Origin of the sequence: Roseibium sp., from assembly GCF_051016195.1 — a bacterium.
In the GTDB taxonomy this organism is placed as follows: domain Bacteria; phylum Pseudomonadota; class Alphaproteobacteria; order Rhizobiales; family Stappiaceae; genus Roseibium.
This window is the reverse complement of sequence record NZ_CP134616.1, coordinates 4,164,363-4,218,732: the sequence shown is the minus strand read 5'-3', so window position 1 is coordinate 4,218,732 and position 54,370 is coordinate 4,164,363. Positions and strand designations below refer to the sequence as shown.

Below are 54,370 nucleotides of genomic sequence, written 5' to 3'. Positions count from 1 at the left end.
GGTAGCCGGCAACTGAAAACTGAACAACACGGCGAGAGCAAGAACGAGGCCCCTGATCCGCAAACAGGAAGATTGACGCATGACTTTTCCCTGGTTTTGAGGAGAAAAATACCGCGTCCGCCGCCTTGAAAGAAGCTGGGAGCCTCTACTTTCTTAACTGAAGGTTAATTCCGGATCTGCGTATCACGGCGTGCTCAAACCTGCGGCATCGGCGAAACCGAGCCGGATGCACGACGTAGAATGTGGGCGTTCGATGCGTTGGGTGTGACAGCCGTCACTATGAAGAACCGCCCGGAAACGGCATTTGGAACGAACAGAGGCAGTGAAAGGCCGCATTCGGGGCCGCCTTGTCTCAAGTCGCAAAACCAGACGAGATCCGAAATTCAAGGAAGGAACAGTCCAATGCACCCCATTCGTTTCCGGCGTGACCACATCGCCAACAGTCTACGCGCCCTGAAATCGATATTTGTGTCTTTCGCCCTGTTGGCCGGTCTGTCGCTGCCGGCAACCGCCGGCTCCATTTCCGGCACCTACACACTGTCACCTGCAAACATCGACACCGGTTTTTCCGTTCGGGTTCTGGGTGGCCGCCCGGTGCAGGGCGAATTCAGCAAGGTGTCCGGCAAGATGGTTCTGGATCAGAACCGCCCGGAAAAGAGCAAGGTCAACGTCACGATCGACCTTTCCAGCGTGAAAACCAACAACGACAAGGTAACGGGTTTCCTGAAAAGCTCCGCCATGTTCGACGTCGCCAAGTACCCGGTCGCCAAATTCCAGAGCACACGCATCCGGATCACGGGCCAATACACTGCGGAAGTCGAAGGCGTTCTGTCCCTGCGTGGCAAGACCAAGCGCACCAAGCTCGACGTCCAGATCACGGGCAACAAGGGCAATGGACGCGTCGCCTTTACGGTCTCGGGTGGTTTTTTCCGCAGCTTCTATGGCATGGAAGCCGGCCTGCCGATCTATGCCGACAAGGTCAACATCAAGATCAGCGGAACCGGTCGCCGGACCTGATCTCCCTGGAATGAACCGAAAGGGGACGCAAATCCGGCCGGATTGCGTCCCCTTCGCTCATGATCGCCGGACCTCCCGGGCCGGCCTTACCGCAATTTCGGAGCGCCCTCGCGCCATTCGTAAATAACGTAGCCCGGCCGGTTGCTATCCCCCTTCTCATCGAATTCGACAGGTCCGAGCACTGTCTCGAAGGTCTGGGTCGAGAGCGCGTCGGACACCGCCTGAAGGTCGGTGTCACCTGCCGAGTTCGCAGCCTGTGCCCAGGCCTGGATCGCAGCATAGGTTGCCAGGGAGTAGCGGTCTGCTGATTTCCCCGCTTCCTCCAGTACGCTCACCACCCCGGCGCTTTGCTCCATGTCACGCGGGTCGATCGGGTAGGTCAGCAGCGTGCCGTTGCCTGCCTCACCTGCCACGGCCAGGAACTCTTCTGTCATTAGCGCATCGCCCGACACCAGCACGGCATCAAGTCCCTGCCGGTTCATCTCGAGCTTGATCAGGCCCGCCTCGGGATGATAACCGCCCAGGAATACCACGCCGACATTCTCAAGGCCGAGTTGCGAAACGAGGTAACGGTAGTCATCCTCGCCTGCATCGAACCCGAGAGAAAGGTCCTCGGACTTGCCCAGGTCGTTCATCACCGCCTTGACGCCGTCGAGCAGACCCTTGCCGTAAGCGGTCTTGTCGTGAAGCAGAGCGATGCGTTCATCGGAGAATGTATCTGCCAGAAAACGACCGGCGACTTCGGCCTGCTGATCATCCCTTGGAGCCAGTCGAAACACGCCCTCGCCGGGTCGTTCGTCGGTGAATTTCGGCAATGTCGTTCCTGGCGAAATCTGAACGATTCCGGCACCGGCATAAACTTCGCTTGCCGGCATCGAGGCGTTGAAGCAGAAGTGCCCGGCAACGAAGACAACGTCTTTTCCGATAAGCTGGTTTGCCACCGCCACGGCCTTGTCTGCATCGCAGCCGTCATCTGCAACCTCAAGCACAAGGTTCTCACCGTTGACGCCGCCCGCCGCGTTGATGTCGGACACCGCCTGCTCCGCGCCCGCCCGCATTTGCGCACCAAGATCGCGGAACTGCCCGTCCATGGGTCCTGCCACTGCAATTCGTATATCGGCGCTGGCCTGACCGGTGATCAGCCCGGCAGCGAGACTAGCCGCTATGAATATCAATCTCCGCTGTGTCATCCGGTTCTCCATCACCTACTGTTCATCCCTATCGCCGCAGGCGAAAAATCTCAATCCGGATAAAGAGATCCAATTTCAGGCCTTGTCTTTGCGGGTTTGTGTTTCGCCCTATTTTGCCTAGGCATGCCAGAGCCATATGGCTAAACTTGGCCTCGACACTGCGACCATAACCGATTCCGCCCAGGCCGGCCCAGGAGCCGAAAACATGACTATTCCCGCATCAGAGCAAGGCCGGCTGCCGCTCGACACGCAAAGTTTCCGCGAGGCCATGAGCCGGATCGCGGCGGCGGTTCATGTGGTCACCACTGACGGTCCCGGGGGGCAGCAGGGGGCAACGGTTTCAGCCGCCTGCTCGGTCAGCGACGATCCTCCCAGTATTCTGATCTGCCTGAACCGGCAGACCCGCGTGCACAGTGCGGTACTTCAAAACAGGTGTTTTTGCCTGAACACGTTAGGCGATGACCATGAGGGCATTTCCGACAGCTTTGCCGGCCGCGACAACCTCGAAATGCCGGAACGCTTCGCAAAGGCCGATTGGACCCGCTTGGCGACCGGCTGCCCGGCGCTCGACAGTGCCCGCCTGAGCGTCGATTGCGAGATCTACTCGGTATCGGAAATGGGCACGCACTCGATCATCGTCGGCACAGTTGTTGACCTGCGCATGACCGACCCGGGCAAATCGCTGATTTATGTCCGCCGAGGCTACAAAAGCCTCGACACCTGAACGCCGCCAGACCAAACTGCGGTTCAGTCTCTGGTTTGGAATTTCCCCGCATGCCCGGCCCCCGCAATCTCATTACCGACGTTCCCGGCCTCAAGATCGGCAACGCGACCGACATGGATCTGAAGTCGGGAGCAACGGTGCTGCTTCCCGATGAGCCGGCGGTTGCCTCCGTCGCAATTCACGGCGGTGCACCAGGAACACGGGAAATCGCGCTGCTCGAACCCGAGCAAACAGTTGAAAAGATCGACGCCATCGTGCTGGCCGGCGGATCCGCGTTCGGCCTCGATGCAGGTGCGGGCGTTCAGGGACGGCTTGCGGAACTGGGATACGGCTTCGAAGTCGGCCCCGTCAGGGTTCCGATTGTTCCGACGGCCATCCTGTTTGACCTTTTGAACGGCGGCGACAAGAGCTGGGGGCAAGCGGCACCCTACCGCGATCTCGGGCGTTCCGCGCTTGATGCGGTTGCCCTTGATTTTGCGCTTGGCTCAGTTGGAGCCGGAACCGGCGCGACCACCGCAAATCTCAAGGGCGGGCTGGGCTCCGCCTCCCAGGTGCTCGACAATGGCGTGACAGTAGGTGCGATTGTCGCTGTAAACGCGCTCGGACGCGCAACGATTGGCGAAGGTCCTCACTTCTGGGCCTCCCCTTTCGAGGTCGACGGCGAATTCGGTGGACGCGGGATCGCGGCCCCCTTTCCCCTCGATGCCGTTGAGGTGCGGACCAAGCTTGATGCGCTCAAGGCCGGTGCCAACACCACCATCGCCGCCGTTGCGACGGATGCAGTGCTGACAAAGGGAGAAGCCAAGCGGCTGGCGGTCATGGCGCATGACGGTCTTGCCCGGGCGCTTTGGCCTGCCCACACACCTCTGGACGGGGATCTTGTGTTCGCGCTCTCGACCGGTGAGCGCAAATTGGAGAGCGGCCTGGAGGACATGGTGAGGCTCGGGGCCGCCGCGGCGTCCTGCCTCGCGCGCGCCATTGCCAGGGGGATCTACAACGCCTCTGCGGCCCCCGGAGATCCTGTTCCGACCTGGCAGGACAAATTTGGTGCCTAGACAAATCTGAAGCAGGACCTCGACCGTAATCTGGGCATATCAAGAGTCCAAAGGTCATGCCCACATGTTCAGGTTCCGCCCTCACCTGCTGATTGCCTTTTTCGCCCTTGCTGTTGCGGCGATCCCGGCCGCCGCCAAGCCGCTTGTGCTCGAGGAATTCTTTCGGGGCAAGACCATCGGAAAGGGCGTCTTTGAGAGCAAGATCGCTGGCGTCTACCGCCCCTTCACGGTCTATCTCACGGGCACCTGGAACCCGCGCACGTTCACGCTGCGGCTCCGGGAGGACTTTGTTTACGAGGATGGCGAAAAGGACACCAAGACCTGGTTCTTCCAGAAGGTCGCCGAGGGCCGCTACATCGGTCAGCGCGCTGACGTTATCGCGCCGACCAACGTGACGACCGATGCCGACGGCGCGATCCGTTTCGCCTATATTGCCGAACTTGAGACCGAAAACGGCCCGCTTCTTCTTTCCTTCGACGACACGCTGACCCAGGTGGACCGCCGCACCGTGCGCAATACGGCCAAGGTGAAGAAAGCCGGCTTCACGATTGGAACCGTGGATCTCACATTCACGAAGTAGCACCGGGTCATCTGAAACATGCCGGAGCGCTTGATCGCCAACGAATGATTGGCTTAACTCCCCCAAGGCTATTTGGATGACGTTGGGGGGGATATTTCAGTGGCCATTGCAACACGCTGTTTTCAGTCTTTGATTTTCTCGTTTTCAACATTCCTTGCCGTTGTCGCGTTTTCCAGCCCGCCCTCGATGGCGAGCGAAAGAAATCTTGCAGAAACACTCGAGGAGACGCTCAGCGAACCCTTTGACGGCGACTTCGACACCATTCTCAAGCGCGGCTACATGCGTGTCCTCATTCCGTTTTCAAAAACCGGTTTTTTCATCGACAAGGGCGTCCAACGTGGTGTCTCCGTCGACCTGATGACAGAGTTCGAAAAATATCTGGACAAGGCCTATGGAAAGAAGGTCCAGGACTTCGAAATCGTGCTCATGCCGACACCACGCGAACGCCTCTTCTCGGACCTTGCCGACAACCGTGGCGACATTGCCATCGGAAACCTGACGATCACCGAAGACCGCCAGAAGCTGGCAGATTTCTCCGATCCGCTTCTGAACGACGTGCATGAGGTCCCCGTTACGCTGGATACCGTGAACGATCTGACGTCCACGGCGGAGCTTGCCGGTCAAACCATCTATGTCAGGAACTCGGCCTCCTACTATCAAAGCCTTGAGGATCTGAACCGGAAGTTCGCCCGCGACGGCACGAAGACGATCCGCATCGAGCGCGCCGATGAACGTCTTGAAGATGAAGACATTCTCGAGATGGTCGCTGCCGGGACAATTCCGATGACCATCGTCGATCAGCACAAGGCGGAACTCTGGCTGGAAGTTCTGAACGGTCTCAAGATCCACCCGGACGCGGCGGTGCGCACCGACGGCGAGATCGCCATCGCGGTCCGCAAGAATGCGCCCAAACTGCTTGAGGAAATCAATGGATTTGCCGCTACGGTGAAAAAGGGATCGCTGCTCGGAAACATCATTTTCAAGAAATATCTGCAGGAAGCCGATTACCTGCGGGACATGCGGGACGAGAGCTATCAGGCGAACCTGGAAAAGTTCACCGGTCTTTTCGAGAAATACGGCAAGGAGTACGACTTCGACTGGCTGCTGATCGCGGCGCAGAGCTTCCAGGAATCGAAGTTCGACCCAAAGGCGCACAGCAGCGCAGGCGCGGTCGGCCTCATGCAGATCAAGCCGTCTACGGCTGAAGGCACACCCATCAGCATCACGGGGATTGCAGCGGACACGGACAAGAATGTTCATGCGGGCGTCAAATACCTGCGCTACATCGCTGACCAGTATTTCGCCGACCTCAAGGACGAGCAGGCCAACCAGACCTTTTTCGCGCTCGCCGCCTACAATGCCGGCCCGAGCCGGTTCGAAAAACTGCGCGAAAAGGCGAAACAGCAGGGATACGACCCGGACAAATGGTTCGGAAATGTCGAGTGGATCGTCGCCGCGCAGATTGGCCGTCAGCCCATCGAATATGTCGGCAACATCTATCAGTATTACGTGGTCTTTCACAACGCGCGGAAGCACGAGGAGACCGGCACCGCCGCCGACTAGGGCTTTCAAATCGATCAGAGAGAAGCCGAGAGCAGCGGTAGCAGAAGCGCTGGTCGGTCAGGCCGCCTTTTTCCCGAGCCCGGCCGCCCGGGACAGCATCTTGTTACGGTCCGCTTCCTTCGATCCGTGAAGCGGCGAAAAAACATGGTAACCCCTCGGTTTGAAACCGCAGAAGGCGAGGATCTGCTTTTCCGTTTGCTTTCGGACCCCGGCACCGTAGATCCAGTTGAATATCCAGCCTGGCGTGTCGGCGGTCACCAGAACCTTAGCCGTCCGGCCGGTGAGCAGCTTTTCCGGCAGCGCCTTTCCTTCCACGTATTTGAAGGCCTTTCCCGAAAGAAGCACTCGGTCGAACAGGCCCTTCAGCTTCGCCGGATGACCACCCCACCAGAGCGGATGCACGATCACGATGTGTTCGCACCAGGTGACATCGTCCCAGAAATCGAGGAGGTCAGGCTCCAGTTTCGGCCCCTTGGTAAAGTCAGACGTGCCGTAGTCCGGGTTGAATTCCATCTCGCTCAGATGACGCGTTCGCACATCATGCCCCTTCCCCGCGGCTTCACGGGCATATTCGTCCGCCAGAGCGCCGCAGAACGAGCCTTTTGCCGGGTTGCCGTCGAGTATCAGTATTCTCGTCATGTTTTCACTCGCCTGTTCAGAAACAGTCAAAATTGACCACGGTCATCTTTTGACATCACTATGCTCGGGAATCAAGAATAATTTGACCGCGGTCAATTTAACGGGGACGCATGACACGCAAGCCGCAACAGCGCAGCATTGCCACCAGGGCCAGGGTGCTTCGGGCAGCCAGAGAGCTGAGCCGAAAATACGGACTGGAGGGCCTGACCGCGGAAGCAGTTGCAAGTGAGGCCGGGGTGGCCAAGGGAACCGTCTTTTCCCACTTCGGCGACATGGACGGGCTCTTGTCGCATGTCCTGCTGGAGCGCCTTGACGCCCTGCGATCAGGCGCGGCGGAGAATGCACCGCAGGATCCGCTGCTGCAAAGCCCGGTCGATGCTCTTATGGAACGCATGATGGCTCTGATTGCCGTCATTACTGACAGTCCCACGATCCTGAGACTGTTCCTGGACAATATCGGCGTCACCAAACCGAATTGCGCCACTGAGTTTGTGGAAACACTTGACGCGCTGGATGCAGAACTCGCCGCCTTTCTCGAACTCTGGCAGGCATCGGAGGATCTTCAGCCTCCCTTGCGCAAAGACAGGCTCCCGTCAGAAATGGTGGACGGACTGATTGCCTTCATGATTCACGGCGCGATCCTGTTCAAAAGCCACCAGATCACCGACAGTGCGGTTCTCGAGACACGGCTCCGCCGTCATGTCGAAGCGTATCTGCTCCAAGCCTGACGGTGCTTTTCAGTCCTCTTCCGGATGTTCTCCGGGCCAGCTGACGACGTGGTTTTCGTACTGTTCCAGTTCCATGCCGTCTTCGGGGACGGTCCGTCCCCGCACCGAGATGCCTGCCTGGTGCACAGTCTCCCGATCTCCGGAAACCAGCGGGTGCCACCAGTAAAGGTCCTCTCCTTCGGCGACGAGCCGATAGGCGCAGGTTGGCGGCAACCAGGTCAGGGTCCTTACCTCTTGCGGTGTCAGCTGGATGCAGTCGGGTACTGTTGCGGCCCTGTTGTCATAGTCCTTGCAGTGGCAGCTCTCACCATCGAGCAACGTGCAGGCGACGTTGGTCCAGACGATCTCGCCGCTGTCCCAGTCCTCCAGCTTGTTGAGACAACAGCGGGCGCAACCGTCGCACAGCGCTTCCCACTCCCGGGACGACATGTCCTCAAGCGGTTTTGCCTTCCAGAAAGCGGTTTTGTTCAGGGTCTGGTCCGATGTGGAACCCATGCTCTCACCTACCTCTCGCGCCGATGACTTGAGCGGGTATCACGCAATTCGCACGGCTGCAACGCCTGCTCGGAACGGCACCAGGGCAGCAGGTGTTTCACGTTGGGGGATCAATAAGCCGGGAGCAATCCACTTGAGCGAAGGCAGCATGTTTCCAGTTTCGTAAAAAAGAGATAGTTTGATGCTGCGCATATAATCAGGAGAATCTGAACGCGTGACGGAAAAGCCCGAACCGAACGCCCATGCCGTCGACAATGCACCAGGCAAGAAACACCGTATCAGACGGTTTTTCCTGTGGCTTGACGCATTCGTCGACACTGCCCTTTGGAAAAGCGGATCCGCCATCCGGCGGTTTTTCGAGGGTTATGATGCGTTTTTGCGCCGCTTCCGGGCAAAAGGCATCTGGCGTGGTCTTTCCGAGTTGTCCTCCGACGGCCTGACCTTTGGCCTGATCGGGTTCTTCGTTGTGCTCGCTTTCGCCCAGCCCGCCTTCGAGGCCACGCGCTATGCCGACTGGAAAACAACGGACGAATTCGCGGTCACCTTTCAGGACAGGTTCGGCAAGGAAATTGGTAGGAGGGGTATTGTTCTGAACGACAGTGTGCCTCTTGAAGAGATCCCCGATTCCCTCATCAAGGCGACCCTGGCCACCGAGGATCGCCGTTTCTTCTTCCATTTTGGCATCGATGCCGTCGGTACGTTCAGGGCCATGGTCGAAAATGCACGCGCGGGCGGCGTGGTTCAGGGCGGCTCGTCCCTGACGCAGCAGTTGGCGAAGAACCTGTTCCTGACCAATGAACGCAGCCTCAGCCGCAAGATCAAGGAAGCCTATCTTGCCCTCTGGCTGGAAGCCAATCTCAGCAAGCAGGAGATTTTGAAACTCTATCTCGACCGCGCGTATATGGGCGGTGGTGTATTCGGCGTGACAGCAGCGGCCGAATTCTACTTCAACAAGAACGTACGCGAATTGACACTTGCAGAAAGCGCAATGCTTGCAGGGCTTTACAAGGCCCCGACAAAATTTGCCCCGCACATCAATCTTCCGGCTGCCCGCGCCCGGGCCAACGAGGTCCTGACCAACATGGTACAGGCGGAACTCCTGACGGAAGGCCAGGTTATCGGTGCTCGCCGCAACCCTGCCATCGCGGTCGACCGGTCGCAGGACCAGTTGCCGGAATACTTTCTCGACTGGGCTCTCGAGGAGGTCAAGAAACTGGCGCGCCGCAACCCGGCGCTCGCCCGCGACCGGATCGTAACCGTGCGCACGACGCTGGATCCTGCGCTTCAGAGGCAGGCCGATCTTGCTGTTGAAACGGTCCTGCGCGAAAACGGCAAACTGCGCGATGCAAACGAAGCGGCACTGGTTTCGATGATCCCGGACGGCGCTGTCGTGGCCATGGTCGGCGGTCGGTCCTACGGCGAAAGCCAGTTCAATCGTGCCGTCAATGCGTTGCGGCAACCCGGGTCCTCGTTCAAGCCGTTTGTCTACATGACGGCCTTCATGAACGGGTACACCTCCAAAAGCATCGTTCCCGATCGCCCGGTTTCGATCGGGAACTGGTCACCCAAGAATTACACCCGCAGCTACCGTGGCCCGGTCACGCTCAAGACAGCCCTGACCAAGTCGATCAACACCATACCGGTGCGTCTCTCGCTTGACTTCGGACGCGATAAAATCATAGAGACCGCCTATGCAATGGGACTGACCCACGAGCTTGAAAACTCGATCTCGCTTCCGATCGGCTCGTCGGAAGTCACCGCGATCGACATGGCGTCTTCCTATGCAACCTTCGCCAATGGCGGATACGCGGCACCTGCCTATGCAATCCTGGAAGTCAGGAACAGCGACGGAGACCTTCTCTACCGACGGGAACGGGATGAGGCCACGGCGGAGCCCAGGAGAGTTTTGCCGGAAGAACAGGTCCACATGATGAATGACATCCTTGTCAACGTGGTCGAGGCCGGAACTGCCCGCCGTGCGCGCATCGACGGTGTGGTCGCCGCAGGCAAGACAGGCACGACCAATGCCTACCGCGATGCCTGGTTTGTCGGATACACCGGGAATTTTTCAACGGCCGTCTGGGTCGGCAACGATGATTTCACATCCACCCGGCGCGTCACCGGCGGCAGTCTGCCGGCGATGACCTGGCAGCTCTACATGAACTACGCCCATGACGGCATCGAACTTGCGAGGATGCCGGGTGTGGATCCGGAGTCCCTGCCCCGTCTTTCGAAACCTGCAACCAAGAAGGTCGCGGAGGCCACAACCGTGTTTTCGCAGCCGCGCGTTCTCAAGCGACGGACCCAGGGCCTGTTGCTGCGCATTGGCCGGAACATGCAGAACCTCATCGAGAAGGATAGCGCGAAAAACGAGGCAGGCGGCGAAAACGCTCCGACTGATTTCGCGGCCGCGCAATGACGGTATCCTCTTCCAGCTCTGACGGAACCGGCTACACCGAGACCGATTTCAATATTCAGGAATTGCCGCTCGCGATCCGGCCGCATCGAAGCCGCCCGGTTCGCACGTTGCTGTTTCTGACGATCATTGTAACGGTCGGAACATTGCTCGGGATCGGCTCCGCCTATCTCATGATCGAACGCGAACAGCCGCTCAATGCCGTTTCCATTGGTGCCTGGCGAGCTTATCCCAAGGCCGGAACAGCTGATGCCGACCCCTATTCAGTCGCCATATACACCCGAGGCGCTGTCGTTCCGCTCGCGTCGGGCGAAGGGCTGGCCCTGGTAGCGCGCGAGGACGATGCGGGAAATCTGCTGGATCCGACCTGCGTCTACCGGATTTCCGGACAAACACCGGCCGCACGGCTATGGACGCTGACCGCTACCGACGGGGACGGACGGCTGACAACAACACTGCCCGGACGGGTCCAGGTGGACAGCCAGAACCTTCTGCGTCATCCGGACGGCACATTCACGATCAGCGCCGCGGGCAAACCCCACTCAGGCAACTGGCTGCCACTCGCGCAAGGCGCAAACGCAAGCGATGGGCTGCGATTCGTGCTGCGCCTTTACGATGCCCCTGTCACCACGGGAGCCGCTCTGGACGGCATTTCGTTGCCGCGCATCGACAGGACGGCCTGCCCATGACCTTGTCGCGACGCTTTTCAACCACATTGGGCGCTATCGCGATCCTGTGCCTCGCGGTCGTCATTCACATTCTCGTCGTGTTCGGAATTCCGTTGAACGTGCGGCACAGTGCTTACGGCAACATTGCAACGCACGGTCCTGATCGCCAGTTCAACCTGCTTCCGGATGTCAGACCCCAGGAAGAAGCCCTCCCCGACCTCGACCCCGCCATGAAACACGCCGCGTGCCGGTTCCAATTGGCGGATGGCCCCATTCTGTTCGATGCGGGCATCCCGACATCCTTCTGGTCGATAGGCCTGTTCAATGCAGCCGGTGAGGCCCTCTACAGCCTGAACAACCGCACCGCCGGTGCCGACCGGCTTTCCATGCTTGTGATCACGCCTTCGCAGCTCTCTATCCTGCGCGAAAACCCGCCTGAAAACCTGGAAGACCTGATTGTCATCGAAACCGACGAGATCAGCGGCTTCGCACTGTTGAGAGCCTATGTGCCGCATCAGTCCAGGGCAGATGGCATCGACCGGGCCTTACAGGCGGCAACCTGCGGCGTGATCAGCGAAAGCTGAGCGAACCGGGCTCACAATCAGTTCTCCGGCGCATAAGGTCCAAGCGCGTCGAAAAGCTCCCTGTAGTGAGGTTCCTTGCCCCGCCAGCGCCCGAGCGAGGACGTGAAGATCGGCCGGCGCACCTGCGTATTGGAGAAGGTCGTGACCGGCGTCTCGCTCTTGTAGAACTCAAGGCATCCCTCTTCCCAGGCAAGACCTGCGTGAGAAAGTAGAACTTCGCTTTCGGCCCGCTGGTCGCCGACGAGCGCTTCGTAGGTAAGGGTATGGATCTTCGAAGGAACCACCTTTTCCCAATGCTCCATCAGAGATGCGTAAGACCGGTAATACCGGCCAACGGTCTCCTGGCTCACCGCGTAGTTGTGCGCGGGAGATAGCGGGTGCGACAGAAGCGAAATGCACGTGTCGGCGGGCGCGCGGTGACAGTGGATGTAAGTCGCCTTCGGAAACAGCAGGCTCATGAGCCACAGCATCTCGTAATTGTGGGGCATCTTGTCCGTGACACGATCCGCGCGGCGGTCGACACCATCAAGAATTGCGAGATACTTGCGCGCGATCCGCTTGAACTCCTTTGGGTCCATGGCCTTCAGGCGACTTTCAAGCGCTTCACTTGGCGCTCCCTTGAGCCCCATGTTTTCCTGGAGATGTCTGAAGAACTGTATCTCGCCTCCGCTGGCAGCACGTGAATGACAGCCGATAATCTGCTCGACCAGGGTTGTTCCCGAACGCGGCAATCCAAAAATGAAGACCGGTTTTTCGGAACTGTCCGCAACCTCCTGGCGTTCTGAGAAGAAAGCCGGGTCGAACACATCCTTCATGAAACGGATACGGTCTTCATAGGCAGCTGCGTCGAAGGGCGGATAGTGGCTGTTGCGCGCTTTCTGGTAGTGCTCGAGACTGTGTGCGGTGTCCCCGATATCGGCATAAATCTTGCCGGCCGCCCAGTGCAGATTCGCCTGCTCGGGTCCCGGTCTTGGAACGCCATCATTCGCAAGCGCTTCTATCTCGTCAAGCAACGCCGGCTTTTCCTTGAAGGACTTGGCAAGGCTCAGGCACTGGGCCGCGGTTGGAACTTCCTTCTTGCACGCGATGGCCTTTTCAAACCATGTGATCGCTTCGTCGATGTTGCCAACCGTGACTTCAAGCTGCCCCATGCCCACGAGCGCATAGCCGTTTTCAGGGTCCAGCTTCAATGCGCGCTCATAGGACTGCCTTGAAAGAACCGCCTGCCGCTTGGCCCGGTAGATGTCGCCCAGCTGAGCGAGAAAGCCGGCCTCCCTGGGTGCAAGCGACACCGCCTTCTTGAGCGAAGCCAGTGCTCCGTCGAGATCGCCCGCGTTCAACAGAGCAAGCCCGAGCAACTGATGGACCTGGGGATGCTTTCCGGCCTTCTTGGCGGCAATCTGAAAACGCTCGATCGCCAGACCGATCCTGCCCTCCTGATAATCCGCGATCCCGAGTGAAAAATTCGCCTGCGGATTCCTCGGATCGAGACGCAGAACTTCTTCAAACATGTTCAGGGCAATGGCAATGCGCCCGGCGTGCTGATGCGCAAGTGCTTCTTGAACAAGCTGATTGATTCCCTGATTCATGGTGGCTCCCGGACCAGTGAGGAACGAACGATCGGCGAATTGGAGAGGCTTTGCGAAGCATCCTGACATGCCGGATGTTAGGGTGCGGACTCATAAATGCAGTCAATTTGGTTTGGATCGTTTTGACCAACTGCGAGAAGCGAAAGCGCAGGACATGTGGTTCATTCTCAAGCCTTTCGCGACGTTGCAGACGGCCAAAACGGCCAAATCCGAAGGACGGCAAATGGCTGTATCTCGCGGCGTCACCGCGCTTGACCCGGCATAAGGCCCGCTCTGCACACGCTACCTTCCGGGAGTTTGCCATTTCTGCCGCCAAATCGGCTTCATTTATGGGTCCGAACCCTAGCCCCCTGCAATAATGCCGCGCGCTCAAAAGTTCAATCCGAATGGCAATCTTAATCCGGGGTCCGGTCCGGGGCGCTTGTCCCGCTATTTCTTCACGGGTGCCCGCTCCGTGCTCCAGCCGGTGTAGATCCGGGATTTCTTCGCCGGCTTTTCCTGACCGTAGCGGTTGTTCGCTTCACAACTCGCCTCGGCCAGCCGAACCTGGCCTTCGAGTTCCCGGATGGCATTGTTGACCTTCCAGACCCGGTCTCTGCTCGGCGTCTCGATTTCAAGCCCCTTCAGGGCTTTCTTGTAGGCAATGATGCGATAGCGAAGTGCCTGCCCGACCCACTTGACCATTACCCGGTTTTCCCAGACACGTGCCTTGGCACCATCGTAGGTTTCCTGCGTCGTCACCTTTTGATTGCGCAACACTCTCAGGCGTTCATCGTCGGCTTTCTGCACGCGCAGAGCGACCTCACAGAACGGCATCACCAGGTCCGCGTCGCCGGTCGCGTCGGCGGCTATCTTGTCATAGCGCGCATCCGAGGACTGAAACTTGTCCGAACGCAGGTAGATCAGATAGAGATCCGGTGGGACGCGCCCCTCCGTTTCGGGCAATACGCGCGTACGCGAGAGTTCAACCATGGTTCCGCCGATCCAGTCCTTTGTCCACGGAGGCCTGATCAGCGTCCAGCCACGGTCGCGCAGAAGCTTTTCGTCATTGGTGTAGTTGAATTTGGAAACGGGATCGCCCCGAAGCCGTGCCGTGTTCTCGCCAACGGCAGACATGATTTCATCGTGAATGACAGATGGTCTTGCCCTGTCGAAATCGCCCGTCGGCCGTGTGCAGCCTGCGATTAGGACGAGGACTGCAAGCATACCGGAACTTGCCCCAATCAGCCGAGCGCGCGTGTTGCGCCGTACGCACCCGCCGAAAGCTACAACTGCTGCATTGCCATTGCCCATCGGGCATGTCTCCAGACCGCTTGTCTTTGCGATGTGAGGCCTTGTTACGCCTCGGTGCGGCTGGAGAGGCTTGGACCGTCAGTCCTTGTCAGACCCAGCAGGTCCAGCTGCTCTTCCGATGGTCGCGATTCGTGCGGCAAGATCAAGGTCGTGGCGCTCGTAGCGCACACCTGGAAAGAGGATAACCTCTCCAAAAGCTTCCCGGCTCTCGGTTTGCTCCTGCCTGGAACGATTGCCCACACGTGCTGTGGGCCGATGTGCGGATGAAAAATCCAGCAAAGTGCCCATCGTCTCCTCCTTCAGTTCCGGTCTTCGCAGCGGTGTATTACCGATCGAAAACGGTCAAACGGGCGACGCATTACTTGGTGCGGGAATCATTAGGAAGTCGTCAGGGTTAACAGCATGCTAACGCTTTTGGTGCAATTTGAAGGAAACAACTTTCGACGGTTGAACGGTCTTTCGTATTTTTAGTCGGGTGTTATGCGACAGAGCCAACGCTTTAATCCTCCGCAGTCACAAACAGGGTCTCCCCGTGCGGGCGGGTCTGCACGCGCGGCGAGCCGGAATGTTCTGCTTCCCGCTACCGAGATTTTTGTCGGTAGGCAGAAGCATGACATTGAAGAAAAAAGGATTTTTCTTGAGCTCGCGCGCAACCTGCTACCGAGCGCTAACGTCGAGGACAGCCGTCAGATCTCAGCGCTTCTTGCCGGTCATCCGGAAATTCCCGACGACCTGCAAGATGCCCTGGCACGTCACGAAGATGCCGCAACAGCGGCTCCAGCGCTGCGCCACAGTCCGCGTCTTCCTGTGGATCTTCTGATCAAAACCGCAGAAATCGGCCCGGAAATCCTGAGAGAGGCCGTGGCTTCGCGTCCCTCACTCCGCGATTCGGTGATTTCGGCCCTGTGCGACCATGCCGAAGTCAGCGTGATCGGCCTCTTGCTGGAGCGCGACGACATTACCTTGAGTGCGACACACAAGGCCAAACTATGCCGGAGAAGCGAAATCATCGCCTCGCTCGGTCTCGAACTGGCCAGGCAGGATGCGCTCAGTCCGGATGGCCTGATGGGCCAGTTCCTCTTTTTGCCAACTCCCTTGAAAAAGCAGGCGATTGCCGCCGCTGAAATGACCAGCCTCGTGAAACAGGCTCAAACACCGGGTGGAACCATGCCAAAACGACCAGAAACAAATCGTATCCGGCTTCAGGAGGCACTCGTCTCAGAAGCGCTTCTTCAAAACCGGCGCCGCTTCGCAGCTCTCCTCGGCCAGGGACTGGGGCTGTCGAGAGCAAGCTGCGATCTCCTGCTGCAGCAGGATCAGGCAGAAGGGCTCACAATCGCACTGAAAGCCCTTGGCCTGCCGGAGTTTCCCACCACGACGATCCTGATCCGGATGTTGGGCGAAGAAACGCGACTGCAGGATCTGCGCGGTCTGTTACGCATGCACAGGACGCTGAGTCACGGTGCCGCCGAGGCGCTGGTTGCTCAATGGATCCTGCACGATCAGGGCAACCAGAAACCCTCGCTGCGGCATTCTTCGCAGTACCAGGAAGCTGGTGTCAGGAAACCTGCACACAAGAAGACATTCGCAAAACGCGGCACCCAAGTCAGGAAAGAATCCGCGTCTTGAGGCGCTTTGAGACTAGAATTTGAGAAACCCGTCGCCGGGAGGCGACTGACTGTCTTCGTCTGCAGCCAGGGGCAGGTCCACCGTGCCATTGCGCGCTTCGACCTCAACAAGCCAGTAGTCAGGGTCCATCCGGTCTTCGCGCCGCAGCCGCTCGGCGACGGCCTCGGCTTCGGCCCGCGACAGAATGCGTTCAAAAAGACGGCCTTGCGGTTGTTCGCTGAAGAAGGCCTGGGGAGCCGGCCCATAGAGATCGAACGTTCCCTCGAGCCTGTCGACGCTGACAAAGACAGCCCCGGCTTCTTCTGCCCCGCGCCTCGAGACTGCCGCAAAGCCGCCTTCGGCAAAGAGCCTGCGAACCAGTGCACTCACGAAGAATTCTGACGTGACCCTCATGCCAACCAACCGGCCTCCGTGTTGACGCTTCCGGCAGATGCCTTGCCCGTCACGGTTTACGCCAGATCACTGATGGCTTCAATCATCCGGCCAGGCTGAGACCGCTGACCATCTCCAGCCGTTCAATGGTCTCCGAACCCGGTTCACCGGTGAGCGGCAATCCACGGTCCAGTTCGAAGCGTTTGATGGCCGCAGTTGTGTTTGCACCCATCACCCCATCAGCTTTGAGAGGGCCATAGCCGAGGTCCGAAAGAGCCTTCTGGATTTTTTGCAGATGAGGATCAGCCTCCTGCTCGGCGGTTCCGGCCGCCAAGGCAGGCTCGGTGGTTCCGGCCGCCAGGACAGGCTCGACGCCGCGGCTTGATCCGCCGGCCACGCCCGGTTTGGGACGTGGAATGGGAATGAAGGAGCTTTGAGGCGCCTCACCCTGCAACAGGATCAGGGCCAGAAGGGCTTCATTGGCCTTGCCGGTTTCCGCCTGACCGGCCCGTCGTTCAAATGCGCGAATGGCCCGTTCGGTCGCCGGACCGCTCAGCCCGTCCAGAGGACCTTCATAAAGACCGATCTTGCGAAGAGAGATCTGCAGGTCAAGCACGAGCGTGGAGATTTCCTGAACCTGCATGTCGTTTCCGCGCCCGCTCTGCTCCGGCAGTATCAGCTCTTCGGCGCGCTCGCGCGTACTGAACAGCGGAGCCGGGTGCCGCCCCTGCTGCAGGCCGATCGCGTTGGCGATGATCAGGCAGGACGTCAGTCCCATGACAACTGCACCACCGGCGGCAACCGGGTTGTCCAGGGCAATATGACCGGCCCTGGACATCAGGGTTTCCTGAGGCTTTGGCTGAATGTCCTTTTTTCTTGCTCTTGCCATTGTGCCGCCTATGCCGATTCAGCCCATGGTGCAGACACAGCGTCAGCACCGGTGCTTTGATCCGGCTTCCGCTTTTCGGCTCTGACCGGGATGGCGACAACAACACGCTCACCGCTTCCAAGCGACGAGCGAATGGTCAACGCCGCGCCGGCTTCCTCCAGAAGCCTGGAAGCGTTTTCGAATACGGCTTGGGAGTTGCCGCTCGTCCAGTGCAGACTGGACTGCCGGTTGCAGACTGTCATGACCAGCTCGATACCGGACGGGCCTGCGATTGTCTCCGCGTGGACAAGCGCACCGGCTCCCGCCGTTTCCACGATTTCGGAAAGAATGAGATGCAGAGACTGCCGGAACTTCTTCTTGTCGACAAAGACGGCCGGAAGATCTGCAGCAGCCACCAGGTCGAGCGACACTTTCAGGCGATCCGCAAGCGGACCGATGAGATTTCTGCTATGGGTCAGGCAATCGTCCAGATCTACCTTGCAGAACTCGTTCGCGAGGCGTCCTTGGCCCGCCGGCACCAGATCAAGCATTGCATTCAGCGAGCAGGCGCTCCGGTCACCGGCTGAACGGATGCGCCGGACTTTTTGATGCAGACTTCCCTGCGTCAGCGATTTTCCCTCTTCCTCCACCTGCGAAGCAAGATCGACGATTTCCGACACCTGGTCGCGCACGCTTGCACCGGCTTCCTCGATAAGTGTCCAGCAAGCCTTGCCCCCTGCAACATGTCCACCTTGTTGCGGATCAGCATCTGCGTTCTGCCGTTCGACCTCCTGAAGCGCCAGTACCACTGACCCGCATCGTGTTCCGGCACCCGAGGTGTCTGCGGGACGCAGCCGTAGTCTGAAGTTCGAATATTCCGCCTGCCCGCCTTCACCGGGCTTGCTCGAACCGAGCCGGAGCCGAACGTCGAGTTGCACGTCCCTTCCGCCCTCCCTGGCATCAGCCAGGCACGTCAGATACTTCGGACGGTCGGAGACGTTCAATCGATGAAACACCCAGTCCTGATCTGAAAACGAAGGCTCCAGGCCAAACATCTTGCGAACAGGGCCGCCCAGGACCGAAAGCCCGCCATCTCTGTCCAATTCAAGCAGAACCTCGCAGACCGTATTGGAAACCCGTTCAAGCCGTGTGCCGGACTTCAGCACCTCGGAGCTGGCACGATGCCTGTCGAGCGATATCCGAGCGGCCAGCATTCCCGTGTAGATAAAGGCCGCAATGGAAGCGAACAGACCCGCTTCCGGTGGCAATGTCATGCTTTGCGGCACGCTCGCGGAAAAGGCGGTGACCGCTGCAAACAGGGCACAACAATAGACGGATACGCCGATCGTGACCCTGCGGCTGGTAGCAAAGGCGGCTTCGACCGGAGGAATGAGCAGCCACAATAGAGCGAAAGAACTTTTCCCTCCGGTCATCAGGCAGACCGCAGCGACGAAACTCGCAAACAGCCCGGAGGAGAGCGCGATCGTGGCATTCATTGCGCCGGTTCGCGACAGATAGTGGGCAATGGGCCACTGGCACAGCATCCAGGCAAGCACAAGAATTGTTGCAGCATGCGGAGGCCCCGCCAGCGCCAGATGCAGCGGAAAGACAAACAGCGCAACAGTTCCGCTCAAAAGGCAGCTTGTCAGGAGCGAGCGGTGGATTGGCGCCAAAAAACTGTCGTCAGCAGCCGCAGGATGAATCATCCCGTCGACTCGAACCGACCAAAACTCCCAGATTTTGCTTATTCTTTTCAGAGGGTTACGCACTCGATACTACCACACGAATCCCACGGAAATGTCCGCTTTCCTTTTCCAGGTGGCCATTGTCGGGTGCAGCGCTTAATGAACGATAAAGGATAACTCCGAATGCGCGAAAAAACGCAAAAAAGCAACGCGCATCAAGGACATGACGGCAGATCGATAAAATTTGAATCAAATTCTCAGAAAACTTGCCTTAAATGCATGTTTTATTTTAGGAAAATTGCCCAGACCGGTTCAACCTGACATTCTTTTGTGCCTGCTACGGTTCGAGCATAACAAACGCGCCAACCAAAAAATCCGGCGTGTACCTTCGAACTGACCATGGGTAGCAATATGTTGTTTCTTCTAAGGACGGCCTTCTGGCTTACCTTGGTGCTGGCGTTGATTCCACTTGGATCCGACCAGACCAGCCCACCAGACAGGACTGTAGACGTCGATCCGGTTTCCGCGTTCCTCGCCGCACAAGCGACGGTTTCGGACATCGGCAACTTCTGTGACAGAAATCCGCGGGCTTGCGAGACAGGCGGCAACGCACTCACTGCGCTTGGAAGCCGTGCACGCGACGGAGCGCTGATTGTCTACGAGTATTTCGACGAGGGGAACCAGCATGAAGCCGTTGAAGACCGCCTTGTGACAGGATCCACGTCTCCGGCGTTGAGCAGCGCAGTCGACAACGGATTCTCCTCGATGATTCCTTCCAGAAATCCAGGCTCCCGAAGGGAGGCTGCCTCCGGGCCGGTTCCACGGCCCAAACCCGGCTCAGGCCGTAATTCCTGAGTTAACAGCCGCTGTCCTGAGCGTGGTCTCCTGAACAGCGGTTTTTGCGCCCCGCTTGAGCGCTGCTGCGAAAACGCGGCAACGACGGCTAAACTTCAGCGGCTCGTACCGCTGCGCCGCAGATGGATAGCTGCCCATTCCGTCTGCGGCGTATTTTTCTTTTTTTTCGCAAACGCAGCGTCAGCGACAAGCCATTGCGCCGCACCGTCCGGTATTTGCAACTTCTGTCCCGCAAGCTATATGAAGGCGCAACAGACCTTAAAAGACGAGTGCCATGGCCACCGATATTGCTGAAATCCTTGAGACGTTCGACTTTCTGGACGATTGGGAAGACCGTTACAAATATCTGATCGATCTGGGCAAGGAACTTCCGGAGCTGACCACAGCCGAGCGGAGCGACGCAAACAAGGTGCGCGGTTGCGTATCGCAGGTCTGGTTGATTACGCAGGTCAATAGCGGCGCAGCAGGAGAGCCGGTTCTGACTTTCAAGGGGGACAGCGACGCTCTGATCGTTCAGGGCCTTGTCGCCATTGTCACTGCGCTTTTCAGCAACAGGAGCGCACAGGAAATTCTCGACACCGATGTTGAGAACATCTTCGGCCAATTGGGGTTGCAGGAGCACCTCACCCCGCAAAGATCCAACGGTTTGAGATCCATGGTCGGACGCATTCGGTCAGACGCACAAAACGCGCTTGCTGCCGCATAAACATAAAAAAAGAGCTGCCCTGGGGCAGCCCTTCAAACATTTGTATAACCCGGACAGGCTTCGCAAGTTTTACTTGGAACGCTTGCGCTGCTGACCGAGACCCATTTTCTTTGCCAACTCGGAACGCGCCGCTGCGTAGTTCGGAGCAACCATCGGGTAATCAGCACCCAGATCCCACTTGTCGCGGTATTCTTCCGGGGTCATGTTGTAATGTGTGCGCAAATGGCGCTTCAGCGACTTGAACTTCTTACCGTCTTCAAGGCAGATAATGTAGTCCGGCATGACCGACTTCTTCACCGGAACTGCGGGTTTCAGCGGCTCCGGCTCCGGTTCACTGGACGCAGACGCTGTTTTTTGCAGTGCGCTGTGAACTTCGTTGATCAGGCTCGGCAAATCAGTCGAAGCAACCGTATTGTTGCTCACGTAAGCGGAGACGATGTCAGCCGTAAGATCAATCAGATTAGCATCCACCGGATTATCAGTCATTTTTCACCCGTTCTCTTCCAAACTCGAATTTTCCATCGGTGTAAACCTGCAAGTAATTTGTTCCGAAAACGCTTAAAAAATGACGTTACTTGCGGAATATCTAATCTATAGCGATTCTACTTAGCAGGCGTTAGTCACAGCCTTATATATCCGTGCTCCATTTGGCACAACCCCGAAAATCAAATAAAAAACAAATCGACGCAATAAAAGTCAAATTCTATAAATACCGTCTATTTCCGAAACACCAAATTCCACAAGTGAGCGATAGTATTCCCTTACGACATTCCTTTGTTTTCGCGAGACAGTTGTCCGTGCAAAATTAATCCTTAGGACGAACAGTCTCTGCCAAGGCATCGATTTTGGTGTCGGCACACGGGCGATATCCTGCGGCATAAGCAGCTTTTGCCACCAAATGAGCCGAAATTGGGGCTGTCAGCAGAAAAAACACAACTCCCGCGATTGCCCGCGTAACCACGGAAAGGTCGCCCGCCTCCACGGCAAGTGCGAGCAGCATAAGCCCGGACCCAAGCGTTCCTGCCTTGGACGCTGCATGCGTGCGCATATAGACGTCCTTGAGCCGCACAAGCCCAAGAGAGGCGACAAAGGCGAAACACGCCCCGGTTATCAGCATCAGTCCGGTGATGATTTCGACGACTGCACTCACTGCCCTGCCTCCCTGCGTTTGATGCTTTCCTCCACCTCGTCCATGATGGTGTCGTCCCCGGCCATCCCTCTGTTGAGAATGAAGCGGGCAAACGCGACGGTCGCAAGAAATCCGACAAGGCCAAGCGTGATGGCGATGTCGATATAAAGATAAATGCCTGTCGAGACGCCGATGGCGGCAATGAAGCCGATGCCGACGGCGACCAGCATGTCCAGTGCCACGACCCTGTCCGGCAGGCCTGGCCCCCTTACTGTCCGAAATACGATGACGATGAACGAAATCGTCAGGATCCCAAGTGAAATCTTGACTGCAACGTCCAGGAACTGCGACGCGAAAAGCTCAAATGGGGTCATCTGAACGCCTCCATGATCTTGCGTTCAAATCCATTCTTGATGTCGTCGATGGTCGCCTGAGGATCCGGGACATCAATACAATGGATGAAGAGCGTCTTGCGGTCCTCGGAAACATCAACCGACAGCGTACCCGGCGTCAGTGTGATGAGGTTGGCAAGCATGGTGATTTCGAAATCCGTATCGACGGTCAGTGGCAATGCAATGATGCCTGGCTGCAATTCGATTTTCGGACGCAGCACGATCATGGCCACACGCCAGGCCGACAGCACCAGTTCGTAGACGAATGTCGCTGCCAGACCAACCGCCTTGCCGATCCTGCGGAAGTAAGCGGACGTGCCGACCTGCTCGCGGATCAGGTAGAGGGCCCCGGAGCCCAGGACAAACCCGAAAGCCAGGTTTATTTCCGAGAAACTGCCCGTGACGGCACCCCAGGCCAGGGCCATGAGGATATTCGTAAGAAAAAGGCTCGTCATCCCTGCTCTCCAAGAACTGACCGGATATACCCAAAGGGATCGACCACGCTGCTTGCGCCTTCCGTGGCAAGTTCAATCATCCATTCCGGCTGCAGACCAAAATAGATCACGAGAGCCGTAAGAACACCCAGAGGAAGCCAGATCGCCCCGCTGCTCAACTGCTGCTCATCGGATGAGCCGGTGATCTCCACACTCTGCCCGTCCGCTGTACCTTCCGGCCCTCCCCGCCAGAAAGCGTAGATCCAGACGCGCCCCATTGCGAGCGTCGTCAGGAAACCACTGACGAGGATCGCGGCGCCGAGCCAGAAGCGGTCACTCTGGAATGCCGCATCAACGAGCATGACCTTAGGCCAGAACCCAGAGAACGGCGGCAGGCCTGACACCGCGAATGCCAGCACCAGAAACACGCCGGCAAAGGCGATGTTCTTGTGATAAAGCCCCCCGAGTTGCCGGAGATCGAAGGACCCTCCCATCATTCCCATGATACCGGCCGCCATGTAGAGCGCCGTCATGACAATGATCGAGTGAACCGCATAGAAAATCGCGCCAGATATTGCGAGTGTCGCCTGCGTGTCGCTCGAGGCGATGGCAAGACCCGCCAGCATGGATCCGATGCCGGCGATCACCAGGTAACCGAGAAGACGGCGGATCTCGCTCTGCGCGAGCGCGCCAAGCGCTCCCGTTATAAGGGTCGCAATCGCGACGATACCGATCACATCGGCCATGTAGTTAAGCGACTCGGGCAGGATCAGCACAAAAATCCGGATCAGGGCATAGACCCCGACCTTGGTCAGAAGCCCGGCAAACACCGCCGACACGACGATATTGGGCGTGTGATAGGAAGCAGGAAGCCAGAAGTTGACGGGAAAAGCCGCGGCCTTCATGGCAAAGGCCAGAAAGTAAAGGGCCGCAACCGTTGCAAGCGTGCCCGACGCCGCGTTCTCAAGCGCGTCAACCTTGACCGCGATATCGGCCATGTTGAGCGTTCCGAAAATGCCGTAAAGCAGTCCCGTTGCGATCAGGAACAGGTTCGTGCCGACCAGATTGAGCACACCGTATTTGACGGCACCATCGAGCTGAATGCGATCGTTGCCCAAAATGAGCAACCCGTAGGACGAGATTAGAAGGACCTCGAACCAGACATAAAGATTGAAAACGTCGGCGGTCAGAAACGATCCGCAAACACCGGTCATGAGCAGAAGCAGGAACGGGTAAAAGCCATATCTGCGTCCGGAACTGCTCACGGTTTTCATGCCGAATACACCGGCACAGAAGGCCACGACCGAGCCGATGAACGTCAGGGTCGCTCCCAGCGGGTCTGCAGTGACGGCAATGCCGAACGGCGGCAGCCAGTTGCCCATCACCATCGTGATCACACCATGGTCGAGAACGCGGATCAGCAGCCCCAGGCTCGCCAGAACCAGCAGACCAAGCAAGGCAACCCCGAGTTTCGGCTGAAGATCCGTGTTCTTGCGAAGCATCAGGCAAAGGGCACCGCCAACCATCGTGATCAGCGAAGGTGCAACTATAAGCCAGTCACCCGCTGCAATCGGCGTGGTGATCATTGCGTCGGCGTAGTCGACGGAAACAGAAGAACCGGCCATAAAGTTTAGTACCCTTGTGGCGGAGTTTGGTCGTTTTCAGGTTCGGCGACGCGCATCTTGTTCACTTCATCAGTGCCCAGTTCCTGGTAGGCCCTGAAGGCCAGCACGAGCAGGAAGGCGAAAAACGAGAAGGAGATCACGATTGCCGTCAGAACCAGCGCCTGCGGCAACGGATTGGCGGTCGCGGTCTCCGGCGTGTAGAGGTGAGACGGGATAAGGGGTGGTATCTCCCGGGTCAGACGGCCGTTCGTGAAGATCAGCATATTGACCGAGTTCCCGAGGATCGCGATCCCGAGCAAAATCCTCACCAGGTGCTTGGACAGCATCAGGTAGACGGCGACGGTAAAAAACAGCCCGATCAGAATGGCAACACCGGTCTCCATCAGTCGGCCTCCCTTTCTTCCAGCGCGAGGGCGATCGAACCAATTGCGCCGACGACCACGAGATAGACGCCGATGTCGAAGACAAGGGGCGTTGAAAGCGCGATTTCGACGTCGAAGAGGTCGAAGATCAGCCACTGGCTGGTCATGAACGCCTGGTTCTTGAAGAAGGACAGGACACCCGCCAGCGCACCGATGAACAGCCCGAAACCCGAGATGCTCATCGGATGAAACACAATGGCGCGCCGAACCGACGCCACGCCGCAGGCAATGCCGAAGATTGCAAGCGCGGACGCCGCGATCAGGCCGCCGATGAACCCGCCTCCGGGTTCGTTGTGCCCGCGCAACAGCACGAAGATCGAAAAAAGGACCATCAAAGCAGCCAGGTAAGGCGCGATTGTCCGGAAGATAACCGTCCGCATCAGCGCACCTCCGCTGTTTGGTTGTCGGCCTGCGCCTCGGATGTCTTGACCCGCGCGTCGTCCTGGGTCCTGGTCTTGATGCGGATCAGCGCCAGCACGCACAGGCCCGCAAGCACGACCACTGCGATCTCACCGAGCGTATCAAAACCACGGAAGTCGACGAGGATCACGTTGACGATGTTGCGCCCATGCGCGATGGAGCGACTGAATTCGGTAAAGAATTCCGAGAGCCGGCTGTCGAACGGCTGCTGCGTGATCGCAAGCAGCGTTAACATGAGACCGAGACCGACCGCCACGGCGACTACGCCGGTGACAACACTTGACGCCAGCGATCTGTGATCACGCGGCGAGAGATTCAGACGCGTCATGACGAGAGCGAGAATGACCACCGAGAGTGTTTCCACCATGAACTGGGTGAAGGACAAGTCCGGTGCGCCGAACATCATGAAAATCAGCGCAACGGCAAACCCCTGAACGCCAAGTGAAACAATTGCCGTAAGGCGTGTTTTTGCGATCAGGACGGCGATCAGGCCGAGAACCGCGATCAGCAGAATGCCCCATTCGTAGAACCGGTATTCCGGAAGCTTCGGCATCGCCGGAAAACTTCCACTCAGATAGCCCGGCAGCAACACGGCAAGTGCGGTGAAGACGAAAGTCAACAACATGTAGGTCTGCATTTTGCCGGTCTGCAGCAGCCGCGTGATGGAAGTCGCGATCGAGACAATACCGCTTACCGCCTGGTCGAACCCCCTGTCCGGCCCCCAGCCGATCGCTTCAAGCGCCGACGCGATCATGCTGCGCATCCGGTCGAGCTGGGTAAAGAGCAGGATCCCGAGACCAACCGTGATGAAGGACAGGATCACCGGTGCATTGAACTTGGTCGGGATCAGATGAAGGTCGATCTGCGTGAACTCGCCAAGGAGCGACGACAGCGTCGGAGCGATGAACCACACGCCGGTCGTGTGTGCGAACAGCGCCAGGATGACGCCGGTAGCCGAGAGGAAGACCGGACCGGCGATCAGCAGAACCGGCCCTTCATGCGCATGTTTCGGTGTCTCCACCTGCGCGCCCATGAACGGTTTGATCGCAACTGCGGCGGCGATCACCAGCATCAGCGCGTTGCCGACGACGGCGACGATCGTGACCAGAATGCCGAGCTGTCCGAGCGCCGAGATATCGGAGGTCCCGTAGTAGAGAATCTCCTTCGCAATGAAGCCAATGAAAGGCGGCAGTCCGGCCATCGAGAGAGACGCCAGACAGGCGGCCCCGAAGGTTATGGGCATCAGACCCCGCAAGCCCCCCAGCTTGGTGACGTCTCGGGTGCCTGCCTCGTGATCGATCGTGCCGGCGACCATGAACAGCGCGCCCTTGAACAACGAATGCGCAAGCAGATAGAGAACCGCACCTTCGAGCGCCTTTTCGTAGCTGGTCCCGGTCAGCATCACGAGCAGGCCCAGCGAGGCGACCGTCGTGTAGGCGAGCATCAGTTTCAGGTCCGTCTGGCGCACGGCCAGGATCGTTCCGACGAGCAACGTAACGCCGCCGAACAAGGGCAGCACGGTTGTCCAGAGCGCCGTATCCCCGAGCAACGGGTGCATGCGCATCAGCAGGTAGACCCCAGCCTTCACCATTGTCGCGGAATGCAGATAAGCGGAAACCGGCGTCGGAGCTTCCATGGCGTTCGGTAGCCAGAAGTGGAACGGGAATTGTGCGGATTTCGTAAAGGCGCCGCCCAGCACCAGAAGGAAGATCGGCAGGTAAAGCCCGGAGTCCTTGATGATGTCGGGAGACGCAAGCAGCACCGACATTTCGATCTCGCCCGTTGCCGAGATGATCAGAATAAAGCCCGCGAGCAGAACCAGACCACCGCCACCGGTGACGACCAGCGCCTGGATCGCCGCCCGCCGGGACGCCGCTCGCAGATGATCGAACCCGATCAGCAAGAAAGACGTGATCGACGTGAGTTCCCAGAAAATGAAGAGCGAAATCAGGTTGTTGCCGAGAACAAGTCCAAGCATTGCCCCCATGAAAAGGAACAGGAACGAGAAGAACCTTCCCTGTTGCGGATGCCCCTTGAGATAGCCGCCGGCATAGAGAATGATAAACGTACCGATGCCTGAGATAAGAAGGCCGAACAAGGTCGACAGGCCATCGACATAAACCGAAAAGTTTACGCCATAACTGGGGGCCCAGGCCTTCGCCGCGACGAAGGTCTCGCCTTGCGAAACCGGACCGATGAATCCAACGAAATGAAGGAAAATCAACGCCGGTACCAGCGCAAGCGGCCAGGCGGCATTGTGCTTGAGCCAGCGCGTCAGGAATGGTGCGACAACCGCAGCGGCAAACGGTGCGAGTACGGCGTACAAAGTAGTGTCGTCGATCACTGCAGGCGTCATACTGATCTTTCGTCACATTTTTAATAAATCGGCCTGTGTTGATCGGTTCGAATCAACACCCAGTCGCTAAATAATAGCGGGCCGGAAGACTTATGACATGTCTTAGGTTCATGATTGTGCGTCTTCAAGCATTTCCGGTACGATTTTTCTGATCTTTAGTCGGTTTGGCCGATCCCGGCGTGGATCAGGTTGTGGTTTTCGCCTGTTTCCGGGAGCTGACAAGGATTTCATCAACGTCAAGCCGTGAAGAAGACTGTATCCAGAGTTGTATTGCGGGTATCTCGGGCCTCTGGAGACGTGCCCAAGCTGACGCCGGTGGGGTGGAGGTCACCGCTGCCACTTGATTTCAAAGTCCAAATAACGTTCCCTTTGAGACGAGCAAGGCCAAGGGCGGCTGTTTGTCGACCAGATGCTGAGCGAGGCAGTTATGGCGTTGGACCACAAAAACAAGAATTCTTCAGGGAAGGAACGGCGGCACGACCGCAAGATAGATTTCAGCGAAATCGTGAAGCTTGGCAGCGACGCCGTTCTCGTGGTCTCTGTGGACGGAAACCTGATGTTCGCCTCTCCTGCGGCAGAAGTCCTGTTCGGCTGGCCGGCTGATCTGCTTGAAGGACACCTTGGCGACCTCGTGGAACCGGAGACCTCGACGAAAGATACCGGTACGCTTCACCGGATATTTGGCGGAAATGGCGAAGCTTCAGGGCATTTGCCCAGCGCGCGGATGCAATTGCGGTCCGCAACCGGATCCGTGATCTGGGCGGATGTCGTCACGCACGTCCTGACGGATACGGAAAACGCGGCGTTCGCATACCTTATCTTCTTCAAGGACATCGCAAGACTGAGAGAACTGGAGGGCTTGCTCGAGGCGGCCTCACAAAGCGATTCCCTGACAGGGCTCTACAATCGAAACGCATTCGAAGACAATCTCAAACGCGAATGGGCACTTGCGCTTCGGGAAAAGACGCACACCAGCCTGATAAAGGTGACGTTGGACTGCTTCGACTCCCTTGTTGAAAGCGCTGGAACGCAGGGCGCGGATGACTGCCTTGTCAAGGTGGCGCAAACGCTGAAGGAAACCGCTCGCAGGCCTGCGGACATTGCCGCACGCACCGCCATGTCCGAATTCGCGTTGCTGCTCCCCAGAACCCACGGCATGGGAGCCGAAACGATCAGTGCCTATGTTCAGGTCGCGATAAAGGATCTGGCAATCCCGAACCCGGCCAACGCGGCCGGAGACGGTGTTGTGACCGCATCTGTCGGTGCAGTGTGCACCGTTGCGGACCAGAACGGCATTTCCGAAAGTCACGAGTTCATACTGTCTGCCGCAGACAACTGCGTGTCCGAGGCGCGGCAGCAAGGCGGCAACAAGGTCAAGACACTCATGAAAACGCTGACACGCTGATCACGAACAGTCTATGTTTCTTGAGCTTTTGACACAGTTTCCTATCTAATCGCGAAACGAAGGAAAATCGGGAAATTCATTATGAGCGACTACATCACCAAGACGGAAGACAAAGCGCCCAAGGTGAGAAAAACGACCGCCGAATGGATGAACCAGTTGACGGCAGAACAGTTCTACGTAACCCGCCAGTCCGGCACTGAGCGCCCGTTTACCGGACCTCACTGGGACAACAAGCTAGTCGGCCGCTACGACTGCGTGTGTTGCGATGCACCTCTGTTCATGTCTGATACCAAGTTCGATGCAGGCTGCGGTTGGCCGAGCTTTTTTGAATCCGTCCACCCGGAAGCGATCAGGGAACTTGAAGACAAGTCGCACGGAATGCTGCGAACCGAAATCCGGTGCCGGCAATGCGACGCACACCTGGGGCATGTCTTTCCAGACGGTCCCCAACCCACCGGCCTCAGGTACTGTCTCAACGGCCACGCAATGAACTTCGTTCATGGCGGCGGGAAACCGGCGAAAGTGGTGGATTCCGGCAAGTAAACCGGCCTCTGACCGGGACTAGGTGCCGGTCAGAAACGACGCACGGGCCTGATTGCTTGAATTTTCCGCTCACCCACCGAACAGCGCCACGACAGTAATGATATTGCCCACAAGCGCAATGCCGTAGGCAATCGAGCGCGGCCCTGGAATGCCGGTGACATAAGCCGGTATGTAAGCCAGGCGCCCCCAGAAAAACATCTGGGCCCCCAAAATGGCCATTCCCATATCCGTGGTCGGCAAGACATAGGCAAGGACTGCGGGAACAAGAAAGAAAGGCAGGTTTTCCTTCATGTTCACCAGCGCCTTGTCCGCGCGAAGGGCCAGCCTGCCCTTGTCCGGCAGCTCATCGCGTCCACCCGCAAGCTTCAACAGACTGACAGAGGGCACGTAGAAGAGCGCGGTCGCGTAGATCTGGGTGAAATAGAGAGCCAAGACGGCAAGGATCCAGGTGGTCATCGGTTTGCTCCAGCGTTCGTGTGTTGATTGAACGTTGCCGGAAGCCTAGTTTTCCCGCCAGCATCAGCAATTCCCTTGCAGGGAATAGAACCAGTCCACGGACCCGATCATGAACGCGCACGGCTCAGCCTTCGGCAAATCCCTGAAATCCATTCGCAGCGAACGCGGACTGAGCCAGGCGGATCTTGCCGGCCGCATCGGTTCGACCCAGCGTCATGTATCCTTCCTCGAAACCGGCCGCGCGCAACCGAGCCGCTACATGATCCAGAGGATCGAGCGGGAACTCGGCCTGCCGGTCACGAGAGCCCACGTTCTCTACGACACGGCCGGATTCGCCAGCCCGTACAAGTGCCGGGCAGAGGAATCGGCGGATGTTCAGGAGGCGCTGAACCTTATTGAAAACCGTCTCCTGGCAAACTGGCCCTTCCCTGCCTTCGTTCTCGACAAGCGCTGGACCATTCTCCGGCACAATCTGCCTGCAAAGCTCTTTCTCGCCGGCGTCATCGGCGACCAGAACGAACCTCCGAACATGTTCCGCATTTTCCTGTCGCAGGACTTTCGCGAGCGCGTTTTGAACTGGACGGAAGCAGCACCCATCTTTGCCGCGCGTCTTTACAGGGAAGCTGCGCATGATCCCGAGCTTGCCGACCTGCTGGACCAGGCGCATGCAAGCGGTCTGCTCGATGGATTGGACGAGACTTTTCGGGAGGACGTCCCGGTCTTTGTTCCGGTCGAGGTTCTCGGGCCCGACGGAAGCAGGCTTCGCCTGACGTCCATGCTGGGCCAACTCGCATCGGTCCAGGACGCGGTGGTCGAGGGCATGACGATCGAACTCTTGGTTCCGATGGATGGCGCGACCGAGCAATGCCTGCTTTCCGCCGCCAGGCCACCCCGGGACCTCGACGCCGCCGAATAGGAGTTTTTCTTGAAAACCCTGCCCAAGATCTTCTGCCTCATCGCGTGCCTTGTCGTGACTGTGATGCCGGCGAAAGCCGCGAACGTCCCGGAAGACGTCTGGACAGGCGCTGAAAAACGCCCTGCTGGAGGACTGCCTGACGGCACCTATGCCGTCCACAAACCCGGTGCGGACGATTCAGCCGTTGCCTGGTACGGAACGCCGACCCGACGCTACAGACACGCAATCCTGGGCGACGACATCGAAGCCGGTTCACTGCACGTTGCCTTGCGCGACGGACGCACTTTCGATTTTCACCTGCCGGAAAGTGAAGTCTTCGAGGACAGGACACCGAGGATTACGGATCTGGACGGAGACGGCCGCTTCGAAGTGATCACAATCCGCTCGTTCGCACATGCCGGTGGCAGTGTCGCGATTTATGGTCTGCGCGACGGAACGCTCGTCGAACTCGCTGCAACGGACCCGATCGGCAGGGCGAACCGGTGGCTCAACATTGCAGGGATCGCAGACTATGCCGGACGCGGCAGGCCGCAGATCGCTTATGTCGAAACGCCTCACATCGGGGGCACGCTGTTTTTCGTTGAATGGCGCGGCAAGGCGCTTGTGCCGATTGCATCTCTTGCCGGGTTTTCCAACCACAGGATCGGCGCACGCGAACAGGAGCTTTCTGCGGATATCGATTTTAACGCGGACGGGCGTCCCGATATCGCGGTTCCCTCAAATGACCGCCAGACCCTGAGGGTCATCGGTATCGAGAATGGCAGCGCAAGGGAACTTCACAAGGTCCGGTTTCCCGCAGAGGTCAAATCAAGGAAACCACCAAGTGGCAACTGCGTGGACATGACATTGCGCAACGGACAGACCGGCCAGGTGTGCCCGGCGCGCTGACCGTCACGTGGCAGGTCACCCGTTGGCTTGACCCGCTTGTCTTTCGGAACGCGAAGACAGGATCCGCCCGATATTGACCTCAATCCAGTCGGCAACCTGCCGAACCTGCAAGGCAACTTCCCGGCCGATCGGCGTCAGACTGTAATCCACACGCGGCGGAACAACCGGGTGCGAAAACCGGTCAACGAACCCGTCGGCCTCAAGGGTCTGCAGTGTTTGCGCAAGCATCTTTTCACTCACCCCGCCCACGGTTCGCCGTAGTTCTGAAAACCTGTGATCTCGCTCCAGCAGCGCGATCAGCACGAGAACGCCCCAGCGGCTGGTCAGGTGCTTGAGAATGTCCCGGGACGGACAGTTCTGGTTGAACAGCTCCCCTCGCCGCATCATCTCCGACAGAGCGACGCCGGACGTGCATTCTGACGGCGGTTCGCAGGTTTCCCCAAGCATGTCTGACCGGCTTTTTTCGGACATTTTTCCAAGTTTCTCAAAACTAACCTTTTAGTGCGTACTAACAAAAAGTAAGCGCAAAGTCTACATCGACTGCATCCGACAAACGTCGTCAACCCAACTTGAGGAGTTATGAGATGATTGCAGTCACAGGTGCCAATGGTCAGCTCGGCAGAAGCGTTCTCCGGTTTTTGAAGGATCTTGCGAACGAGCCGGTTCGAGCTCTGGTGCGCGCACCGGAAAAAGCGCAGGACCTCAGGTCCGCGCAGGTGAGCGTGGTCCGTTTCGACTATGATGATCCGGCAAGTTTGCCGAGTGCCTTGGAAGGCGTCGACCGTCTCCTGCTCATTTCCGGTTCGGAAGTCGGTCAGCGGGTACCACAGCATGCGGCTGTCATCGAAGCTGCGAAATCCGCCGGTGTGAAATTCATTGCCTATACAAGCCTCCTGAATGTTCCCCACACACGGCTCATCCTCGGAGCTGAACACATCAAGACGGAAAAGCTCCTTGAAGAAAGCGGCATTGCCTACGTGAGCCTGCGCAACGGCTGGTACCTGGAAAATTTCGCCGGTTCGATCGCGGCGGCGCTGGAACATGGCGCGGTCGTTGGATCAAGCGGCAATGGCAAGACATCCATTGCCGGACGCGACGACTATGCGGAAGCCGCAGCGCGCATTGTTGCAGGCGATGACCTTGCGACCCGCGCGATAGAACTGGCCGGGGATGAAGCCCTCACGCTTCAGGATCTTGCGACCGAAATTTCGAGGCAGACCGGCCGCCAGATCCCTTTCCAGAACGTCCCGGAAGAAGACTATGCAGGCATCTTGAGCGCCGCTGGACTGCCGGAGGGTTTCGCCAGGGCGATCGCCGACTCCAGCGCCAGAACGGCAGACGGTGACCTTTACAACAGTTCGACCGCGCTGAGGCAGATCATCGGGCGTCCGACCAGAACGCTGTCGGACTACGTCTCCGAAGTGCTCAGCACTGCGCAAAACAGAACTTGACCGCGACGCAAAAGCAGCCGGAGGCAGGTGCCGCCTCCGGCATTCATTCAAGAAACTTCTCAATCACTTCAAGGATATTTGTTGGCCCGAATTCGGCGAACCTGCTAGGCAGAACCGGGAACACTTCTTGAAAGTTCAATATGTCCAATCCGGATACAGCCGATCCTTATGCGCAGGATGGCCCATACGCATGGTTCCGTCTGGCAATTTCGATCCTGCTCAGCACCATCGGAGGTGCCGGGATGTGGGTCGTTGTCATCGTGCTGCCGGATGTCCAGGCGGATTTCGGCGTTGACCGGGCCGGCGCCGCCCTGCCCTATACGGCGACAATGGCCGGTTTCGCCATCGGCAACTACATTCTCGGCCGCTTCGTCGATCGCTACGGGATCGTTCCGCCGGTAATCGCCTCGGCCGTTTTTCTGGCGGCTGGATTTGCACTGGCCGCAATGAGCCGGGACATCCTGCTGTTCACCTTGGCTCAAGGGGTCCTGATCGGACTCGGGACCGCGGCGACATTCGGACCACTCGTCGCCGATATCTCGCACTGGTTTTTGAAACGCCGCGGTCTGGCGGTCGCCTGCGCCGCTTCCGGCAACTACCTGGCCGGCGTCCTCTGGCCCTCCTTCATTCAATGGAACCTTCAGACCACGGACTGGCGCGAAACCTATCTGGTCATCGGCATCATCTGTCTTGTCACGATGGTGCCCCTTGCCCTGATCCTGCGGCGCCAACCACCGGAATCCGCGCTGGCGTCGAGCCCCTCCGCACTGGCCTTTGGCGCTCAATCGACCGGCCTGTCCCCGACGGCCCTTCAGGCTCTTCTGGTGATTGCCGGCCTCAGTTGCTGCGTTGCCATGTCCATGCCCCAGGTTCACATCGTCGCCTATTGCGTCGACCTCGGTTATGGCATCGCTCCCGGTGCCGACATGATCGCGCTTATGACCGGCATGGGCGTCATCAGCCGCCTGATATCAGGCGTACTGGCAGATAAGATCGGCGGGATCAGGACCCTGCTGATCGGCTCCGTCCTGCAATGCGCGGCGCTTTTTCTTTACATCCCGTTCAACGGCCTGGCGTCGCTCTATCTCGTTTCCCTGATATTCGGGCTGTCGCAAGGCGGCATCGTGCCGAGCTACGCCGTGATCGTGCGCGAGTATCTTCCGGCGCGCGAAGCAGGCCGCCGCGTCGGTCTGGTAATGATGTCGACCATCCTCGGCATGGCGCTCGGCGGGTGGCTCTCCGGACTGATCTACGACCTGACGGGGTCCTATCAGGCGGCGTTCATGAACGGCATCGCCTGGAACTTCCTCAACATGGCGATCATGGTGTTCATCCTGTTCAGAGGCAGACCCCGCGCCGCCTTTTCCTGAGCAAGTGCGCAAGATCTGCATGGCACGTTGAAGCGGCCTGCACACGCATTCGGTCTGATCCCGGCAGACAACCGAATGAGGAACCCTGCAGATGGACCCGATCACCGTTTACGTGCTTGTCGCGCTCGTGACCCTTTGCCTGCCGATCAGGTGGTCGATTTGCCTATGCGGCCTTCTGACAGCGTCTTGCCTGTTCACACTTGCAACCGTCACCGATGTCAATTGGGGTACCGGTCTTGTGCGCGGCTTCGCGGTCATGACCGCACTGGCATCATTGGCGGCACTGACCGTCCGGGTTCTCATCTGGTCTGCCGTCTTCGTCTATCGCAACACTCCGCGGTAGGTTTGCCCTCGATTAGGGTCAAGGCCCCACAAATGAAGCCGATTTGGCGGCAGAAATGGCTGTGCCCTGGTACTTCAGCGCGCCAGGAGCAGCGGCACAAACAGGCTTGAACCGCGAGATCGGCAATCTTGAACGCGTGAAACCACTTAAGGGAGACGTTAAGTGACAGGTAAGTCCCAGACGGAGATTTTTTGTCTTTATCTCAAATTTTATGCTGTCAAAGAAAAAGAAAATAGGCGTTGATGCTTCTGCCGTGATGCATATCATGAACAGGAAAATCCGGTCTCAACAATGAAAAGCAACAAGAACGGCTCCAGAGCTACTCACTTGATATCCCGCCTCATACTGCTCGTCTTTTTCGTGCTGGGTCCGGCGTTGGCCCTGGCCTCTGATCACCACCGATCCATCCTCATGATCACATGGCGCGGTTTGACGCCTGCCGAACACAGCTTCATCGCGCATCTGGAAAAGCTCGGCATAGATGCGGAGATCGAACATTTTGATGCCGCCCGCGACCAGACCCGACTGGCTGGGTTTCTCAGAGAACGGCTGGACGATATCAAGGCGATGGATCTGGTCTATACCTTCGGTACAACGGTAACGCAGACCGTTCAGAATTTTCACCTCGACAACGTTCCGCGCGTCTTCAACATCGTCACTGATCCTGTCGGTGTCGGACTTGCACCCGCGCTGGACCGCCCGCCGAACGGAATGACGGGGACGAAGCATTCGCTGCCTCCCGATGTGAACCTCGAATTGCTCTTCAATGTGTATCCGGTCAAGACGATCGCTATTCTTTTCGACCCCAGGGAAAACAACGCGGTCGCAGAAGCCGACAGGCTCTCCAGCGCCGCGGAAAAGCGCGGAGTTTCAGTCAAACGACTGCGGTTTGCACCCGATGCCAGGGAAAAGGACATTCAGATTGCCGCCTTGCGGCCCGAACTCAATGACGTCGATGCGATCTATGTGACCTCGTCCTCATCGTTTGTCGCCCATTCCGAGGCACTCGCGCAAATCATACCGGAAGACCTTGTCAGCATGGGCTCGTCGAGCGCCTATGTCGGAGACGGAATAACGCTTGTCTTCGGAAGCGAATACGAGGAACGCGGCAGGACCGCAGCCGAGATGGCTGCGAAAATCCTGCTCGAGAAAGTGCCGCCGCATTCCCTCCCGATCGATGAAGTCAGCGCATCGGAGGCAACCCTTTACATCAACAGTGACAACAAGGCGGTTTCGAAACTGAAACTCGAAAACGCCCGCAACACGGTCGTTTACAAGTAGCACCGGCACGGACCCAAACTATCCGCAAACATTCAGGGTGGCCGCGCTAGTGCGGTGAATTTTAAGTTCGTTCGAAGACCGCTGCAAAATGAGTCGAACTTCAGATTCAGGTGACTAGGCCCGAAGCTGCGCAGAGGCCTGCAGTCTTTCGAACGCGGTTGGCAGAACCTCGACATGGCTGTGCCCCAGTCTTCCATACGCGCGGCCCGTCTCTCCGAAGAGCCAGATCAGGCGTTCGCAAAGGTTCATTGCGCTCATGAGACGGGCTTTTTCCTCAGCAGTCAGCAGCCCGTCATCCTGCAGGTAGGCCACCTTGATCGCGTTGATGCCGTTGTTCTTCGCCGACGTCAGCCGGGTCAGGACCGCAAGCGTGTCGCTGTTCCGGTCCCGCGCCACCGAAATCAGCACGTTGAGGATGGCGTCGAGCCCCTCGACAGCCGAATCCGCAAGCCAGAGATCAGGACGGTTCCTGCGCAGATAAAAGACATCTGCACCCAGATCATGAAGAGCTTCGCGCATGCCCTGGCTGAGATAGAGAATGCGCCCCAGCAGGTCGACATGACCGTGTTCGTCAGCAGACAGCGCCCGATCTGACGAAAGATCCCTGAGGGCTTCGCCGACGATCTTGTGCAGGGATGCGGCCGCGTCCAGGTTCGCACGCAGGTCCTTCGAACCGCGGTTGCAACGCATGCTGTCAAAGGCGTCGGCATTCAAACGAAAGAGCCTCACAATTTCCAGCTCCACAAGCCGTTGAACGACGATCGGCGGTTCCGTGCACGGCAACACCAGATGCTTGGGCCTGGCGCCGCGTTCTGCCTGTGTCTCCGGACTGACCCGCTGGAGAAATCCGGCCGTGGGACGCAGCATCAAAAGCAGAAAGGGTACGGGCAACGCGTTGAACAGCACATAAGCCAACGCCACCTGCGTTCCAGGATCGGTGGTCATGTGCGCAACAAGGGCGGCCACCATCGGCACCCCGGTTACGGCCTCGATATACATCATCGGCAGCAGAACCAGCGCGGAGAATGCATTGAAGCCGAGCTTGTAAAGAGAAACCTGTCTCTGGACACCGGAAAGGTTCGCAGACAACAGCAGCATCAGCACCGAGCTGCCGATATTGGCGCCGAAAACGAACAGGATACCGTCCCGCAATTCGAAGAGGCCTGACTGAAGAAACACGATCATGACCGCTGCAACGGCAATCGATGACTGGGCGAAAATGGTGAGGACCATGCCTGCAAGGAACGCAAGCAGCGGCGCTCCTGCCGTCACTTCGACGAATTGAACGAACCACGCCTGCGTTTCGATTTGTGATGCGGCATCGCGCATGATCTGGAAACCAAGAAACAGCAGCCCGACACCAATGGCCGCACCGGTCACATGCTCCTTGTGCCGCGGACCGAACGCATAAAGAAATCCGGACACGGCAATGAGAAGCAGCACGGCGATGCGGATATCCAGCGTCAGGAATAAAACGATAAGCCCGGCGCCGAGATTGAGGCCGAGAATGACGGGCTGGACCTGCCTCAATGTCATCATGCCGGCCCGAACGAGGCCGACCAGCAAAAACACTGCCGCCGTTCCGCTTTGCGTGAGCACGATCATCAGCATGCCGGCCGAGAGCCCGGCAGGCACTGTTGACGTCAGTCTGGCGATGCGCCGTTTCACTTTCTGGTCGGCGAGGCGTTTGAGATTGACGCACAGAAAGTGCATCGCGAAGAAAAAGAGACCGAGCCCCGCAAACATGGTCGCGGCGGTCTGCACATGCGTCGAAATCAGCGGACTTCTCCCCGCGCACTCAATTCGTCAGGATGTATGTCAAGAACCGACGAGAAGCCGGACACCTCGAAAAGCTCGCGGACACGGCCGGTTACGCCGAAAACACCCATCTGGCTGGTATGACCCTTGAGGTACATGGCCGTCGCCAGAAGAACGCCGAGCCCGGCACCGGCGAGGTAGGTCACTCTTTCCATGTCGATGAGCAGCTTCGCAGGAACCGTGACGATCAGGTCACGCAAGGAGCTTTCGAATTCGTCCAGTGTCGCCAGGTCTATGCGTCCCGAAGGCCGGACGATGCAAAGGGTGCTTTCCCTGTAAATCTCTATATTCACGGCAATAAATCTCCAGAAAATTCTAATGCTGAATCAGGAGAGTCGTTCGTCTTTTTTAGAAAAACCGCGGCTCGAAGGTTTCAAAAAATGGCCTTCTGCAGCGATGGGGATTTTTTTGTTAGAACTTATGCAAACTTAAAAATTTCAATATCTGTTCGAGCCACAATCTTAGGCATCGAACTTTCCTAAGGTAAGGTTTGTTCGGACGATTGTCACCCCCCTCAGTTTTGACAAGATCAAAACGATCCCTGTCGCACTGCGCCTTGTGCAAGCGTCGCTCAGCTAGAGAGATCAGGCACCGGGCATGCGTCACTCCCGGTGCTGGCGTTGTCGTTTGGAACGCTATCAGCGGCCCACGCTGACATAGCCGCGCGTCTTGCCGGCATTGTCGCTGTCAACCGTGTTCATTGCATCGAACAGAATCGCCGCTTCAACCCACACCGGTGGATATTTGTAGCGGGACACATCCAGAATGAGGAAACGGTCGGTGTCCTCGTCATAGGCTCCGAGCGGCGAAATGTGTCCACCCTTTTCCTGACCTATCGATTTGCGCAGATAGTTGACGAGCACGAACGTGTCATCGTCCCGCAGATGGGCAACCGCGACCGCGCGAAACGTGTCGAGATCGGAGTCCGATGCATGAACGACGTCGACTTTCAGATCATGAGCTGCCAGGACGCCGCCGAGTTCGTTGAGTGTCATGCCGTAGGGCGGACTGACGATCGACTTGGCCGGCTTCACCTCGGCAGCGGCAGGCGTGAAGATGTTCTCCTGATCGAACATCCCGAGCCCGAGCGTCATCTTGGAAGCCGGACGCGGAACATTCAACGCATTGAGAACCATGGCGATAGTTGCCGGGCCGCAATAGGCCGGATTCACCTGCGTGGTGAAGTGGATGCTCAGCGGAAAGTAATCGTTGCTCGCCTCCGATCCCATGAGCAGCGACTGTCCCTTTGGGCTCGTCAGGCCGATCAGGCTGTCCGGCAGCGGCATCGTTTCCGCTTGCGCGACGGTGAAACACGCCATCGTGGCAGCTGCGAAACTCAGGATCATCCGGTACATGGCATCCTCCTCCGGTCAAGAAATTTACCTAGCGTAAATTCACCCTATCAGGCCGCTGGCCGGTCTGTCATGTGAAAGCGGGAATGTCACCGGGAGGCCAATTCTGAAAACAATGTCACTTGCCAACAAAACACAAAAATCCTACCTCCTTGCGCATGAAACAGGATGCAATTCCCCCGCGTGCCGAAGCACGCCCCCAAACCCACGAAATCCATGGTATTGCCAGGCAGGACAATTACGGTTGGCTGCGCGCGGACAACTGGCAGGAGGTGATGCGCGATCCCTCGGTACTGGATGCGGATATTCGCTCGTATCTGGAAGCAGAGAATGCTTACCAGCAGGCGGTCATGAAGCCGACGTCCGACCTGCAGGACACGCTCTTCAGGGAGATGCGCGGCCGCATCAAGGAAGATGACAGTTCAGTCCCCTCACCCGATGGACCTTATGCCTATGGCATGAAGTTCGAAATCGGTGGCCAGCAGCCGATCTTCTTCCGCACACCGCGCGAGGGCGGCGCTGAAACCGTTCTGCTCCATGGCGACAGGGAAGCCGAAGGCAAGGCCTATTTCCGTATTGGCGGCGCCAGCCAGTCGCCGGATCACAAGCTGCTCGCATGGGCCTATGACGACAAGGGCTCGGAATACTATTCGCTGCAGCTCAGGGACACGGCAACAGGCAAGGACCTGGACGACAGCATCGCGGATACAGCCGGCGGCGGTGTTTTTTCTGCTGACAGCAGCTTCGTCTTCTACGTTCGCCTGGACGACAACCACCGTCCCTCGAAGCTCTTCAGACACAGGGTTGGCACCGACCCGTCGGAAGATGTGCTCGTGCACGAAGAGACGGATCCCGGCTTCTTCATGGGTGTTGGCAAGACCCAGTCCGGCGAGACAATCATCATTGACATCCATGACCACGAAACCTCGGAAGTCTGGATGATCCCGGCCAATCGTCCCGAAACGCCACCGATGCTGATCGCGCCCCGCGACACCGGTGTCGAGTACTCGATCGATGATCACGGTGAGACGCTCTATATCCTGACCAATCTCGGGGATGCGGAAGACTTCAAGATCGTCACGGCCCCCAAGGCAACGCCTGGGCGGGAGTTCTGGACTGACTTCGTCCCCCACAAGCCGGGCTGCCTGATCCTGTCACATTGCGTCTATAAGACCTTCATGACCCGGCTGGAACGCGAAGACGGACTGCCCCGCATCGTCATCCACCGCCTTGCCGATAATCTCGAGCATTCCGTGGAATTCGACGAAGAGGCCTATTCTTTGGGCCTTGGCGGTGGCTATGAGTTCGACACCACGTCGATCCGCTTCACCTATTCGTCGATGACGACGCCGTCGCAGACCTTCGACTACGACATCGAGACACGCGAGCGTATCCTGAAGAAGGAACAGGAAGTTCCATCGGGGCACGATGCCGCCGACTACGTCACCCGCCGGCTCATGGCGCCCGCTGCCGATGGTGAGACCGTGCCGGTCTCGATCCTCTATCACAAGGACACGAAACTCGATGGCTCGGCCCCGCTGCTGCTTTACGGTTACGGGTCCTACGGAATCACGATCCCGGCAAGCTTCAACACCAATGCGCTCTCCCTCGTGGACCGCGGCTTTGTCTATGCCGTTGCTCATATCCGCGGCGGCAAGGACAAGGGCTTCCGCTGGTACAAGAACGGCCGCCGCGAAACCAAGAAGAATACCTTCACGGATTTCATTGCTGCAGCGGACCACCTTGTCGCGGAGAATTTCACCACCCATGACCGGATTGTGGCCCAGGGCGGTTCTGCCGGTGGCATGCTGATGGGCGCAATTTCGAACATCGCCCCGGAAAAGTTTGGAGGCATCATCGCGGAAGTGCCCTTCGTGGATGTCCTGGCAACCATGCTGGACGACACCTTGCCGCTCACGCCGCCCGAGTGGCCCGAATGGGGCAATCCGATCACCGACAAGACCGCTTACGAATACATCGCCTCCTATTCGCCTTATGACAATGTCGAGGCCAGGGACTACCCGGCGATCCTTGCGGTCGCGGGGCTGACGGATCCGCGCGTGACCTATTGGGAGCCTGCCAAATGGGTTGCCAGACTTCGCGCGGAAAAGACCGGTGACAGCCTGTTGATGCTGAAGACCAACATGGAAGCCGGACACGGCGGTGCATCCGGCCGGTTCGACAGGCTGAAGGAAGTCGCATTGGTGCAGGCCTTCGCGCTCATGGTCGCGGCCAAGGCCTAGCTGCGCTTGAAGTTTCACATTTAGTTGAGATCGATACCGGACACGCATGCGGGTCCGGTATTTCTTTTGTTCCGAAAAAGATTAGTCTGCTTTCACAACAGCGTTACAACAACACCTGAAGGGGATGTCATGATGAGGTCGTTTCGCCGCACAGGGGGCTTTACAGCCGGATTTACACTTGCCGCCGCCCTGCTCTCATCGGTTTCGTTTTCGAGCGCCGCTGAACTTCGCTGGTCCTCGCCGACCGACCCCCAGACCATGGACCCTCACGCCGTCAACTCGGCCCCGGTTCTCGGCTTCCTGAACAACGTCTATGAGGGGCTGGTCCGCAGGGACAAGAACATGCAGATCGAGGGGTCACTGGCCGAAAGCTGGGAACCGCTCGGTGGCGACGGCTGGCGTTTCAAGCTGCGCGAAGGCGTGAAGTTCCATGATGGCGCGGATCTCACGGCCGAAGACGTGCTCTTCTCCTATGAACGCGCATCTTCCGAGGAAGCCGATACCAGTTCCTGGTTCGCGCCGGTCAAGGAGGTCAAGATCGTCGATGACTATACTGTCGATTTCCTCACACACGCGCCAAATCCGATCTTCCCGGATTCCATCGCGAACTTCATGATCCTCGACAAGGGCTGGGCGGAAGCAAACGATGCCGTGCGTCCGGCGAAGGACGAGGAAACCTACGCGACCCTGAACGCCAACGGGACCGGCCCGTTCAAGCTGACCTCCCGCGAGCCGGGCGTCCAGACGGTGCTGGAACCCTTTGACGGCTGGTGGGATCAGAAGGAACACAATCTCACGAAGGCAACATTCCTGCCGATCGCCAATCCTGCGACGGCGGTTTCCGGTCTTTTGAGCGGCCAGGTCGACCTGATCAATCCCGTTCCCGTGCAGGACGTCTCGCGGATCGAGAACCAGGACGGTCTGACCCTTCATCAGGGCATCGAAGCACGCGTCATCATGCTTGGTTTCGGGCACAATCACGACGCCCTGAAATACTCCAAGGAAACGACCGACAAGAACCCGTTTCAGGATTTGAAGGTGCGCGAGGCCGTCCAGAAATCGATCAATGCAGAGGCGCTGGTCGACAAGATCATGCGCGGCAATGCCGAAGTCGCAACCCAGCTCGTGAGCGCGCAGATGAAGGGCCACAGCGATGCCGCAACCGACCGGATCGGATATGATCCGGAGAGCGCGAAGTCCTTGCTCTCCGAGGCGGGATATCCCGATGGCTTTTCATTCGGTCTGATGTGCCCGAACGACCGCTACATCAACGACGAAGCGCTCTGCAAGGCAATGGCGGCCATGCTGACGCAGGCAGGCATGCGGGCGGAACTCAATGCCATGCCGGTGCGCAGTTACTGGCCCGAATTGCGGGCGGGCAATTTCGACATGTACCTTCTCGGCTGGTCTCCGGGCACTTTTGATGCAGAGCATCCGATCCGCTTCCTCGTCACCACCAAGAACGACGAGAAGAAGCTCGGCAGCTGGAACTTCGGTCAGTATTCGAATGCCCGCGTCGACGAACTGCTGCCGCAGATCCAGAAGGAGATCGACGCAGACAAGCGCCAGGCCATGCTGGACGAAACTGCGAAGATCATTCGCGATGATGTCGTTTATGTTCCCCTGCACATCCAGCCGCTCCTTTGGGGGTCGAAGTCCAACATCGACCTGACCCAGCGGGCCGACAATTTCCTGATGCTGCGCTGGATCAACGTCAACTGACAGACCAAACCGGCTGAATTCTCTAAACCGGCGCCCTTCGCGCCGGTTTTTCTTTGTTTTGGCGTGACTTGTTAAAAATACCTTCAAGCATGCCAGTAACCAAAAATATTCCTTGGATTCTTTTCAAATATTTCAAAATACGACCCACTCACAATAAATACGAATACCAAATTATTTCTGAATTTTAATGAAACATATTTTAGTTGAAGACAGTTTTCCTCCCACCAATTCTGTAAGTGCAGGTTTCATTCAAATATAACCCGCAGGACGCCATAGATTTTCGGAGAGGAACCATTATGAATACGCATACTAGATTCACGAATACGAACTTTACCAATCTCGACGAACTGCTGGACCAGAAACTCATTGAGCTGGCAGCAAACGCCGTGGATGTCACAAAGAGTGGTCCGCCCGGCGACCCGGTCAACGAGGCGGGAACACAAAGCGCACCTTCGGCGATTTCTGATAACGGACAATCCGGCCAGGATCTGCCATTCCTCAACCTCGACCCCTACAACCTCGACGGCAAGGACAATCTGCCGACCGGAGACCTGACCGAAGGCCCGCAGGGCATGATCGGATCCGGGGTCGAGATATCCGGCGGAGCCGGAGAACAGCAGGTCAATTTCGCGCTTGAAATGGAGGGCTACACGTTCCGGTCCGATGCCGGAAGGCTCGATATCATGGCGCTTACGGAGGAGCGCACGACCGAGATCAAGACCATGACCTTCAACGGTCAAGAAGTCGCGGTCGAATACCAGAGCGGCCTCGCTTACGGATTTGAGGGAAGCTTCTACGACAATCAGTTCAGGGAACTCTATGTCGAAATGAACGCCGAGGTTGCCACCTCCATCCAGACAGAAGCTTTCGACGCCGACGGCAACCCGATCCTGACGTCTTTCGGCTATGAGCAGATGCTTGAAGTCACGGGACAGGGATTCGACTACGGGATCGAAGAATTCTCCATGGCGTTCGAATTCATGATCGATATCCAGAGAAATGATTTCGGATTTTACGAAATAACGATTTCGGTCACATTCGAAGGCGAAATCGTCGACATGAACGGATTCGCGCGCGAGTTTCTCTTTGAGGACGAGTCGATGTTCTTGTTCTCCGACCTCGATCAGATCGATTTCGACCAGCTACCGCCGGGTTTTTACGAAGAGATAGCCCGTTTCGCCAATGGCATGGGCGAGGCCTGGGATGCCTTTGGGTCAGTCAATGACCAGATTGAGGCCGTGCTCCTGAAGCTCCGGGAAGAGGGCCACTATCAGGCTTGGGATGACGCCGACCAGGGTTTGAATGACCCGTTCGACTTCAACCTGCCAAACACGGATCCGTTCTCCTGAATAAGGCAGCGGCCCTGCTGCGAACGATCGTTGTGCATATCGGGAAAACACCTCCTCCGTTCGTCTGAACGGAGGAGGCTCCGCTGTTCGTGTCTTGATTTTGCCCCGCTCTTCCGCTCAATTGAATTGTATTGCAAATCAGTCTCTTGGGACGGCAAGAGACAAAGAACACTTTTCACGGGAGCAATTGATGGTTCGCCACTCAAGCACACGAGCACGTACCGCAGGCAAGTTCGGATCGATGTGCAAAGTGTCATTTGTTGCCATCGCGACATTCGCGCTGGTGGCCTGCCAGTCGCAGTCGCAGTTTCAGACACCGTCCGATCTCCTGTTCGCGCCGACATTCAGCAAGACCCGGCAGAATCTCCCCTACACCCGCAACACCCCGTACGATTGCCGCACCTTCACAGGGTCCGGCTGGAAAGGGATTGCGAGCGGAACGGTTTATGACTTCAGCGACCGTTATCAGACCTCACAGGCCGGCTGTTTCAAAACGCAGCAGCAATGCCTGGCATGGCTGTCGGCCATGCGGTCCTTTATTGATGTTCCGCGTTTCATAAGGTGCAATCCCCATACCGCGTAAGGCCCGTCAGCCGGGAAGTCCACCCTGGAGCACTGGGTGCCCGTCCATGAAGTGTGCAATATGGTCGCGCAGGCACCGCGCGCGCGCGCTTAACAGACGCCCGGTTGGCCAGACAAGGTAGGCGTTGCGTTCCTGCCCGGTCCATGACGGCAGCACGAGATGGAGCCTTTCTAACAAAAGATCGGCCGACGTTTCCGTAACCGGCAGCAAAGCGATGCCGTGACCATCCGATACGAGCTGGCGCGCCAGCGTGATGTCATCAACAGCAACGTCCGGACTGAGGTAGACCGTTTCTTCCCTGCCTGTTTCGCGGCTCTTCAGGGACCAGTGCGGAAGCGATGAAACCCAGATGAGCTTGTGCCGGGAAAGGTCTTCAAGGGTCTCCGGCGTTCCATGTGCTGCCAGATAGCCTGGAGACGCAACCATCATCGTTGCGACCCGTCCCACCCGTTGCTGGTAAAGACCCGTCTCCGTCTGCGACCCGAACCGCAAGGCGATGTCGACGCGGTTGTCGACCAGATCCTTGTTGTCGTTGCTGAGGCTCAGCGTCAGTTTTATCTCGGGATGCTGTTTGAGGAAACCGGACCACATCGGCGCAAGAACGCCGATCGATGCGTTTGTCGGCGCCGCGGCTCTCAGAGGCCCGTGCAACTGATGAAGGTCCGAATTGAGCGTCTGCAAGGTGTTTTCAGCCTGCTGCATCACGTCGGCCAGACCGGCATAATAGGCCTCTCCGTCCGATGTCAGCGAAAACTTCCGGGCGGACCTGTGAACCAGCCGCACACCAAGCGTGTCTTCCAGCCGCTGCAGACGGCGAGTAACATTGGCAGGAGGGAGCCCCAGTCTGCTTGCCGCCGCCGACAGGCTCCGGCACTGGGCGATGTGAACGAAAAGCGCAATATCATCAAGCATGATTTCATTTATGGAATTTGTATTATCAAATTACAATATAGATTCTATTTTTGAAAATCACTAGACGGAGGTGTCACATGAAAACACGGAGACACCCATGTCGAACTACTTCATCAGTGCCGGCATCGAACTGAAGGACGGCGCTTCGCTCAAGGAAGCCGAGGCCGGATTGCGCAAGCTTGCGGAACAGACCCAAAGTGAACCCGGTTGCCTTCAGTTCGAGATAAGACAGAACTTGAAGGAACCGGGAAAGTTCACCTTGTGGGAGTGCTGGACGGACAAGCAGGCACTGGCAGACCATTTCGAGGCGGACCATACCCGGGCCTATCTGGCGCGTGACCTCACCGAGGTGAACTACATCGAGGAACTGGGCGAGATCGGTCAGCAGTCCTCGAAATCCGCAGCCTGAACCTGTCATGACGCGCAGGTTGATTGCCACATTTTTCATGTCCTTCGGGCTGTCTTTCCTGATGTCCTGCTGGGTCACCTTCATCAATTTGGGCTGGAGTGACGTTTTTCTGGCCAGATGGATGGAGGCCTTTCGTCTGGCATGGCCGGCCGCGGCAGTCATCGCACTGTGTCTCGGCCCGGTGGTCGAAAGACTGACCGGTGCGATCATCCGGAAACTGCCTTGATCCTCTGGAGCACACATGACCATTCAAAGACAGAACTATGAAACGCTCGGTCTTCCTGTCGGCCCCTACACCCATGCCGTCCGGCATGGAGACACCGTCTACACGTCCGGCTTCACGGCCTTTGGGACGAACGCACAGATGTCAGGGGCCGGTGAACAGACGCACGCAGTACTGGCGCAATTGACGTATCTCGCAGCGCAGTACGACAAAACCCTTGCCGATCTGGTGAAAGTGACGGTCTTCGTAACCGATGCCGCCGACATACCGGCGGTCCGCGACGCGCTTGTAGCCGGATACGGGAGCGCGGTCCCCGCAAGCTCGCTTGTGATGGTATCGGGCCTGTTCGCCCCCGAACTTCGCGTCGAGATCGAGGCGGTTCTCGGCCTCTGAGGCTCTGTGCTTCGCGGCGGGCCAAGGCGCCGGCCCGCCGCGGAGAACTGATGTTCAAAGCAGGACAGCTAAGCTTGGACTGCGCTAAAGACGTTTGCGGAAAAAGACCGTCTCGCGGATCGGCGTTTCGTAGTAGGCCGGCACCTCTTCAAAGCCCGCGGCCCTGTAAAGCCTGATCGCGCCGGTCATGGTGGGCAGCGTGTCGAGCAGCATCTCGGTGTAACCAGCAGTAACGGCCGCCTCGATGACCCGCCCGACGAGTGCAGAACCGACTTTTTTGCCCCGGCCCTCCGGCAACACGTAGAGCCGTTTCATTTCGCAGCGTCCCCGATCGTCGAAGGCCCTCAGGCCAACGCAGCCGAGGATCGTCCCGTCCGATGCCTTTGCAACGAAAAGCGCGCCGCCGGGCGGGGCATATTTTCCCGGCATTGCGGCGAGTTCTTCTTCAAAGCCCTGGTAGGACAGATCAATGCCGAGCCAGTCGACATAGGCCCGAAAGAGGGACTTGACCGCTTCCAGTTCCTCGGCGGTTTCGACCGGAGCGACGAGATTGTGGCTGTCTGGTTCCATCCGGCTTCGTTAGTCTGATGGATCCGGCCTGTCAATTTGCATTTGGCGCGACTGCCGGGATGGCTTTCAGGTAGGCGGCAATCGCTTCGCGGTCACGTGCCGGCAGACGGGCCATGTTTTCCTGAACCTTGACCATTTCCCCGCCAACCGAATCGTATTCAGGCGTGAACCCGCTTTCCAAGTAGTATGCAATGTCGGCGGCACTCCAGCTGCCGAACTTGCCCTCCACCGGCGTGATATCGGGAATACGCCCCTCGCCGGTCGGCGCAGGAGCGCCCGCAAGCCATTGGGCCAGTTCCAGTCCGCCGGCGGCATCGCGCGGCGTATGGCACTCGCCGCAATGCCCGGGACCTTCCACGAGATACCGCCCCCTTTCCCACAGGGACATGTCGACATCATCTGCGGGAACCGGAGCGGCGATCACCGGTGAAGGATCAAGGAACAATCTCTTCCAGAGGCCAAGTCCCCGGCGGATGTTGAACGGGAAACCAAGCTCGTGCGGAGCCGCTTCGCCGTCAACCGCAGGCAGGGTTTTCATGAATGCATAAAGGTCGCCGATATACGTGTCCGTCATCCGCGCATAGGAGGTGTAGGGAAACGCAGGATAGTAATTGCGTCCGTCGGGCGACGTTCCATGGGTCATGGCGTTTGCGAAGTCGGCGAGCGACCAAGCCCCGATGCCGTCTGCCTCGCTTGTGGAGATGTTCGGCGACACGAAAACACCAAAAGGTGTTTCGAGCCTGAGCCCGCCGCCCAGTTTGAGCAAATCGTCGCCCTTGGCATCCGGTGCCGCATGGCATGACGCGCAGCCACCGGCCCAGAAGACAAGCTCTCCCGTCGCGGGATCACCGGCTTTCAGGGCGCTCGCCTGCTCTTCAGTCATCCGCGTTGGTGCGGACAAGAGCCACCCTGCCCCGGCTGCGATCACAGCCAGGACGAACAGGACAACTATTCCCTTTTTCATGGGTCTCTCCGAGGCCGATCAGACCGGCAGTGTCGGAAGGTACCGGTCAGTTTTTCTTACGGTACGTTTCGTGGCACGATTTGCAAGTACCGAAGACTGGGCCGATCGCCGCCTTGAAGGCATCAAGATCGGCAGGACCGTCCTTGCCGGACGCTTCCATCGCCTTGCCCGTCGCTGCGGAAAATTTCGCAAGTTCGGCGGCAAACCCGTCCGCGTTTTCCCAGATTGCCGGAAGCGCTCCGGTGTCCCCCTGATCAGATCCTGCCGGAAAGAAACTTCCGAACGAGACAGCAGCGGCGTTCATCGCCGCAATCGCAGCCTTGCCGGCAACAGGCGAATATTCAACCTGTCCCTTCATCATGCCGCCGCCGAGACCGGCAGCCGCGCCGACCGAGGACATGATGTCCTGCCGCGTTGTAATCGGATCGTCTGCTGCGTGAACCGAACCCGCAATTCCCAAACCGGCCACAATCGCAATAGCCGCAACTTTCCCAACAACGCGCATGATCATCTCCCTCTCGATCAGACACCGGCATCCGGTGTGCCCGCCACAAGTACAGCCCAAGACAGGGCCAAGCATGAAATCACGCTCCCGTGATGACGCCTGAAAAGTGTAACAAAGTGTGGTCGGAGCTGACAAAAACAAAAACCCCGGCCCTTGCGGACCGGGGTTTACAGAACTTTGAAGGAAGAAATTACTTCGTAGCTTCAAAGAGTTCCAGGACGTAGTCCCAGTTGACCATGCTGTCGACAAAGGCCTCCAGGTACTTCGGACGCGCATTGCGGTAGTCGATGTAGTAGGAATGCTCCCACACGTCGCAGCCGAGGATCGGCGTTGCACCGTGAACAAGCGGGTTCTCACCGTTCGGCGTTTTCATGATCTCCAGTTTGCCGTCCTTGACTGCAAGCCAGGCCCAACCGGAACCGAACTGGCCGATGCCGGCAGCGATAAAGTCTGCACGGAACTTGTCGTATCCGCCAAGGTCGCTGTCGATCGCCGCTGCGAGTGCACCCGGAAGCGATGTACCGCCGCCGTCTTTCTTCATCCACTTCCAGAAATGAATGTGGTTGTAGTGCTGGCCGGCATTGTTGAACAGCGGCGCGTTGCTGCCGTAGCTGCCTTTCACGATGTCTTCCAGGGACTTGCCCTCAAGCCCGCTGCCCGCGAGCAGCTCATTGCCCTTGGTGACATAGGCCTGATGATGCTTGTCATGGTGAAACTCGAGCGTTTCGGCGGACATGTAGGGGGCCAGTGCGTCGTAAGCATATGGCAGGTCAGGCAATTCGAAAGACATGACAAACTCCTCAGATAAGTCGGGGATCGGATGAGCGGACGCCGGGTCCGCGTGACCGTCTCGAGGCGCAAAATAGGATTCTCGACCCCGTCCGGCAAGCACGCAATGCGAAAATAAAATAATTTTTTCTTTTTTTTTCGCGGAGACCGCAGCTGCGGCTGTCATGAGCGCGAAACGCCTTTGCACATGGGTCCCTTGCTGACGTCTCCTGCGCACGACAGTGCAGTCGTCTCCCCCGCGAAACATGCATCCATTTGAGTGTTTGTAACGGGGAACGCGAGGCTGTAGCATCGCCCGTGTCAAACCACTCCAGACAAGGCACCCCGCCGCCTTTCCCGAAAACCCAATGCCGCCCGCAGAAGACCGAATGTCGAAAGACGCACCTTCCGACCTCTTGCTTGCCCTGGGAGGATTGCTCTCGCTTGCGGCGGCCATGGGCATAGGCCGCTTTGTCTATACACCTATCCTCCCCTACATGACGGACGGGTTGAACCTGCCTGCAAGCCAGGCGGGTCTGATCGCGTCCGCGAACTTCTTCGGATACCTTGCAGGCGCACTGGCAGGTGCGGCAAAGTCCCTGCCCGGCAAACCGCGACACTGGTTCCTCGGCGGGCTCGCGGTGAGCGCTATCACGAGCATCGCGATGGCCCTGACAACGGACCTGATGGCGTTTCTGCTCATCAGGTTCTTGAGCGGCACCGCCAGTGCATTCGTACTGGTCTTTTCCACGACGCTGATCCTCGAGCGGCTCAATGCCGCCGGCCGTTCGGATCTCTCGGCGCTTCATTTTGCCGGTGTCGGCTGTGGCATCGCCTTTTCCGCGGTTCTCATCGCCGCGCTTGCCCGCACTGCCCCGGATTGGCGGCTGCTCTGGATCGCGAGTGGAATCGCGACCTTCGCCTTCCTTGCCGCTGCCATCCGTCTGGTACCGGCACCATCGGCGCAGACGGCCAACCGGCCGCAGGAACAACTGGCACAAGGTGAGCCCAAATCGCTCATGACTGCCGGGCTGGTCCGGCTGGTCGGTGCCTACGGCCTGTTCGGGTTTGGATACGTGATCACGGCAACATTTGTCTCGGTGATTGCCCGCTCGGAGCCGGCGCTTCAATCGAGCGAAAAGCTTGTCTGGCTCATTGTCGGCCTGAGCGCAGCGCCGTCCATCTACGTGTGGAACCGGGTCGCCGCCCGGACGGGTGCGCGCAAAGCGTTTGCCCTTGCCTGCGTTCTGGAATCAGCCGGTGTTGCGATGACGGTCGTCAGTCAGGAACCGGCCCTTTTCCTGCTCGGTGCCATGCTGCTCGGCGGCACGTTCATGGGCATCACGGCGCTTGGACTGATGGAGGGGCGCCGTCAGGCGGAAAAACACGGGCAGACAGCCGTCCGACGCATGCTCGCGATCCTGACGGCAAGCTTCGGCGCCGGTCAGGTCGCCGGCCCCTGGTTTGCCGGCCAGTTGCACGCAATGACCGGTTCCTTCAATGCGGCTTCACTGGCTGCAGCGACCGCCTTGCTGATCGCCGCCGCCCTGGTTGTCCGGGAATAGCAAGTCTATGTTTCTAGTGCGGTTTACGAATTTGAAGTTCGCTTCGGAGTCTGCAGAAACAATGATGCGAACTTCAAATTCACCGCACTAGGGCCTTACTGATGGGAGAAATCCCAGTAAAGCTCGCGCGCTCTCGCGCCAATCGGACCGGGCTGAAGGTCGCGGGTCTCGATCCGCTTGACCGGTGTCACCTTGCTGTAATTGCCGGTTGAAAAGATCTCGTCCGCATCGAGAAACTCGTCGTAGTGCATCGTGCGTTCGAACACGTCGTGGCCGTCCGCACGCAGCAGCTGGATGATGCGCTGCCGGGTTATGCCATTGAGGAAGGTCCCGTTCGGAGAAGGCGTATGAACCTTGCCGTCCTTGGCCATGAAGATGTTGGCAGATGTCAGCTCTGCGACGTTCCCGACCATGTCGCGCACAACTGCATTGTCGAAGCCGCGGGATTTGGCTTCCAGCATTGCCCGTGCATTGTTCGGATAAAGGCAGCCGGCCTTGGCGTCTACGGGCATGCACTCCATCGTTGGCCGGCGATAGGGTGACAGGGTGATGCTCATTGCCGCGTCCTTTGGAGCCATGGGAGCATCGAACAGGCAGAGGCAGAAGCGTGTGCTGTCCGGGTCTCCGGTAATGACACCGGGCCCATCGCCCTCAACCCAGTACATCGGCTTGACGTAGATGTGCTGGCTGCTATCGAATTTGCCGCAGCCTTCCTTCGTCAGTTCGACCATCTCGCCAACCTGCATGGTCGGCTTCATGCCAAGAGCAACCGCGGAATCGTTTACCCGCTTGCAGTGAAGGTCGATGTCCGGCATCACGCCTTCGAAGAAACGCGCGCCGTCAAAGACACTTGAGCCAAGCCATGAAGCGTGCGTACGCGGACCCATGATCGGTGGATTGCCTTCGTGCCAGGTTCCGTCGATCCAGGTCCAGGTATCACTTATTCCGCTCATGGCTCTTCCCTTGTTTTGATTTGAACCGGATCTCTTTGTGCACGACACAACACCGGTCTCCCTCCAAGGTCAATAGCCTACCCGAATGAACAGAAATGTTGCTTCTTTTCTTTCGGTGTTTCCTGATTTTCTGGATCAATCCATTCGGGCCCATCAAAGAAAACGAAAATTTTTTTCCCGTCGCCTTTTGCCGGGCTCAGTGTTCTGACACAAACGGTTTGCCGAGGTGATGCCCTGTTTGGGCGCAGCGAGCAAGCAAGGGATTGACTCGGCCACAAGATTTGTTCTCTATATGTTCTTTTGCAGAAAGGGGACCTTTCAATGGAACAGCGTATTTCAATGACAACGCTTGCCGTGCCTGATGTCGCAACAGCCCGGAGGTTTTTCGAGGACGGACTGGGCTGGGAAGTCAATGCCGCCCCCTCACCCGATGTCGTGTTCTTCCAGATCATCGGCGGTGTGTTTGCGCTCTACAGCCGCGACGCGCTGGCAAGAGAAATCGGCAAGGACGTCACAAGCGAGACAAGGGGCGCAATCACGCTCGCCTGGAACGCGCGATCGGAAAAAGAAGTCGACGTAGAATTCCGGAAAGCGGTCGAGGCCGGCGCAGCGCCGGTAAAACAGCCGGAAAAGGCCTTTTGGGGCGGCTATTCCTCGTATGTGGAAGTGCCGGGCGGGCACCTCCTGGAAATCGCTTTCAATCCGTTCTGGAAAGTCGAGGAAGACGGAGCGATCACGCTGCCGCCACCGCAATAGGCAGGCGGAATTGAACTTATGTCGCACAAACAGGCGCTTGACGCATGGGCTGCTGCAAGGTTTTCTTCCGCCGTCTTGAATTCCCTTAAAAGGAACCCTTCCAATGGCGCATGCCGCTTTCGTCTTCGATGCATATGGTACCTTGTTTGACGTCCATGCAGCCGTGCGCAAGCATGCCGAAAAGCTGGGTCCCGACGCACAGAAACTGTCATCGATCTGGCGTGAAAAGCAGCTGGAATACTCCTGGGTGCGCGCGCTGATGGGCCAGTACAAGGACTTCTGGGAATTGACGCAGCAAGGTCTCGACACCGCATTTGCACTTGTACCGACGGCAGACAAATCCTTGCGCGGCGACCTTCTGAACGCCTATTGGGAGCTTGATTGCTATCCCGAAGTTCCCGAAGTCCTGACAAACCTTCGCGCAACCGGCGCGAAGGTGGCGATCCTGTCAAACGGTTCGCCCGCGATGCTCGAAGCGGCCGCAAAGGCAGCCGGGCTCACCGAACTCTTCGACGAGATTTTCTCCGTCGACGACCTGAGAACGTTCAAGACCGACCCGGCCGTCTATGAGATGGTAACGACCCAATTCCGGATCTATCCCGAGGAGGTTTCGTTCCAGTCCTCGAACAGGTGGGACATTGCCGGCGCCACTGCTTTCGGTTTCAGAACGGTCTGGATGAACCGCACCGGCATGCCCGATGAATACCCGGACCTTGCCCCGAAGGCGGTTCTTGCCGACCTGACCGGCCTCGCCGCCCTGGGATAGGTTTCGGGAACCTGCTCAAAACGAACGGGACAATCCCAGCATCAGCCGTTGATTGCCCGACTGCCGCCTGACGCGCGTGCTGCCGAAGCGCGAGGTTTCGTTCATGATGCCGGTGAGCGCGTAGTCCGCGCGAATGCGCCACTTGTCCTTGAGCGCAAGTTCCACACCCGCCCCGACGACAGGCCCCACGAAGACGGACGCCTGCCTGTCGTCACCAACCTTGAGACCGTGCTCGCTGACCGCAAGACCAGCGCTCAGGTACGGCAGGAAGTTGCCGATCGGCACGCCGGCACGCGCCTTTGCCGCAACCGTCCACTTCGCGTCCGCTGAGACTGTTCCCAGCGTGGGATGGGTCCCTTTTTCCGTGCCTCCGATGTAGGTGGCCGCCCCTTCCACGCCGAGCACGAACCGGGACACCTGCCAGTTGTAACC

General features: G+C 58.2%; 59 protein-coding genes (2 of these 59 only partly in view). 30 read left to right on the top strand and 29 right to left on the bottom strand.

The window, feature by feature from the left end; all coding sequences use genetic code 11:
- On the bottom strand, nt 1–81 hold the start of the coding sequence (locus RDA78_RS19255; protein ID WP_434051432.1) for a L,D-transpeptidase. It extends 441 nt beyond the left edge of the window; 81 of the gene's 522 nt are visible here — the first part of the coding sequence; its start codon is at nt 79–81; its stop codon lies off the left edge, out of view.
- 321 nt (nt 82–402) lie between these two features.
- On the opposite strand from RDA78_RS19255, the gene RDA78_RS19250 reads away from it, so the two are divergent.
- Nucleotides 403–1,017: a YceI family protein gene (locus RDA78_RS19250; RefSeq protein ID WP_434051431.1), complete on the top strand. Its 615-nt coding sequence runs from the start codon at nt 403–405 to the stop codon at nt 1,015–1,017.
- An 86-nt stretch (nt 1,018–1,103) separates the two neighbouring features.
- On the opposite strand, the gene RDA78_RS19245 is transcribed toward RDA78_RS19250, so the two are convergent.
- Complete coding sequence (locus RDA78_RS19245; protein ID WP_434051430.1) at nt 1,104–2,207, bottom strand: branched-chain amino acid ABC transporter substrate-binding protein; 1,104 nt, start codon at nt 2,205–2,207, stop codon at nt 1,104–1,106.
- A 205-nt stretch (nt 2,208–2,412) separates the two neighbouring features.
- Between RDA78_RS19245 and RDA78_RS19240 the strand changes: the two genes are divergently transcribed.
- The 4 genes from RDA78_RS19240 to RDA78_RS19225 all read left to right on the top strand — a co-directional run bounded on the left by RDA78_RS19240 (nt 2,413) and on the right by RDA78_RS19225 (nt 6,129).
- A complete protein-coding gene (locus RDA78_RS19240; RefSeq protein ID WP_434051429.1) occupies nt 2,413–2,931 on the top strand; it encodes a flavin reductase in 519 nt (172 codons plus the stop codon).
- 50 nt (nt 2,932–2,981) lie between these two features.
- The gene (locus RDA78_RS19235) at nt 2,982–3,986 is read left to right on the top strand and encodes a P1 family peptidase (protein WP_434051428.1); all 1,005 of its coding nucleotides are present in this window, start codon (nt 2,982–2,984) and stop codon (nt 3,984–3,986) included.
- Between the two features lie 64 nt (nt 3,987–4,050).
- Nucleotides 4,051–4,566: a DUF3833 family protein gene (locus RDA78_RS19230; protein ID WP_434051427.1), complete on the top strand. Its 516-nt coding sequence runs from the start codon at nt 4,051–4,053 to the stop codon at nt 4,564–4,566.
- 99 nt (nt 4,567–4,665) lie between these two features.
- Nucleotides 4,666–6,129 carry a transglycosylase SLT domain-containing protein gene (locus RDA78_RS19225; RefSeq protein WP_434051426.1) on the top strand — a complete coding sequence of 488 codons (1,464 nt, stop codon included), beginning with the start codon at nt 4,666–4,668 and terminating at the stop codon, nt 6,127–6,129.
- Between the two features lie 57 nt (nt 6,130–6,186).
- On the opposite strand, the gene RDA78_RS19220 is transcribed toward RDA78_RS19225, so the two are convergent.
- Complete coding sequence (locus tag RDA78_RS19220) at nt 6,187–6,768, bottom strand: NAD(P)H-dependent oxidoreductase (RefSeq protein ID WP_434051425.1); 582 nt, start codon at nt 6,766–6,768, stop codon at nt 6,187–6,189.
- A gap of 110 nt (nt 6,769–6,878) precedes the next feature.
- Here RDA78_RS19220 and RDA78_RS19215 point away from each other — a divergent pair, with 110 nt between their 5' ends.
- A complete protein-coding gene (locus tag RDA78_RS19215; RefSeq protein ID WP_434051424.1) occupies nt 6,879–7,496 on the top strand; it encodes a TetR/AcrR family transcriptional regulator in 618 nt (205 codons plus the stop codon).
- A gap of 9 nt (nt 7,497–7,505) precedes the next feature.
- On the opposite strand, the gene RDA78_RS19210 is transcribed toward RDA78_RS19215, so the two are convergent.
- The gene (locus tag RDA78_RS19210; RefSeq protein WP_434051423.1) at nt 7,506–7,991 is read right to left on the bottom strand and encodes a YcgN family cysteine cluster protein; all 486 of its coding nucleotides are present in this window, start codon (nt 7,989–7,991) and stop codon (nt 7,506–7,508) included.
- Nucleotides 7,992–8,205: 214 nt separating this feature from the next.
- On the opposite strand from RDA78_RS19210, the gene RDA78_RS19205 reads away from it, so the two are divergent.
- The 3 genes from RDA78_RS19205 to RDA78_RS19195 are packed head-to-tail and all read left to right on the top strand — an operon-like array spanning nt 8,206 to nt 11,659.
- On the top strand, nt 8,206–10,410 hold the full coding sequence (locus RDA78_RS19205; protein WP_434051422.1) for a transglycosylase domain-containing protein: 2,205 nt from the start codon (nt 8,206–8,208) through the stop codon (nt 10,408–10,410).
- Nucleotides 10,407–11,096 carry a DUF1214 domain-containing protein gene (locus RDA78_RS19200; RefSeq protein ID WP_434051421.1) on the top strand — a complete coding sequence of 230 codons (690 nt, stop codon included), beginning with the start codon at nt 10,407–10,409 and terminating at the stop codon, nt 11,094–11,096. Before RDA78_RS19205 ends, RDA78_RS19200 begins: the two co-directional genes overlap by 4 nt.
- Nucleotides 11,093–11,659: a DUF1254 domain-containing protein gene (locus RDA78_RS19195; protein WP_434051420.1), complete on the top strand. Its 567-nt coding sequence runs from the start codon at nt 11,093–11,095 to the stop codon at nt 11,657–11,659. Before RDA78_RS19200 ends, RDA78_RS19195 begins: the two co-directional genes overlap by 4 nt.
- Nucleotides 11,660–11,676: 17 nt before the next feature.
- On the opposite strand, the gene RDA78_RS19190 is transcribed toward RDA78_RS19195, so the two are convergent.
- Together RDA78_RS19190 and RDA78_RS19185 are read right to left on the bottom strand one after the other, a co-directional pair.
- Nucleotides 11,677–13,248: a tetratricopeptide repeat-containing sulfotransferase family protein gene (locus tag RDA78_RS19190; protein ID WP_434051419.1), complete on the bottom strand. Its 1,572-nt coding sequence runs from the start codon at nt 13,246–13,248 to the stop codon at nt 11,677–11,679.
- A gap of 429 nt (nt 13,249–13,677) precedes the next feature.
- Complete coding sequence (locus RDA78_RS19185; protein ID WP_434051418.1) at nt 13,678–14,454, bottom strand: hypothetical protein; 777 nt, start codon at nt 14,452–14,454, stop codon at nt 13,678–13,680.
- Nucleotides 14,455–15,021: 567 nt separating this feature from the next.
- On the opposite strand from RDA78_RS19185, the gene RDA78_RS19180 reads away from it, so the two are divergent.
- Nucleotides 15,022–16,170: a DUF2336 domain-containing protein gene (locus tag RDA78_RS19180; protein WP_434051417.1), complete on the top strand. Its 1,149-nt coding sequence runs from the start codon at nt 15,022–15,024 to the stop codon at nt 16,168–16,170.
- Nucleotides 16,171–16,182: 12 nt separating this feature from the next.
- Here RDA78_RS19180 and RDA78_RS19175 read toward each other — a convergent pair whose 3' ends face one another.
- From RDA78_RS19175 to RDA78_RS19165, 3 genes are all read right to left on the bottom strand, one after another.
- The gene (locus tag RDA78_RS19175; protein ID WP_434051416.1) at nt 16,183–16,563 is read right to left on the bottom strand and encodes a DUF1491 family protein; all 381 of its coding nucleotides are present in this window, start codon (nt 16,561–16,563) and stop codon (nt 16,183–16,185) included.
- 82 nt (nt 16,564–16,645) lie between these two features.
- A complete protein-coding gene (locus tag RDA78_RS19170; protein WP_434051415.1) occupies nt 16,646–17,380 on the bottom strand; it encodes a peptidoglycan-binding domain-containing protein in 735 nt (244 codons plus the stop codon).
- A gap of 59 nt (nt 17,381–17,439) precedes the next feature.
- Nucleotides 17,440–19,116 carry a hypothetical protein gene (locus tag RDA78_RS19165; RefSeq protein ID WP_434051414.1) on the bottom strand — a complete coding sequence of 559 codons (1,677 nt, stop codon included), beginning with the start codon at nt 19,114–19,116 and terminating at the stop codon, nt 17,440–17,442.
- Nucleotides 19,117–19,506: 390 nt separating this feature from the next.
- Between RDA78_RS19165 and RDA78_RS19160 the strand changes: the two genes are divergently transcribed.
- Together RDA78_RS19160 and RDA78_RS19155 are read left to right on the top strand one after the other, a co-directional pair.
- Entirely contained in the window at nt 19,507–19,950 is a 444-nt protein-coding gene (locus RDA78_RS19160) for a DUF5330 domain-containing protein (RefSeq protein WP_434051413.1), read from the top strand.
- Nucleotides 19,951–20,224: 274 nt separating this feature from the next.
- A complete protein-coding gene (locus tag RDA78_RS19155) occupies nt 20,225–20,656 on the top strand; it encodes a SufE family protein (protein ID WP_434051412.1) in 432 nt (143 codons plus the stop codon).
- A gap of 69 nt (nt 20,657–20,725) precedes the next feature.
- Here the strand turns inward: RDA78_RS19155 and RDA78_RS19150 are convergent, their stop codons facing one another.
- From RDA78_RS19150 to RDA78_RS19115, 8 genes are all read right to left on the bottom strand, one after another.
- A complete protein-coding gene (locus RDA78_RS19150) occupies nt 20,726–21,142 on the bottom strand; it encodes a MucR family transcriptional regulator (RefSeq protein WP_306145296.1) in 417 nt (138 codons plus the stop codon).
- Between the two features lie 319 nt (nt 21,143–21,461).
- Entirely contained in the window at nt 21,462–21,806 is a 345-nt protein-coding gene (gene mnhG / locus RDA78_RS19145) for a monovalent cation/H(+) antiporter subunit G (protein WP_319382640.1), read from the bottom strand.
- Nucleotides 21,803–22,159 (bottom strand): cation:proton antiporter, encoded by a 357-nt coding sequence (locus tag RDA78_RS19140; RefSeq protein WP_434051411.1) that lies wholly within the window; start codon nt 22,157–22,159, stop codon nt 21,803–21,805. Before RDA78_RS19140 ends, mnhG begins: the two co-directional genes overlap by 4 nt.
- The gene (locus tag RDA78_RS19135; RefSeq protein WP_306145293.1) at nt 22,156–22,632 is read right to left on the bottom strand and encodes a Na+/H+ antiporter subunit E; all 477 of its coding nucleotides are present in this window, start codon (nt 22,630–22,632) and stop codon (nt 22,156–22,158) included. Before RDA78_RS19135 ends, RDA78_RS19140 begins: the two co-directional genes overlap by 4 nt.
- Nucleotides 22,629–24,236: a Na+/H+ antiporter subunit D gene (locus RDA78_RS19130; protein WP_434051410.1), complete on the bottom strand. Its 1,608-nt coding sequence runs from the start codon at nt 24,234–24,236 to the stop codon at nt 22,629–22,631. The genes RDA78_RS19135 and RDA78_RS19130 overlap by 4 nt, the downstream gene beginning before the upstream one ends.
- 5 nt (nt 24,237–24,241) lie before the next feature.
- Nucleotides 24,242–24,619 (bottom strand): Na+/H+ antiporter subunit C, encoded by a 378-nt coding sequence (locus RDA78_RS19125; protein ID WP_434051409.1) that lies wholly within the window; start codon nt 24,617–24,619, stop codon nt 24,242–24,244.
- Nucleotides 24,619–25,038: a Na(+)/H(+) antiporter subunit B gene (locus RDA78_RS19120; RefSeq protein WP_306145290.1), complete on the bottom strand. Its 420-nt coding sequence runs from the start codon at nt 25,036–25,038 to the stop codon at nt 24,619–24,621. The genes RDA78_RS19125 and RDA78_RS19120 overlap by 1 nt, the downstream gene beginning before the upstream one ends.
- Nucleotides 25,038–27,434, bottom strand: a complete 2,397-nt coding sequence (locus tag RDA78_RS19115; protein ID WP_434051408.1) for a putative monovalent cation/H+ antiporter subunit A — start codon at nt 27,432–27,434, stop codon at nt 25,038–25,040. Before RDA78_RS19115 ends, RDA78_RS19120 begins: the two co-directional genes overlap by 1 nt.
- 427 nt (nt 27,435–27,861) lie before the next feature.
- Here RDA78_RS19115 and RDA78_RS19110 point away from each other — a divergent pair, with 427 nt between their 5' ends.
- Entirely contained in the window at nt 27,862–28,839 is a 978-nt protein-coding gene (locus tag RDA78_RS19110) for a diguanylate cyclase domain-containing protein (RefSeq protein WP_434051407.1), read from the top strand.
- Nucleotides 28,840–28,920: 81 nt separating this feature from the next.
- Nucleotides 28,921–29,382: a peptide-methionine (R)-S-oxide reductase MsrB gene (gene msrB / locus RDA78_RS19105; protein ID WP_434051406.1), complete on the top strand. Its 462-nt coding sequence runs from the start codon at nt 28,921–28,923 to the stop codon at nt 29,380–29,382.
- Nucleotides 29,383–29,451: 69 nt separating this feature from the next.
- On the opposite strand, the gene RDA78_RS19100 is transcribed toward msrB, so the two are convergent.
- Entirely contained in the window at nt 29,452–29,838 is a 387-nt protein-coding gene (locus RDA78_RS19100) for an MAPEG family protein (protein ID WP_434051405.1), read from the bottom strand.
- A 109-nt stretch (nt 29,839–29,947) separates the two neighbouring features.
- On the opposite strand from RDA78_RS19100, the gene RDA78_RS19095 reads away from it, so the two are divergent.
- Complete coding sequence (locus tag RDA78_RS19095; protein WP_434051404.1) at nt 29,948–30,754, top strand: helix-turn-helix domain-containing protein; 807 nt, start codon at nt 29,948–29,950, stop codon at nt 30,752–30,754.
- A gap of 9 nt (nt 30,755–30,763) precedes the next feature.
- Nucleotides 30,764–31,642, top strand: coding sequence for a hypothetical protein (locus RDA78_RS19090; protein WP_434051403.1), 879 nt, complete (start codon nt 30,764–30,766; stop codon nt 31,640–31,642).
- Nucleotides 31,643–31,657: 15 nt separating this feature from the next.
- Here RDA78_RS19090 and RDA78_RS19085 read toward each other — a convergent pair whose 3' ends face one another.
- Nucleotides 31,658–32,113: a winged helix-turn-helix transcriptional regulator gene (locus RDA78_RS19085; RefSeq protein WP_434051402.1), complete on the bottom strand. Its 456-nt coding sequence runs from the start codon at nt 32,111–32,113 to the stop codon at nt 31,658–31,660.
- Between the two features lie 113 nt (nt 32,114–32,226).
- Between RDA78_RS19085 and RDA78_RS19080 the strand changes: the two genes are divergently transcribed.
- The 4 genes from RDA78_RS19080 (at nt 32,227) to RDA78_RS19065 (ending at nt 36,087) form a co-directional block, all read left to right on the top strand.
- Complete coding sequence (locus tag RDA78_RS19080; RefSeq protein WP_434051401.1) at nt 32,227–33,093, top strand: SDR family oxidoreductase; 867 nt, start codon at nt 32,227–32,229, stop codon at nt 33,091–33,093.
- A 140-nt stretch (nt 33,094–33,233) separates the two neighbouring features.
- Nucleotides 33,234–34,463, top strand: a complete 1,230-nt coding sequence (locus RDA78_RS19075; RefSeq protein ID WP_434051400.1) for an MFS transporter — start codon at nt 33,234–33,236, stop codon at nt 34,461–34,463.
- A gap of 91 nt (nt 34,464–34,554) precedes the next feature.
- Complete coding sequence (locus tag RDA78_RS19070) at nt 34,555–34,806, top strand: hypothetical protein (protein ID WP_434051399.1); 252 nt, start codon at nt 34,555–34,557, stop codon at nt 34,804–34,806.
- Between the two features lie 327 nt (nt 34,807–35,133).
- Nucleotides 35,134–36,087, top strand: a complete 954-nt coding sequence (locus RDA78_RS19065; protein ID WP_434051398.1) for an ABC transporter substrate binding protein — start codon at nt 35,134–35,136, stop codon at nt 36,085–36,087.
- 114 nt (nt 36,088–36,201) lie between these two features.
- Here the strand turns inward: RDA78_RS19065 and RDA78_RS19060 are convergent, their stop codons facing one another.
- The 3 genes from RDA78_RS19060 to RDA78_RS19050 form a co-directional block, all read right to left on the bottom strand.
- Nucleotides 36,202–37,851 carry a Na/Pi cotransporter family protein gene (locus RDA78_RS19060; protein ID WP_434051397.1) on the bottom strand — a complete coding sequence of 550 codons (1,650 nt, stop codon included), beginning with the start codon at nt 37,849–37,851 and terminating at the stop codon, nt 36,202–36,204.
- An 11-nt stretch (nt 37,852–37,862) separates the two neighbouring features.
- Complete coding sequence (locus RDA78_RS19055; protein ID WP_434051396.1) at nt 37,863–38,198, bottom strand: STAS domain-containing protein; 336 nt, start codon at nt 38,196–38,198, stop codon at nt 37,863–37,865.
- 345 nt (nt 38,199–38,543) lie between these two features.
- The gene (locus tag RDA78_RS19050) at nt 38,544–39,260 is read right to left on the bottom strand and encodes a phytochelatin synthase family protein (protein WP_434051395.1); all 717 of its coding nucleotides are present in this window, start codon (nt 39,258–39,260) and stop codon (nt 38,544–38,546) included.
- Between the two features lie 155 nt (nt 39,261–39,415).
- Here RDA78_RS19050 and RDA78_RS19045 point away from each other — a divergent pair, with 155 nt between their 5' ends.
- The 4 genes from RDA78_RS19045 (at nt 39,416) to RDA78_RS19030 (ending at nt 45,154) form a co-directional block, all read left to right on the top strand.
- Nucleotides 39,416–41,500 (top strand): S9 family peptidase, encoded by a 2,085-nt coding sequence (locus RDA78_RS19045; protein ID WP_434051394.1) that lies wholly within the window; start codon nt 39,416–39,418, stop codon nt 41,498–41,500.
- Nucleotides 41,501–41,629: 129 nt separating this feature from the next.
- Nucleotides 41,630–43,222, top strand: a complete 1,593-nt coding sequence (locus RDA78_RS19040; RefSeq protein ID WP_434051393.1) for an ABC transporter substrate-binding protein — start codon at nt 41,630–41,632, stop codon at nt 43,220–43,222.
- A 296-nt stretch (nt 43,223–43,518) separates the two neighbouring features.
- Nucleotides 43,519–44,571 (top strand): hypothetical protein, encoded by a 1,053-nt coding sequence (locus tag RDA78_RS19035; RefSeq protein WP_434051392.1) that lies wholly within the window; start codon nt 43,519–43,521, stop codon nt 44,569–44,571.
- A 190-nt stretch (nt 44,572–44,761) separates the two neighbouring features.
- Entirely contained in the window at nt 44,762–45,154 is a 393-nt protein-coding gene (locus RDA78_RS19030) for a hypothetical protein (protein WP_434051391.1), read from the top strand.
- A gap of 6 nt (nt 45,155–45,160) precedes the next feature.
- Here the strand turns inward: RDA78_RS19030 and RDA78_RS19025 are convergent, their stop codons facing one another.
- Complete coding sequence (locus RDA78_RS19025; protein WP_434051390.1) at nt 45,161–46,066, bottom strand: LysR family transcriptional regulator; 906 nt, start codon at nt 46,064–46,066, stop codon at nt 45,161–45,163.
- Nucleotides 46,067–46,163: 97 nt separating this feature from the next.
- On the opposite strand from RDA78_RS19025, the gene RDA78_RS19020 reads away from it, so the two are divergent.
- The 3 genes from RDA78_RS19020 to RDA78_RS19010 are packed head-to-tail and all read left to right on the top strand — an operon-like array spanning nt 46,164 to nt 47,091.
- Complete coding sequence (locus RDA78_RS19020) at nt 46,164–46,475, top strand: putative quinol monooxygenase (RefSeq protein ID WP_434051389.1); 312 nt, start codon at nt 46,164–46,166, stop codon at nt 46,473–46,475.
- 7 nt (nt 46,476–46,482) lie between these two features.
- The gene (locus RDA78_RS19015; RefSeq protein WP_434051388.1) at nt 46,483–46,701 is read left to right on the top strand and encodes a DUF2798 domain-containing protein; all 219 of its coding nucleotides are present in this window, start codon (nt 46,483–46,485) and stop codon (nt 46,699–46,701) included.
- 15 nt (nt 46,702–46,716) lie between these two features.
- On the top strand, nt 46,717–47,091 hold the full coding sequence (locus tag RDA78_RS19010; protein WP_434051387.1) for a RidA family protein: 375 nt from the start codon (nt 46,717–46,719) through the stop codon (nt 47,089–47,091).
- Between the two features lie 84 nt (nt 47,092–47,175).
- Here RDA78_RS19010 and RDA78_RS19005 read toward each other — a convergent pair whose 3' ends face one another.
- The 4 genes from RDA78_RS19005 to RDA78_RS18990 form a co-directional block, all read right to left on the bottom strand.
- On the bottom strand, nt 47,176–47,661 hold the full coding sequence (locus RDA78_RS19005) for a GNAT family N-acetyltransferase (RefSeq protein WP_434051386.1): 486 nt from the start codon (nt 47,659–47,661) through the stop codon (nt 47,176–47,178).
- Between the two features lie 31 nt (nt 47,662–47,692).
- On the bottom strand, nt 47,693–48,625 hold the full coding sequence (locus RDA78_RS19000) for a c-type cytochrome (protein WP_434051385.1): 933 nt from the start codon (nt 48,623–48,625) through the stop codon (nt 47,693–47,695).
- A 46-nt stretch (nt 48,626–48,671) separates the two neighbouring features.
- Nucleotides 48,672–49,130, bottom strand: coding sequence for a c-type cytochrome (locus RDA78_RS18995; RefSeq protein ID WP_434051384.1), 459 nt, complete (start codon nt 49,128–49,130; stop codon nt 48,672–48,674).
- A 190-nt stretch (nt 49,131–49,320) separates the two neighbouring features.
- Nucleotides 49,321–49,920 (bottom strand): superoxide dismutase, encoded by a 600-nt coding sequence (locus RDA78_RS18990; RefSeq protein ID WP_434051383.1) that lies wholly within the window; start codon nt 49,918–49,920, stop codon nt 49,321–49,323.
- Between the two features lie 367 nt (nt 49,921–50,287).
- Here RDA78_RS18990 and RDA78_RS18985 point away from each other — a divergent pair, with 367 nt between their 5' ends.
- Nucleotides 50,288–51,463, top strand: coding sequence for a YbfB/YjiJ family MFS transporter (locus RDA78_RS18985; RefSeq protein ID WP_434051382.1), 1,176 nt, complete (start codon nt 50,288–50,290; stop codon nt 51,461–51,463).
- Nucleotides 51,464–51,558: 95 nt separating this feature from the next.
- Here the strand turns inward: RDA78_RS18985 and RDA78_RS18980 are convergent, their stop codons facing one another.
- Nucleotides 51,559–52,416, bottom strand: coding sequence for a branched-chain amino acid aminotransferase (locus RDA78_RS18980; protein WP_434051381.1), 858 nt, complete (start codon nt 52,414–52,416; stop codon nt 51,559–51,561).
- A gap of 321 nt (nt 52,417–52,737) precedes the next feature.
- Between RDA78_RS18980 and RDA78_RS18975 the strand changes: the two genes are divergently transcribed.
- Nucleotides 52,738–53,172 (top strand): VOC family protein, encoded by a 435-nt coding sequence (locus RDA78_RS18975; protein ID WP_434051380.1) that lies wholly within the window; start codon nt 52,738–52,740, stop codon nt 53,170–53,172.
- A 103-nt stretch (nt 53,173–53,275) separates the two neighbouring features.
- Nucleotides 53,276–53,938 carry a haloacid dehalogenase type II gene (locus RDA78_RS18970; RefSeq protein ID WP_434051379.1) on the top strand — a complete coding sequence of 221 codons (663 nt, stop codon included), beginning with the start codon at nt 53,276–53,278 and terminating at the stop codon, nt 53,936–53,938.
- A 15-nt stretch (nt 53,939–53,953) separates the two neighbouring features.
- Here RDA78_RS18970 and RDA78_RS18965 read toward each other — a convergent pair whose 3' ends face one another.
- Nucleotides 53,954–54,370, bottom strand: partial view of an outer membrane protein gene (locus tag RDA78_RS18965; RefSeq protein ID WP_434051378.1) — the 3' portion only. The gene runs 345 nt beyond the window's last position; only the last 417 of its 762 coding nucleotides appear in the window; the start codon falls outside the window, past its right edge; the stop codon is at nt 53,954–53,956.

What these genes read in the sequence shown, in the direction of transcription:
- RDA78_RS19250 (WP_434051431.1), top strand. Translation starts at nt 403, where the DNA reads ATGCACCCCATTCGTTTCCGGCGTGACCACATCGCCAACAGTCTACGC.
- RDA78_RS19245 (WP_434051430.1), bottom strand. Translation starts at nt 2,207, where the DNA reads ATGACACAGCGGAGATTGATATTCATAGCGGCTAGTCTCGCTGCCGGG.
- RDA78_RS19240 (WP_434051429.1), top strand. Translation starts at nt 2,413, where the DNA reads ATGACTATTCCCGCATCAGAGCAAGGCCGGCTGCCGCTCGACACGCAA.
- RDA78_RS19235 (WP_434051428.1), top strand. Translation starts at nt 2,982, where the DNA reads ATGCCCGGCCCCCGCAATCTCATTACCGACGTTCCCGGCCTCAAGATC.
- RDA78_RS19230 (WP_434051427.1), top strand. Translation starts at nt 4,051, where the DNA reads ATGTTCAGGTTCCGCCCTCACCTGCTGATTGCCTTTTTCGCCCTTGCT.
- RDA78_RS19220 (WP_434051425.1), bottom strand. Translation starts at nt 6,768, where the DNA reads ATGACGAGAATACTGATACTCGACGGCAACCCGGCAAAAGGCTCGTTC.
- RDA78_RS19215 (WP_434051424.1), top strand. Translation starts at nt 6,879, where the DNA reads ATGACACGCAAGCCGCAACAGCGCAGCATTGCCACCAGGGCCAGGGTG.
- RDA78_RS19210 (WP_434051423.1), bottom strand. Translation starts at nt 7,991, where the DNA reads ATGGGTTCCACATCGGACCAGACCCTGAACAAAACCGCTTTCTGGAAG.
- RDA78_RS19200 (WP_434051421.1), top strand. Translation starts at nt 10,407, where the DNA reads ATGACGGTATCCTCTTCCAGCTCTGACGGAACCGGCTACACCGAGACC.
- RDA78_RS19195 (WP_434051420.1), top strand. Translation starts at nt 11,093, where the DNA reads ATGACCTTGTCGCGACGCTTTTCAACCACATTGGGCGCTATCGCGATC.
- RDA78_RS19190 (WP_434051419.1), bottom strand. Translation starts at nt 13,248, where the DNA reads ATGAATCAGGGAATCAATCAGCTTGTTCAAGAAGCACTTGCGCATCAG.
- RDA78_RS19185 (WP_434051418.1), bottom strand. Translation starts at nt 14,454, where the DNA reads ATGCTTGCAGTCCTCGTCCTAATCGCAGGCTGCACACGGCCGACGGGC.
- RDA78_RS19180 (WP_434051417.1), top strand. Translation starts at nt 15,022, where the DNA reads ATGCGACAGAGCCAACGCTTTAATCCTCCGCAGTCACAAACAGGGTCT.
- RDA78_RS19175 (WP_434051416.1), bottom strand. Translation starts at nt 16,563, where the DNA reads ATGAGGGTCACGTCAGAATTCTTCGTGAGTGCACTGGTTCGCAGGCTC.
- RDA78_RS19170 (WP_434051415.1), bottom strand. Translation starts at nt 17,380, where the DNA reads ATGTCCAGGGCCGGTCATATTGCCCTGGACAACCCGGTTGCCGCCGGT.
- RDA78_RS19165 (WP_434051414.1), bottom strand. Translation starts at nt 19,116, where the DNA reads ATGATTCATCCTGCGGCTGCTGACGACAGTTTTTTGGCGCCAATCCAC.
- RDA78_RS19160 (WP_434051413.1), top strand. Translation starts at nt 19,507, where the DNA reads ATGTTGTTTCTTCTAAGGACGGCCTTCTGGCTTACCTTGGTGCTGGCG.
- RDA78_RS19155 (WP_434051412.1), top strand. Translation starts at nt 20,225, where the DNA reads ATGGCCACCGATATTGCTGAAATCCTTGAGACGTTCGACTTTCTGGAC.
- RDA78_RS19150 (WP_306145296.1), bottom strand. Translation starts at nt 21,142, where the DNA reads ATGACTGATAATCCGGTGGATGCTAATCTGATTGATCTTACGGCTGAC.
- RDA78_RS19140 (WP_434051411.1), bottom strand. Translation starts at nt 22,159, where the DNA reads ATGACCCCATTTGAGCTTTTCGCGTCGCAGTTCCTGGACGTTGCAGTC.
- RDA78_RS19135 (WP_306145293.1), bottom strand. Translation starts at nt 22,632, where the DNA reads ATGACGAGCCTTTTTCTTACGAATATCCTCATGGCCCTGGCCTGGGGT.
- RDA78_RS19130 (WP_434051410.1), bottom strand. Translation starts at nt 24,236, where the DNA reads ATGGCCGGTTCTTCTGTTTCCGTCGACTACGCCGACGCAATGATCACC.
- RDA78_RS19125 (WP_434051409.1), bottom strand. Translation starts at nt 24,619, where the DNA reads ATGGAGACCGGTGTTGCCATTCTGATCGGGCTGTTTTTTACCGTCGCC.
- RDA78_RS19120 (WP_306145290.1), bottom strand. Translation starts at nt 25,038, where the DNA reads ATGCGGACGGTTATCTTCCGGACAATCGCGCCTTACCTGGCTGCTTTG.
- RDA78_RS19115 (WP_434051408.1), bottom strand. Translation starts at nt 27,434, where the DNA reads ATGACGCCTGCAGTGATCGACGACACTACTTTGTACGCCGTACTCGCA.
- RDA78_RS19110 (WP_434051407.1), top strand. Translation starts at nt 27,862, where the DNA reads ATGGCGTTGGACCACAAAAACAAGAATTCTTCAGGGAAGGAACGGCGG.
- msrB (WP_434051406.1), top strand. Translation starts at nt 28,921, where the DNA reads ATGAGCGACTACATCACCAAGACGGAAGACAAAGCGCCCAAGGTGAGA.
- RDA78_RS19100 (WP_434051405.1), bottom strand. Translation starts at nt 29,838, where the DNA reads ATGACCACCTGGATCCTTGCCGTCTTGGCTCTCTATTTCACCCAGATC.
- RDA78_RS19095 (WP_434051404.1), top strand. Translation starts at nt 29,948, where the DNA reads ATGAACGCGCACGGCTCAGCCTTCGGCAAATCCCTGAAATCCATTCGC.
- RDA78_RS19085 (WP_434051402.1), bottom strand. Translation starts at nt 32,113, where the DNA reads ATGTCCGAAAAAAGCCGGTCAGACATGCTTGGGGAAACCTGCGAACCG.
- RDA78_RS19080 (WP_434051401.1), top strand. Translation starts at nt 32,227, where the DNA reads ATGATTGCAGTCACAGGTGCCAATGGTCAGCTCGGCAGAAGCGTTCTC.
- RDA78_RS19075 (WP_434051400.1), top strand. Translation starts at nt 33,234, where the DNA reads ATGTCCAATCCGGATACAGCCGATCCTTATGCGCAGGATGGCCCATAC.
- RDA78_RS19070 (WP_434051399.1), top strand. Translation starts at nt 34,555, where the DNA reads ATGGACCCGATCACCGTTTACGTGCTTGTCGCGCTCGTGACCCTTTGC.
- RDA78_RS19050 (WP_434051395.1), bottom strand. Translation starts at nt 39,260, where the DNA reads ATGTACCGGATGATCCTGAGTTTCGCAGCTGCCACGATGGCGTGTTTC.
- RDA78_RS19045 (WP_434051394.1), top strand. Translation starts at nt 39,416, where the DNA reads ATGAAACAGGATGCAATTCCCCCGCGTGCCGAAGCACGCCCCCAAACC.
- RDA78_RS19040 (WP_434051393.1), top strand. Translation starts at nt 41,630, where the DNA reads ATGATGAGGTCGTTTCGCCGCACAGGGGGCTTTACAGCCGGATTTACA.
- RDA78_RS19035 (WP_434051392.1), top strand. Translation starts at nt 43,519, where the DNA reads ATGAATACGCATACTAGATTCACGAATACGAACTTTACCAATCTCGAC.
- RDA78_RS19030 (WP_434051391.1), top strand. Translation starts at nt 44,762, where the DNA reads ATGGTTCGCCACTCAAGCACACGAGCACGTACCGCAGGCAAGTTCGGA.
- RDA78_RS19025 (WP_434051390.1), bottom strand. Translation starts at nt 46,066, where the DNA reads ATGCTTGATGATATTGCGCTTTTCGTTCACATCGCCCAGTGCCGGAGC.
- RDA78_RS19020 (WP_434051389.1), top strand. Translation starts at nt 46,164, where the DNA reads ATGTCGAACTACTTCATCAGTGCCGGCATCGAACTGAAGGACGGCGCT.
- RDA78_RS19015 (WP_434051388.1), top strand. Translation starts at nt 46,483, where the DNA reads ATGACGCGCAGGTTGATTGCCACATTTTTCATGTCCTTCGGGCTGTCT.
- RDA78_RS19010 (WP_434051387.1), top strand. Translation starts at nt 46,717, where the DNA reads ATGACCATTCAAAGACAGAACTATGAAACGCTCGGTCTTCCTGTCGGC.
- RDA78_RS19005 (WP_434051386.1), bottom strand. Translation starts at nt 47,661, where the DNA reads ATGGAACCAGACAGCCACAATCTCGTCGCTCCGGTCGAAACCGCCGAG.
- RDA78_RS19000 (WP_434051385.1), bottom strand. Translation starts at nt 48,625, where the DNA reads ATGAAAAAGGGAATAGTTGTCCTGTTCGTCCTGGCTGTGATCGCAGCC.
- RDA78_RS18995 (WP_434051384.1), bottom strand. Translation starts at nt 49,130, where the DNA reads ATGCGCGTTGTTGGGAAAGTTGCGGCTATTGCGATTGTGGCCGGTTTG.
- RDA78_RS18990 (WP_434051383.1), bottom strand. Translation starts at nt 49,920, where the DNA reads ATGTCTTTCGAATTGCCTGACCTGCCATATGCTTACGACGCACTGGCC.
- RDA78_RS18985 (WP_434051382.1), top strand. Translation starts at nt 50,288, where the DNA reads ATGTCGAAAGACGCACCTTCCGACCTCTTGCTTGCCCTGGGAGGATTG.
- RDA78_RS18980 (WP_434051381.1), bottom strand. Translation starts at nt 52,416, where the DNA reads ATGAGCGGAATAAGTGATACCTGGACCTGGATCGACGGAACCTGGCAC.
- RDA78_RS18975 (WP_434051380.1), top strand. Translation starts at nt 52,738, where the DNA reads ATGGAACAGCGTATTTCAATGACAACGCTTGCCGTGCCTGATGTCGCA.
- RDA78_RS18970 (WP_434051379.1), top strand. Translation starts at nt 53,276, where the DNA reads ATGGCGCATGCCGCTTTCGTCTTCGATGCATATGGTACCTTGTTTGAC.